The sequence below is a fragment of the Nocardia sp. NPDC059236 genome, assembly GCF_042754085.1.
GTDB lineage: Bacteria > Actinomycetota > Actinomycetes > Mycobacteriales > Mycobacteriaceae > Nocardia.
On sequence record NZ_JBHZAF010000017.1, the window covers coordinates 168723 to 211398 of the forward strand.

General features: G+C 68.8%; 41 protein-coding genes and 1 rRNA gene (1 of these 42 running past the window's edge). 25 read left to right on the plus strand and 17 right to left on the minus strand.

The features are described from left to right. Positions 1–264, minus strand: partial view of a threonine ammonia-lyase gene (gene ilvA, locus ACFXIV_RS35285; protein WP_379402759.1) — the start only. It extends 951 nt beyond the left edge of the window; 264 of the gene's 1215 nt are visible here — the first part of the coding sequence; the start codon lies at positions 262–264; its stop codon lies beyond the left edge, outside the window. Between the two features lie 150 nt (positions 265–414). Here ilvA and ACFXIV_RS35290 point away from each other — a divergent pair, with 150 nt between their 5' ends. The 3 genes from ACFXIV_RS35290 (at position 415) to ACFXIV_RS35300 (ending at position 3788) form a co-directional block, all read left to right on the plus strand. Then, a complete protein-coding gene (locus tag ACFXIV_RS35290) occupies positions 415–1905 on the plus strand; it encodes an NCS1 family nucleobase:cation symporter-1 (RefSeq protein ID WP_379402720.1) in 1491 nt (496 codons plus the stop codon). A 168-nt stretch (positions 1906–2073) separates the two neighbouring features. Further along, on the plus strand, positions 2074–2532 hold the full coding sequence (locus ACFXIV_RS35295) for an RrF2 family transcriptional regulator (protein WP_379402719.1): 459 nt from the start codon (positions 2074–2076) through the stop codon (positions 2530–2532). 8 nt (positions 2533–2540) lie between these two features. Beyond that, on the plus strand, positions 2541–3788 hold the full coding sequence (locus tag ACFXIV_RS35300; protein WP_379402718.1) for a globin domain-containing protein: 1248 nt from the start codon (positions 2541–2543) through the stop codon (positions 3786–3788). Between the two features lie 39 nt (positions 3789–3827). Here ACFXIV_RS35300 and idi read toward each other — a convergent pair whose 3' ends face one another. From idi to ACFXIV_RS35325, 5 genes are all read right to left on the minus strand, one after another. Then, positions 3828–4394 (minus strand): isopentenyl-diphosphate Delta-isomerase, encoded by a 567-nt coding sequence (idi, locus tag ACFXIV_RS35305; protein WP_379402717.1) that lies wholly within the window; start codon positions 4392–4394, stop codon positions 3828–3830. After that, the gene (locus ACFXIV_RS35310; protein WP_379402716.1) at positions 4391–5263 is read right to left on the minus strand and encodes a geranyl diphosphate 2-C-methyltransferase; all 873 of its coding nucleotides are present in this window, start codon (positions 5261–5263) and stop codon (positions 4391–4393) included. The genes idi and ACFXIV_RS35310 overlap by 4 nt, the downstream gene beginning before the upstream one ends. 68 nt (positions 5264–5331) lie before the next feature. After that, positions 5332–6495, minus strand: a complete 1164-nt coding sequence (locus ACFXIV_RS35315) for a family 2 encapsulin nanocompartment cargo protein terpene cyclase (protein ID WP_379402715.1) — start codon at positions 6493–6495, stop codon at positions 5332–5334. A 92-nt stretch (positions 6496–6587) separates the two neighbouring features. Next, entirely contained in the window at positions 6588–7172 is a 585-nt protein-coding gene (locus ACFXIV_RS35320) for a hypothetical protein (RefSeq protein WP_379402714.1), read from the minus strand. Positions 7173–7187: 15 nt separating this feature from the next. Next, positions 7188–8594 carry a family 2B encapsulin nanocompartment shell protein gene (locus ACFXIV_RS35325; protein ID WP_379402713.1) on the minus strand — a complete coding sequence of 469 codons (1407 nt, stop codon included), beginning with the start codon at positions 8592–8594 and terminating at the stop codon, positions 7188–7190. Positions 8595–8990: 396 nt separating this feature from the next. Between ACFXIV_RS35325 and ACFXIV_RS35330 the strand changes: the two genes are divergently transcribed. The 3 genes from ACFXIV_RS35330 to ACFXIV_RS35340 all read left to right on the plus strand — a co-directional run bounded on the left by ACFXIV_RS35330 (position 8991) and on the right by ACFXIV_RS35340 (position 13629). Beyond that, positions 8991–11924 carry an AMP-binding protein gene (locus ACFXIV_RS35330; RefSeq protein WP_379402758.1) on the plus strand — a complete coding sequence of 978 codons (2934 nt, stop codon included), beginning with the start codon at positions 8991–8993 and terminating at the stop codon, positions 11922–11924. 147 nt (positions 11925–12071) lie between these two features. Then, a complete protein-coding gene (locus tag ACFXIV_RS35335) occupies positions 12072–12671 on the plus strand; it encodes a TetR/AcrR family transcriptional regulator (RefSeq protein WP_379389415.1) in 600 nt (199 codons plus the stop codon). A gap of 85 nt (positions 12672–12756) precedes the next feature. Further along, positions 12757–13629, plus strand: a complete 873-nt coding sequence (locus ACFXIV_RS35340) for a sterol desaturase family protein (protein WP_379402712.1) — start codon at positions 12757–12759, stop codon at positions 13627–13629. A gap of 70 nt (positions 13630–13699) precedes the next feature. Here the strand turns inward: ACFXIV_RS35340 and ACFXIV_RS35345 are convergent, their stop codons facing one another. Further along, on the minus strand, positions 13700–15175 hold the full coding sequence (locus ACFXIV_RS35345; RefSeq protein WP_379402711.1) for an MFS transporter: 1476 nt from the start codon (positions 15173–15175) through the stop codon (positions 13700–13702). Between the two features lie 141 nt (positions 15176–15316). On the opposite strand from ACFXIV_RS35345, the gene ACFXIV_RS35350 reads away from it, so the two are divergent. After that, positions 15317–15763: a MarR family winged helix-turn-helix transcriptional regulator gene (locus ACFXIV_RS35350; RefSeq protein WP_379402710.1), complete on the plus strand. Its 447-nt coding sequence runs from the start codon at positions 15317–15319 to the stop codon at positions 15761–15763. 47 nt (positions 15764–15810) lie between these two features. Here ACFXIV_RS35350 and rffA read toward each other — a convergent pair whose 3' ends face one another. Together rffA and ACFXIV_RS35360 are read right to left on the minus strand one after the other, a co-directional pair. Beyond that, a complete protein-coding gene (gene rffA / locus ACFXIV_RS35355; protein ID WP_379402709.1) occupies positions 15811–16950 on the minus strand; it encodes a dTDP-4-amino-4,6-dideoxygalactose transaminase in 1140 nt (379 codons plus the stop codon). Further along, positions 16947–18002, minus strand: coding sequence for a glycosyltransferase (locus ACFXIV_RS35360; RefSeq protein WP_379402757.1), 1056 nt, complete (start codon positions 18000–18002; stop codon positions 16947–16949). Before ACFXIV_RS35360 ends, rffA begins: the two co-directional genes overlap by 4 nt. A gap of 348 nt (positions 18003–18350) precedes the next feature. Between ACFXIV_RS35360 and ACFXIV_RS35365 the strand changes: the two genes are divergently transcribed. From ACFXIV_RS35365 to ACFXIV_RS35375, 3 genes are read left to right on the plus strand one after another with little or no spacing between them, the layout of a single operon-like run. Then, a complete protein-coding gene (locus ACFXIV_RS35365; protein WP_379402756.1) occupies positions 18351–20585 on the plus strand; it encodes a hypothetical protein in 2235 nt (744 codons plus the stop codon). Further along, a complete protein-coding gene (locus tag ACFXIV_RS35370) occupies positions 20582–21070 on the plus strand; it encodes a GtrA family protein (protein WP_379402708.1) in 489 nt (162 codons plus the stop codon). The genes ACFXIV_RS35365 and ACFXIV_RS35370 overlap by 4 nt, the downstream gene beginning before the upstream one ends. A gap of 10 nt (positions 21071–21080) precedes the next feature. Then, positions 21081–21302: a Trm112 family protein gene (locus tag ACFXIV_RS35375; RefSeq protein WP_379402707.1), complete on the plus strand. Its 222-nt coding sequence runs from the start codon at positions 21081–21083 to the stop codon at positions 21300–21302. Positions 21303–21344: 42 nt separating this feature from the next. Here ACFXIV_RS35375 and ACFXIV_RS35380 read toward each other — a convergent pair whose 3' ends face one another. From ACFXIV_RS35380 to ACFXIV_RS35390, 3 genes are read right to left on the minus strand one after another with little or no spacing between them, the layout of a single operon-like run. Next, entirely contained in the window at positions 21345–21956 is a 612-nt protein-coding gene (locus ACFXIV_RS35380; RefSeq protein ID WP_379402706.1) for a TetR family transcriptional regulator, read from the minus strand. A 16-nt stretch (positions 21957–21972) separates the two neighbouring features. Next, positions 21973–22761: an ABC transporter permease gene (locus tag ACFXIV_RS35385; RefSeq protein WP_379402705.1), complete on the minus strand. Its 789-nt coding sequence runs from the start codon at positions 22759–22761 to the stop codon at positions 21973–21975. Further along, a complete protein-coding gene (locus ACFXIV_RS35390) occupies positions 22758–23492 on the minus strand; it encodes an ABC transporter ATP-binding protein (RefSeq protein ID WP_379402704.1) in 735 nt (244 codons plus the stop codon). Before ACFXIV_RS35390 ends, ACFXIV_RS35385 begins: the two co-directional genes overlap by 4 nt. Before the next feature lie 206 nt (positions 23493–23698). Here ACFXIV_RS35390 and ACFXIV_RS35395 point away from each other — a divergent pair, with 206 nt between their 5' ends. Beyond that, entirely contained in the window at positions 23699–24757 is a 1059-nt protein-coding gene (locus tag ACFXIV_RS35395) for an NAD-dependent epimerase/dehydratase family protein (RefSeq protein WP_379402703.1), read from the plus strand. 15 nt (positions 24758–24772) lie between these two features. On the opposite strand, the gene ACFXIV_RS35400 is transcribed toward ACFXIV_RS35395, so the two are convergent. Then, positions 24773–26158, minus strand: coding sequence for a hypothetical protein (locus ACFXIV_RS35400; RefSeq protein ID WP_379402702.1), 1386 nt, complete (start codon positions 26156–26158; stop codon positions 24773–24775). Between the two features lie 125 nt (positions 26159–26283). On the opposite strand from ACFXIV_RS35400, the gene ACFXIV_RS35405 reads away from it, so the two are divergent. The 4 genes from ACFXIV_RS35405 to ACFXIV_RS35420 are packed head-to-tail and all read left to right on the plus strand — an operon-like array spanning position 26284 to position 29394. Then, complete coding sequence (locus tag ACFXIV_RS35405; RefSeq protein WP_379402701.1) at positions 26284–26949, plus strand: glycosyltransferase family 2 protein; 666 nt, start codon at positions 26284–26286, stop codon at positions 26947–26949. Further along, positions 26946–27635: a DUF2064 domain-containing protein gene (locus ACFXIV_RS35410; RefSeq protein ID WP_379402700.1), complete on the plus strand. Its 690-nt coding sequence runs from the start codon at positions 26946–26948 to the stop codon at positions 27633–27635. The genes ACFXIV_RS35405 and ACFXIV_RS35410 overlap by 4 nt, the downstream gene beginning before the upstream one ends. Before the next feature lie 59 nt (positions 27636–27694). Further along, positions 27695–28942, plus strand: a complete 1248-nt coding sequence (locus ACFXIV_RS35415; protein ID WP_379402699.1) for a molybdopterin-dependent oxidoreductase — start codon at positions 27695–27697, stop codon at positions 28940–28942. After that, positions 28939–29394, plus strand: coding sequence for a hypothetical protein (locus ACFXIV_RS35420; protein ID WP_379402698.1), 456 nt, complete (start codon positions 28939–28941; stop codon positions 29392–29394). The genes ACFXIV_RS35415 and ACFXIV_RS35420 overlap by 4 nt, the downstream gene beginning before the upstream one ends. Here the strand turns inward: ACFXIV_RS35420 and ACFXIV_RS35425 are convergent. Further along, positions 29321–30352 carry a sensor histidine kinase gene (locus tag ACFXIV_RS35425; RefSeq protein ID WP_379402697.1) on the minus strand — a complete coding sequence of 344 codons (1032 nt, stop codon included), beginning with the start codon at positions 30350–30352 and terminating at the stop codon, positions 29321–29323. The genes ACFXIV_RS35420 and ACFXIV_RS35425 overlap by 74 nt on opposite strands. Next, entirely contained in the window at positions 30342–31055 is a 714-nt protein-coding gene (locus ACFXIV_RS35430) for a response regulator transcription factor (protein WP_379402696.1), read from the minus strand. The genes ACFXIV_RS35425 and ACFXIV_RS35430 overlap by 11 nt, the downstream gene beginning before the upstream one ends. Positions 31056–31340: 285 nt before the next feature. Between ACFXIV_RS35430 and ACFXIV_RS35435 the strand changes: the two genes are divergently transcribed. Further along, the gene (locus tag ACFXIV_RS35435; RefSeq protein WP_379402695.1) at positions 31341–32549 is read left to right on the plus strand and encodes a low temperature requirement protein A; all 1209 of its coding nucleotides are present in this window, start codon (positions 31341–31343) and stop codon (positions 32547–32549) included. A gap of 6 nt (positions 32550–32555) precedes the next feature. Here ACFXIV_RS35435 and ACFXIV_RS35440 read toward each other — a convergent pair whose 3' ends face one another. After that, positions 32556–33275 (minus strand): DsbA family oxidoreductase, encoded by a 720-nt coding sequence (locus tag ACFXIV_RS35440; protein ID WP_379402694.1) that lies wholly within the window; start codon positions 33273–33275, stop codon positions 32556–32558. 179 nt (positions 33276–33454) lie between these two features. Between ACFXIV_RS35440 and ACFXIV_RS35445 the strand changes: the two genes are divergently transcribed. The 5 genes from ACFXIV_RS35445 to ACFXIV_RS35465 all read left to right on the plus strand — a co-directional run bounded on the left by ACFXIV_RS35445 (position 33455) and on the right by ACFXIV_RS35465 (position 37505). Continuing rightward, positions 33455–34642 (plus strand): NAD(P)/FAD-dependent oxidoreductase, encoded by a 1188-nt coding sequence (locus ACFXIV_RS35445; RefSeq protein WP_379402693.1) that lies wholly within the window; start codon positions 33455–33457, stop codon positions 34640–34642. Positions 34643–34762: 120 nt separating this feature from the next. After that, complete coding sequence (locus tag ACFXIV_RS35450; RefSeq protein WP_379402692.1) at positions 34763–35686, plus strand: RNA polymerase sigma-70 factor; 924 nt, start codon at positions 34763–34765, stop codon at positions 35684–35686. Positions 35687–35808: 122 nt separating this feature from the next. Then, the gene (locus ACFXIV_RS35455; protein ID WP_379402691.1) at positions 35809–36102 is read left to right on the plus strand and encodes a DUF3761 domain-containing protein; all 294 of its coding nucleotides are present in this window, start codon (positions 35809–35811) and stop codon (positions 36100–36102) included. Between the two features lie 91 nt (positions 36103–36193). Continuing rightward, positions 36194–36817, plus strand: coding sequence for a DNA-3-methyladenine glycosylase (locus tag ACFXIV_RS35460; RefSeq protein WP_379402690.1), 624 nt, complete (start codon positions 36194–36196; stop codon positions 36815–36817). Positions 36818–36929: 112 nt separating this feature from the next. Beyond that, positions 36930–37505, plus strand: coding sequence for a Clp protease N-terminal domain-containing protein (locus ACFXIV_RS35465; protein ID WP_379402689.1), 576 nt, complete (start codon positions 36930–36932; stop codon positions 37503–37505). Positions 37506–37511: 6 nt separating this feature from the next. Here the strand turns inward: ACFXIV_RS35465 and ACFXIV_RS35470 are convergent, their stop codons facing one another. After that, positions 37512–39119 (minus strand): 2-isopropylmalate synthase, encoded by a 1608-nt coding sequence (locus tag ACFXIV_RS35470; RefSeq protein WP_379402755.1) that lies wholly within the window; start codon positions 39117–39119, stop codon positions 37512–37514. A gap of 214 nt (positions 39120–39333) precedes the next feature. Here ACFXIV_RS35470 and ACFXIV_RS35475 point away from each other — a divergent pair, with 214 nt between their 5' ends. From ACFXIV_RS35475 to ACFXIV_RS35490, 4 genes are all read left to right on the plus strand, one after another. Continuing rightward, positions 39334–40008 (plus strand): FadR/GntR family transcriptional regulator, encoded by a 675-nt coding sequence (locus ACFXIV_RS35475; protein ID WP_379402754.1) that lies wholly within the window; start codon positions 39334–39336, stop codon positions 40006–40008. 104 nt (positions 40009–40112) lie between these two features. Beyond that, on the plus strand, positions 40113–40538 hold the full coding sequence (locus ACFXIV_RS35480; RefSeq protein ID WP_379402688.1) for a DoxX family protein: 426 nt from the start codon (positions 40113–40115) through the stop codon (positions 40536–40538). Between the two features lie 216 nt (positions 40539–40754). Next, positions 40755–42035 carry a tyrosine--tRNA ligase gene (gene tyrS / locus ACFXIV_RS35485; protein ID WP_379402687.1) on the plus strand — a complete coding sequence of 427 codons (1281 nt, stop codon included), beginning with the start codon at positions 40755–40757 and terminating at the stop codon, positions 42033–42035. 556 nt (positions 42036–42591) lie between these two features. Continuing rightward, positions 42592–42676 (plus strand): 16S ribosomal RNA (locus tag ACFXIV_RS35490); the annotation flags it as partial.

Sequence of the window (42676 nt, forward strand, 5' to 3'; positions counted from 1 at the left end):
GGTCGCCGCCCACGCCACTCCCTGCGCGTGATTGCCCGCGCTGGCCGCCACCACCCCGTGTGCCCGCTCGGCCGCGGACAGATTGGCGATCCGGTTGTAGGCGCCGCGCGGCTTGAACGATCCCGTGCGCTGCAGGTTCTCGCACTTCAGCCAGACCTCGTGCCCGATGCGCTCCGACAGCACCCGCGAGGCCACCACGGGAGTCCGCCGGATCACCGGTGTCAGCAGGGTCGCCGCCGCTTCGATCCGCGCCATGAGCTCCATGCGGGCCATGTTGCCAGGTATTCACGCGCCTGTCGTTCGCGAAAGATATATGGATCACGCAATAACCCGGAAACCGAAAAGCAATCCACGGGGAACGGCTCGTTCCTACCTTGAGCCCACCATCATCGGCTTTCGGATCGGATACACCCCATGACCGACATCGTCACCCCCGCGTCGGCGGGCGCGGAGCCCGCCGCGGCGACACCCGCTCCAGACTACGACCCCAGGCTCACCAATGACGATCTCGCCCCCCTGAAGAAACAGACCTGGGGCTCGTACCACATCTTCGCCTTCTGGATGTCGGATGTGCACAGCGTCGGCGGATACGTCACGGCGGGCAGCCTTTTCGCCCTCGGCCTGGCCGGCTGGCAGGTGCTGGCCGCCCTGCTGATCGGCATCACGATCGTATATTTCCTGTGCAATCTGGTGGCTGCGCCCAGCCAGCGGGCGGGTGTGCCGTATCCGGTCATGTGCCGCAGCGCCTTCGGCGTGAAGGGCGCGAACATCCCGGCCATCATCCGCGGCCTGATCGCGGTGGCCTGGTACGGGATTCAGACCTACCTGGCCTCGGCGGCGCTGATCGTGGTGGCGGTCAAGCTCTTCCCGAGCCTGGCGCCGTACGCGAAGTCCGGTGACTACGGTTTCCTCGGCCTGTCGCTGCTGGGCTGGTGCGCCTACCTGGTGCTGTGGGTGGTGCAGGCGGCCGTGTTCTGGCAGGGCATGGAATCCATCCGCAAGTTCATCGACGTCTGCGGTCCCGCCGTGTATGTCGTCATGTTCTTCCTGTGCGGCTACCTGATCTACAAGGCCGGCTGGAGCGCCATCGACCTGCAGCTGGGCGCGGTGAAGTACCACGGCTGGGACGCGCTGCCCGTGGTCCTGGGTGCGATCGCGCTGGTGGTGTCCTACTTCTGCGGGCCGATGCTGAACTTCGGTGACTTCTCCCGCTACAGCAAGTCCATGGCGGCGGTGAAGCGTGGCAACCTGCTCGGCCTGCCGGTCAACTTCCTGGCCTTCTCGCTGCTGGTGGTGATCACCGCGTCGCTGACCATCCCGGTGTACGGCGAGCTCATCACCGATCCGGTCGAGACCGTCTCGCGCATCGACTCCACCTTCGCCATCGTGCTGGGCGCGCTGACCTTCACCATCGCCACCGTCGGCATCAATATCGTCGCCAACTTCATCTCCCCGGCCTTCGACTTCTCGCACGTGAGCCCGCAGAAGATCAGCTGGCGCATGGGCGGGATGATCGCCGCGGTCGGGTCGGTGCTGATCACGCCGTGGAACCTCTACAACAACCCGGACGTCATCCACTACACCCTCGAGGTGCTGGGCGCGTTCATCGGCCCGCTGTTCGGGGTGCTCATCGCCGACTACTACCTGGTGCGCAAGCGGACCATCGTGGTGGACGACCTGTTCACCATGGCCGAGCGCGGAAAGTACTGGTACCGCAACGGGTTCAATCCGGTCGCGGTGATCGCCACCGTGATCGGCGCCATCGCAGCGGTGTTCCCGGTGCTGGCCAAGGACGTCTACGGCATGCACACCGCGGCCCAGTACAGCTGGTTCATCGGATGCGGTCTGGCGCTGGTCATCTACTACGCCCTGGCCACACGCACCACGCTCATGGTCGAAGCCTGAGGGGATATCCCTGGCAGCGATGCCGGTCGCTGCCAGGGATTTGCTGTACCAGTGATAAACCGTCTCCTGAAAATGTGTCCGGCGTAACATATTCCGCACGGATCCACGTATTAAAGCGCACAGCAGGAAAACCTGCTTTTCCCAATCGGAATAAGTACCGTTGGGCCCATGCAGCTCTCCCGGTTCACCGATCTCGGCTTGCGGTCGCTCATGCGCCTGGCGGTCAGCAGTGATGCCGAGGAAAGAGTCACCGTCAAACTCATTGCGCGACAGGTGAATGCTTCCGAAAACTACGTTGCCAAGGCCGTCTCCCGGCTCGTCGAACTGGGCTATGTCGAGTCCCAGCGCGGACGCACCGGCGGGATCTTCCTGACCGAGGCGGGCAAAAAAACCACCATCGGCACTATTGTTCGGCAACTCGAATGTGATAACGAAGTCATCGAGTGTGGCGGCGACAATCCGTGCCCATTGGCGAATGCGTGCCGTTTGCGGGGCGTCCTCGCCACCGCGCAGAACGCCTTCTACGCCGAACTCGATCGGTACGTCCTGTCCGATCTGGTGGATCAGCGCACCGTGGAGCTGCTGTATATGCCGGTATTCCCGGCGGCTTCACTCATCGACACCTAGGAGACCTCATGAGGCTCGCGCCGGATTCCACGCTGAATACCTTCCCCGAGCTGGAACCCGAGCACGCCGAGGTGATCCGCGCGACCCTGCCGTTGGTGGCCGCGCACATCGACCAGATCACCCCGCTGTTCTACACCAAGATGTTCACCGCCCACCCCGAGCTGCTGCGCGACCGCTTCAACCGCGGCAACCAGCATCAGGGCGCACAGCAGAAGGCGCTCGCCGCCTCCATCGCCGTGTTCGCCACCCACCTCGTCGACCCCGGCCTGCCGCACCCGCGTGAACTGCTGGCCCGCATCGGCCACAAGCACGCCTCGCTGGGGGTCACCGAGCCCGAATACCGCATCGTCCACGAGCATCTGTTCGCCGCCATCGTCGAGGTGCTGGGCGCGGACGTGGTGACCCCGGAGATCGCCGCGGCCTGGGATCGCGTGTACTGGCTGATGGCCACTACGCTCATCGATTTCGAGCGGGAGCTCTACGACGCCGCGGGCGTCGCGCCCGGCGACGTGTTCCGCGAGACCCGGGTGGCGCAGCGCATCGACGACCCGTCGGGTGTGGCCACCTTCGTGGTGGAGTCCGCCGATCCGTCCGAACCGTTGCCGGGATTCGTTCCGGGACAGTACATCTCGGTCGGCGCGCGGCTGCCCGACGGCGCCCGCCAGCTGCGTCAGTACAGCCTGATCAATCGCGGCGGTGACGGCCGGCTCGCCTTCACCGTGCGGAAGGTGCTCGCCGACGCGGACACGCCGGCCGGTGAGGTCTCGAACTGGCTGCACGACACCGTCGGCGCGGGCGACACCCTCGAAATCACGCTGCCCTTCGGCGATCTCACCATCGACACCGAGGCCACCACACCGGTCGTGCTCATCTCCGCGGGCATCGGCGTCACCCCGATGGCGGGAATTCTGGAATACCTGGCGGCCGAAACCCCCACGCGCCGGACTGTCATCCTGCACGCCGACCGCTCCACCACCGCGCACCCCCTGCGCGAGACGGTCGACGAGCTCGCCCGCCGGTTGGCGGACGTGTACTTCCGCGCCTGGTACGAGGCCGACGGCCACGGGCTGCTGGACGTGACCCAGGTCGATCTGCCCGAGGACGCGGACTACTACCTGTGTGGTGGCTCCGGCTTCCTGCAGTACGTCCGCGCCCAGCTCATGTCCGCCGGAATCCCCTCGGACCGAGTGCATTTCGAGCTCTTCGCGCCGAACGACTGGTTGCTCGACGCCGATCAGCAGCCCGCCCTCGCCTGACCGCGGGCGGCCATCGACCCCCTGGCCGCGATCGACCGGCTAGCCGGTCGCCGCGATGATCCGCAGCACTCCGCTCAGCCACGGGGTGTAGCGCGCGGGTTCCGCCGCCACGTTCTCGGCGAGGGTGTCCGGCCGGATCCACGCGGTATCGGCGACCTCGTCCGGATTCGGGTGCGGCGCGGTGTCTTCCAGTCGTCCGATCAGGACGTGATCGAATTCGAACTCGACGCGGCCGGTATTCGGATCGGTGGCCTGGTAGGTGAAGGTGCCTACTTCGGACAGCTCGGCGGTGATGCCGAGTTCCTCGTGCAGCCGTTTGGCGGCCGCCTCCTCCACCGCCTGTCCCGGCGCCGGATGCCCGCAGCAGGTGTTGGTCCACAGCAGCGGGAAGCGCGTCTTCACGCCCGCCCGCTGCTGCAGCAGCACCCGCCCGGCGGCATCGAACAGCAGCACCGAGAAGGCCCGATGCAGCCGCCCGGGCGCGGTGTGGGCGGCTGCCACCGACAGCGAACCCTGCGCCCGGCCCTGCTCGTCGACCAGTTCGACGAGCAGGGTCTCACGGTCCACCACCGGGGTGGTGTCGGATGCGTCGAGGGTGCCGGTCACCTAACCACCTTATCGGCGGTGATCATCAGGTATTGGAAGCTGCCCTCCTTGTACGAGGTCAGGAAGGGTTTCTCGACGCCGGTCGCGAGTTCGGACCGGGTGCGCAGCTCCCAGTACGGGATGGTCGCGGGGGTGAAGTCGGTGACCGCGATGGGGACCAGGCCATTGGCGGCCAGCGCCTGGAAGTAGCGGCTGCGCGGATGGATATTGCAGCCGTAGTGGGCGTCGATCCAGCTCACCGAGGCCGAGCGGGCACCGAACACGTCATTGGAGCAGCCGGTGATGCAGACGTAGCGGCCGCCCGGCTCGAGCAGGCGGGAGAACTCCGCGAACAGCTCGAAAAGGTCCACGTACATGGTGGTTTCATTGGTCCAGATGCCGCGCCGGGAGCCGGACTCGAAGCCGGTGTCGAGCATGTTCTCGAAGTGGAAGCGCACCTTGTCGGAGACGCCGCGCTCGCGGGCCTGCTCATTGGCGAAACCCACCTGGTACTCGGAGATGGTGACGCCGTCCACTTCGCAGCCGAAGCGCTGGTTGGCCATGAAACTGGTGCCGCCGCGGCCGGACCCGCCGTCCATGAGCCGGTCGCCGGGGCGGACGTCGCCGAGCTGGTCGAGCAGGACGTCGGCCTGCGCGGTCTCCAGGCGGTGCAGTTCCTTGACGATCCGTTCCTGCCGGGTCACCTCGGGGCCTTCCAGGACCGACAGGTCCGGCTCGCCGATGCCGTAGTGATGGTGATAGAGCCCGTCCACCTCGCCGAGCTTGGTGTTGACGCGATCGTCATTGGGATTGTTGTTCCAGTAGGACGCGACCGATTTCTGGTATTCGGTCTTCAGCACGGCATCCGGCCGGGGGTGGAGCGCGGTCATGGCAGGTCATCCTCTCGAATGGGTGATATGACGCTGGGAGTACTGCGCGCATCGAAGTGTGGTGTGATTCACGGGGTTTCGTTGTAGCGGCGGCTGTCCGCGTGCCAGGCCCGGTTGCCGCCCATCCAGGCCCACAGGCCGGTCAGGAACCGGCGCAGCTCCGGGGAGCCGGCGGCGGCGAGGGCGCCCGCCTCGGCCTCGAAGCGGTGCACCAGTTCGTCGTGGACCTCGGCGGTGCGCTGGACGGCCTGGCGGCGGGAGCACTGCTCCTCGGCGGCGAGCACGGTGGGGAGGTTGAATTCCCTTCCGCCGGAGAGGTCTTCGCGCGCCATGGAGTAGAGGTCGTTGACCATCTGGCTGGCCAGCGCGGCGGTGGTGACCACCCGCCGCACCCGCGGATCGGTGTACTCGGCGGCCGGCACCTCGTAGCCGCCGACCGCGTCGATCGGGGCCATACAGGGCAGGAAGCTGTGCGGTTGCCGGTTCAGCAGGTATTCCCAGACCGGTGGCATGCGGCCCGCCGCGCGCCACCCGGCCTCGGCGCCCAGCGCGATGAACCAGCCCGCGATCTCGGTGCGCAGCCGCGCCACCTGGGTCGGGGTGGCGAATCGCGACAGGTGCTCGAAGGAGGTCCGGAATGCCCGCAGAATCGGATCGCTCTGCATGGCCTCCTCCACCTTGACCTGGTACCGCGGTGGCAGGTGCACGGGATCCATGGCGGCGGCGGCCAATTCGAGCCGTGGCCCGAGCTCGGCCTCCGCACTGGACCGGCTACCGTCCGGCGCTATATCGCTGGCATCCTCCTCGCAGTAGTAGTCGTCCACCGACCACTCCGATACGGCGCACTTGGCCGCCGCCAGCAAGCGATCCGCATCATCGCAATCCGGATGCGCCAGCATGATCAGCCGCCCGAAGTCGGCCTTCCGCAGATCATCCAGCCGGCCCTCGTACAGCCCGATCTCCTCGGCCCAGGCGATGATCCCGAAATTCACCGCCTCCGCCAGCGCCGGATTGTCCCGCACCGGCGGCGGACAGTAGAGCGCCGGAATAGCCGCCCCCTGCGCCCGCCGCACCGATCCGGTTCCGATGCCACTCGGACCATGCGAAACCCGCTCGGCCCCAGTGGAACTCGTGGCCTCCGATACCCCGGCCGACATGGTGGTACCCGGCTCGGCCGCCGTGGAGCCCGGAATCCCACGAGCCAGCTCGGTGAGCGACCCGAGGTCCCACACCGGATCGAGGGTCTGCCTGGGATCCGGTGTGGGAGCACCGGGCCGAGCAGCCGCCGAGGTGGCTACAGCCGGAGCTACCGCATCGGCCCTGACTACGGTGTCCGCCCGTGCCGCAGGCGAAGTCGGCGCGACCGGTGTGGAGCCACCGGTACCCCGCCTCGGCGAAATGCCGAGTTCATCCCGATTCCGGTGGGGCCGTTCGCAACCCGTCGCGCCGTCGGGCCGGGCGAGCTCTGTTCCGCGGCATGGGTTTCGGCCGGTGGGGAGGGGAGGCGGCCGGAGCCCAGGGTGCGGGGGATGGGGCGGAGGGGTTGGGCGGGTGGAGAGGTCGGGAGTGTGAGCGTCGGCATCGCGCCGCCGGCAGGCGACGGCGGACGCGATGCCTGTCCCGCGAGCTCTGCGATCACCTGGGGGGTGGGTAGGTTCACGCGGAGGCTCGGGGCCCCGAGGCCGGAGGGGCCGAGCAGCCGTCGGGGGGAGTGCGCCTCGGCGGCGTCGGAGGCGCCGAGGCGGGGATCATCACCGAGGGCCGCAATGGATTCCAGGGCAGAGAGGGCTTCGGTTGCCGCGAGCAGGGTTTGGGGCGCGGTGGTGTCGAGGTTGGTCAGCAGGGCGGCGACGGCCGCCGCCACCTCATGGGTGGCAGGCGGGGCCGCGGCGCGTGAGAGCACCGACATGACAGGACACCTCGCTCAGTCGGACTGACGGGCGACCAGCACATTGTCGAGAATGCCGAGCGCATCGGGGACCAGGACGGCGGCCGAGTAGTAGCAGCTGACCAGGTAGGAGATGATCGACTGATCGTCGATGCCCTTGAACCGGACGTTCAGGCTGGGCTCGTACTCGTCCGGAATTCCGGTCTGGTGCAAGCCGATCACGCCCTGGTCCTTCTCGCCGGTGCGCATGGCGAGAATCGACGTAGTGTGGGTGTCGCTGACCGGGATCTTGCCGCACGGGAAGATCGGCACCCCGCGCCAGGCGGGCACGCGGTGGCCGTCCACCTCCACCGGGTCGGGATAGATTCCGCGCTTGGAGCATTCACGCCCGAACGCGGCAATTGCCTTGGGGTGCGCCAGGAACAGCTTGGTGCTGCGGCGCATGGAGAGCAGTTCGTCCATATCGTCCGGAGTGGGCGCGCCGGACTCGGTGTAGATGCGCTGTTTCAGGTCACAGTTGTTGAGCAGGCCGAAGTCCGGATTGTTGACCAGGTCGTACTCGCGGCGCTCGTAGAGGGCCTCGATGGTCAGGCGCAGCTGCTGCTCGATCTGATCCATCGGGTCGTTGAACAGGTCGGCGACACGGGTGTGCACACGCAGCACCGACTGGGCCAGGCTGAGTTCGTATTCGCGGGGCTGATCGTCGTAGTCGACGTAGGTGCCCTCGAGCATCGGCTCCCCGGAGTGGCCGGAGGAGATCACGATCTCGGCCTCGCCGTACTTGTTCTGCGGCAGCGCCGGGGCGAGCGCCACGGCGGAAAGGTGTTCGGCCAGTGCCGGAATGTTCTCGGTCAGCTGGTTCACGGTGGAGCGGGCCAGCACCAGCATGGTGGTGGGCGTGACCGTCTTGATGGTGACCGGCCAGATGGCGTCCGGATCGGTGAGGGTCTGATCGCCGAAGTAGTCGCCGCCACCCAGCATGCCCAGCTTGGTGGTCTCGCCGTACTCGCCGGTGCCGATCTTGGAGAGCTTGCCGTGCACGATCAGCAGCACCTGGTCCATGGGGTTGCCGAACTCGGCGACCACGGTGCCGGCGGGCAGATCCCGCTGTTCGAAGCGGCCGGCCACGGTGGCCAGGATCTCCTCGTCCGCGAAGCCGCGCAGCTGCGGCAGCTCCTGCAGTTCGAGCGGGATGACCCGGGCGTGCGGGCCGTTGATGACGTACTCCACCTCGCCGTTGCCGACGGTGTGCGTGAGGCGCCGGTTGACGCGGTAGATACCGCCCTTCACCTGGCTCCACGGCAGCGAGCGGGTCAGCCAGCGGGAGCTGATGCCCTGCATCTGCGGTTCGGATTTGGTGGTGTGTGCCAGCTGGTGGGCGGCAGCGGTACTGAGGGACTTGCGCTGGCCGTTTTCGGTCTGAAGGGGCATTTCGATGGTCATGCTGCGGTCCTCACCTCGAAGGGCCACCGCGACGGAAGGCGGTGGAGTCCACGGCGGAACAGCAGACCCGAGCGGGGCCTGCGTGAATTAGACAAGTGAGTGAATTGACAAGCGCGACAGTGCGATTCCAGCGATTCCGATGGTAGAGCTCCGGATCACCCGACGCGCCGAAATGCCAAAACATGATGCCTGGAATGTTGCTGCATCCCGTAAACCCCGAACGGCCGGTTTGCTTTGGCGCGGGCCCGGATCGCTCCGCGACGCGTAGCCCGCATGGTGCTGGTCACAGCGCCAGCGCAGTAGGGTGGACGTATGGCAAGCTCATCGCGACGCGTCGGGGCGGGTGACGCTGGTCAAGGCCAGGAAATGTCTGGGAGAGAAGCCGTGAAATTCAATATGAGGTCCGTGGTGGGTCCGATCGAGCGACTCGTCGCGACCGCACAGAACGGGCTCGAGGTGATCCGGTTCGGGGGACTGGTTCACGACATGGAATCGTCGCCGTACGAGGTGGTGGAGCGGAAGCGGATGTACCGCCTGCGCCACTACTTCCCGGACGACACCGGGGCGGAGCGTCCGGTCGTGGTGCTGGTGCCGCCCATCATGGTGACCGCCGAGATCTGGGACGTGAATGCCGCCGACGGGGCGGTCGGCATTCTGCACCAGGGTGGAATCGATTGCTGGGTGGTCGATTTCGGCTCACCGGCCACCGAAGAGGGCGGCTGGGACCGGGATCTGGCCGACCACGTGCTGGCGGTCTCGAGCGCCATCGACACCGTCACCGAAATCACCGGCCGCGCCGTGCATCTCATGGGGTACTCGCAGGGCGGCATGTTCGCCTACCAGGCCGCGGCCTACCGCTACGGCAAGGGCCTCGAGTCCATCGTGACCTTCGGCGCCCCGGTCGACGCCGTCGCGGGCATGCCCTTCGGGTTGCCGCACGGGCTGGTCTCCGACGCCGCCGACTTCCTCACCGACCATGTGCTGAACCGGCTGCCCATCACCGATTCCATGGTGCGCCTGGGCTTCCAGGCCCTGGACCCGGTCAAGACCGCCCGCGCCCGCATCGACTTCCTGCGCCAGTTGCACAACCGCGAGGCGCTGCTGCCCAAGGAGCGCCAGCGCCGTTTCCTCGAGGTCGACGGCTGGCTCGGCTACCCCGGTCCCGCGCTCACCGACCTGCTCCAGCAGTTCGTCAAGCACAATCGAATGATGCTGGGCGGCTTCGTGATCCGCGATCAGCTCATCTCGCTGGCGGAGATCAAGTGCCCGATCCTGGCCTTCGTCGGCGAGGTCGACGACATCGGCCAGCCCGCCGCCGTGCGCGGCATCGTGCACGCCGCGCCCAATGCCGATGTGTACGAGACCAGCATTGTGGCAGGGCATTTCGGACTGGTGTCGGGCTCCACCGCCACCAAGCAGACCTGGCCGGTGGTGCGCGACTGGGTCAACTACCTCAGCGGCCGCGGCGAACTGCCCGGGCAGGTCGAGCGCATGAGCACCGAGGTGGTCCGCAACGGCCCGCGCACCGGGCTCACCCGGGTCGTGCACGCCCTCGGCACGCTGGCCGAGGCCGGAACCAGCGTCGGCAAGTCCATCGAGGGCGTGGCCGGGCAGACGCTGCGCGGCACGGTCGAACTCACCGGCGAGGCCGCCCGCGCGCTGCCCCGGCTGACCCGGCTGGGCATGATCCAGCCGCACACCCGAATCTCGCTGGGCCGCTTGGTCGCCGAGCAGGCGCAGCGCGCGCCGCAGCGCGATCTGTTCGTGTTCGACGACCGCGTGCACACCCAGGAGGCGGTCAACGAGCGCATCGACAATGTGGTGCGCGGGCTGATCTCCGTCGGCGTGCGGCCGGCCACCCGGGTCGGCGTGGTCATGGAGACCCGGCCGAGCGCGCTGGCCTCCATCGCCGCGCTGTCGCGGCTGGGCGCGGTCGCGGTGCTGCTGGCGCCGGGGAGCGAACTGTCCAAGATCGCGGACCTGACCGGGACCAGGCTGCTCATCGCCGATCCGGAGAACCTTGCCAGCGCGGCCGCCACCGGTCACCGGGTGCTGGTGCTCGGCGGCGGCAATGCCCGTGTCCTCGACATTCCGCCGGGCGCCGATGTGGTCGACCTGGAACAGATCGACCCGGCGCAGGTGGAGCTGCCCGCCTGGTACCGGCCGGATCCGGGCCTGGCGCGCGAGCTGGCCTTCATCCTGGTCACCGGCACCGGCGACAAGTTCGACGTCAAGCAGGTCACCAATCACCGCTGGGCGCTGTCGGCCTTCGGCACCGCGTCGGCGGCGAACCTGAGCCGCCACGACACCGTGTATTGCCTTGCGCCGCTGCATCATTCGTCCGGATTACTGGTGAGTCTGGGTGGCGCGGTGGCGGGCGGCAGCCGCATCGCGCTGGCCCGCTCGCTGGAACCGGCGCGGTTCGCCGAGGAGGTGCACCGCTACGGCGTCACCGTGGTCACCTACACCTGGACCATGCTGCGCGACATCCTCGACGCCGACACCTTCGCCGACGGGCATGCGCACCCGATCCGCCTGTTCATCGGCTCCGGCATGCCGGCGGGCCTGTGGCGGCGCACCGAGGAGCGCTTCGTGCCCGCCAAGGTGCTGGAGTTCTACGCCTCCATCGAGGGAGATGTGGTGCTGGCCAACGTCGCCGGCGCCAAGATCGGCTCCAAGGGCCGTCCGGTGCCGGGCACCGCCAAGGTCGAGCTCATCGCCTACGACCCGCTGACCGACGAAATCCTGGTCGATGACAGCGGTTTCGCGCGGCGCTGCGCCGACAACGAGGTGGGGCTGCTCATCGGCACCGTCTCCGACCTCGTCGACCTCTCCGCGGGCGGACTCCGCGGCGTCTTCGCCCCCGGCGACGCCTGGATGCCCACCGAGAACCTCTTCCGCCGTGACAGCGATGGCGACTACTGGCTCATGGACCGCCGCGACACCGTCATCCCGGCGCCGCGCGGCCCGGTCTACACCCAGCCGATCGTCGACGTGCTGAACGACATCACCGCCGTCGACATGGAGGTGGCCTTCGGTCTCCCCGCCGGTGACCGCATCCTCGCGGTCGCCGCGGTGAGCGTCCGCGCGGGCTTCGGCCTGGCTCCCAAGGATGTGACCGAGGCGGTCCGGGCCCTGGCCCCCGATCAGCGCCCCGACATCGTCTACGTCGTGGACGACATCCCCCGCAGCTCCACCTACCGTCCCTCGACGCGGGCGGTGCAGGCCGCGGGCCGCGCCGAACCCGACGACCGCACCTGGTGGTACAACCGGACCACCGAGGCCTACGAGGTCCTCACGCCCGACCTCGCCGCGCGCCTGTTCGGCTGATCGCCTCGAACGCGCCCCCGCCACCGTGTCGTACCGAAGAAGACACGGCAGGGCCGGGGCGCGTTCGCATTTCGCCTGCGATTCATCGAATTGACCGAATGGTAATTTTCGAGCATGCGATCGGATGTCGGAGGTGGGAGCGGAGCCGTGAAGCGGGTCGGCACGGCGGGGACCAAGGGGGTGCCGCGAGCCGAGCGGGAGGCGCAGATCCTCGATGTGGCGGCCGCGGAGATCGCGCGGGTCGGGTACGCGGGGCTGTCACCGGCCGTGGTGGCGGCGGGGGCCGGGGTGTCGAAACCGTTGGTGTACGGGTATTTCGGGTCCAAGGACGGGTTGTACGTGGCCTGTGTGGAGCGGGCCGCGGGCGTGCTCGGGGACGCGATCGACGAGGCCATCTCGGGGACGGCCTCGCTGGAGATGGCCGAGCGCACGCTGGCCGCGATCTTCACCGCGCTGGAGCCGCGGCCCTACGACTGGAAGGTCGTGCACGACCAGTCCCATCCGGCCGAGGGGCCCGCGGCGGACGCGGCGCTGGCCGCGCGTGCACGCATCGCGGCCCAGACCGATCAGGGTGTGGGTGCGTTCGTGACGGGACACGGGCTGACCGACCCGCAGGATCTGTCCGCGCTGATCGCGGTGTGGACCGGGCTGGTCGCCGCCCTCGTCGACTGGTGGCTGGGTCATCCCGACGAGACGGCCGAGGCCATGATCGCGCGCAGTGCCCGCCTGTTCGCCGCGCTCACCTGATCCGACCGGGAGCGGTTCGGTTCGGGCTCTTGCCATTGAATTGACCGATTGGTAACTTACGAATCGGTCAATTCATGGAGGTCCGATGTTGTCGCAGGTCTGGCACGAGATCAACACGCCGCTGCTCTACGCGATCCCGGTGTTCCTGCTGTGCATCGCGGTGGAGGCGGTGACACTGCGCGACAGTGACCGCGAGCAGACGACCGGGTACCTGACCCCCGACACCCGTACCAGTCTGAGCATGGGTATGGGCTCGATGGTCTCGTCCTTCGTGTTCAAGACGGCCAGCCTGGTGCTGTTCGTCCTGATATGGACCTATCTCGCGCCGTGGCACCTTCCGACCGGCGCCTGGTGGAGCTGGGTGCTGCTGACGGTGGTGCTCGACCTGCTCTTCTATCTCAACCACCGCTTCTCCCACCGCGTCCGCATCGGCTGGGCCGCCCATCAGGCCCACCACTCGAGCGAGTACTTCAACTTCGGAACCGCCTTGCGGCAGAAGTGGAATCCGTGGTCCGAGGCCATCTTCTGGGCGCCCCTGCCGCTGCTGGGCTTCGCCCCCTGGACGATCTACATCGCTTTCACCCTCAACCTGATCTACCAGTTCTTCACCCACACCGAGACCATCGGAAAGCTCTGGGCCCCCATCGAATTCGTCTTCAACACCCCGTCCCACCACCGCGTCCACCACGGCAGCGACCCCGAATACCTCGACAAGAACTACGCCGGCATCCTCATCATCTGGGACCGCATGTTCGGCACTTTCCAGCCCGAAATGCACCGCCCCACCTACGGTCTCACCAAACCGGTCGGCACCTACAACCTCCTGAAGCTGCAATACCACGAGTACGGCAACATCATCCGGGATGTCCGCACCGCCGAGGGCTACCGCAACAAACTCGGCTACATCTTCGCCCCGCCCGGCTGGCAGCCCCCGGAACTGCGCGACCAGCCCGCCTGAGCTCGCACCGCACGAAAGCCCGGTCGTAGACCGGGCTTTCGAAAATCGGCCGTGCTCCTTGCGTTCCGGTTCAGTTCTCCGCCAGTACCTTCTGTGGCTCGGCTGCTGCGGTGGTGCGGGCCGCGACCGCCTTCCGGGCCGGGATCGCGAGCGCGATCACCGCGGACACCAGGCAGGCTGCGCTGCCGATCAGGAACACCGTGCGGAAGCCGTTCTCGGTCGGAATGGCATGGCCGCCAACCGAGATGGTCAGCTGTGCCAGCACCGCGCCCACGACCGCCGAGGAGACGGAGGTGCCGATCGAGCGCATCAGGGTGTTGAAGCTGTTGGCAGCGGCCGTCTCCGACAGCGGCACCCCACTCATGATCAGCGCCGGCATCGCGCCGTACGCGAGCGCGACACCCGTGCTGCAGATGATGTTCACCAGCTCCAGACCCCAGGTGGAGCCCATCGTCAGCTGTGCCACCCCGTAACCGGCCGCCATGGTCAACGCGCCGGTGAACAGGGTGATCTTCGGGCCGCGCGCGGCGGACAGGCGGGCGCCCACCGGTGAGATGAGCATCATCATGATGCCGCCGGGCGCCATCCACAGACCCATCATGATCATCGACTGGCCCAGGCCGTAACCGAGCGACGTCGGCAGCTGCAACAGCTGCGGCATGCTCAACTGCAGCGCGTACATGCCGACACCGATCGCGATACTCGCGAGGTTGGTGACCAGCACCTGCGGACGCGCGGTGGTGCGCAGGTCCACCAGCGGCTCGGGCGACCGCAGCTCCCACCAGCCCCAGGCCAGCAGGATGACGACCGCCGCAGCGAACAACCCCAGCGTGGTACCGCTGGTCCAGCCCCAGGTCGCGCCCTTCGACACGGGCAGCAGGAACGACACCAGACCGGCGCCGAGCAGCACCGCGCCTGGCAGGTCGAAACGTCCCGACGGTCCTTCCGAGCTGCCCTCGGGCACCAGGGTCACGATCAACGCGGTGGCGATGCCCACCAGACCCGCTGCGACCCAGAACATCACACGCCAGCTGCTGTACTGGGTGACGGCCGAGGCGATCGGCAGGCCCAGTGCGCCGCCGATGCCCAGCGACGAGCTGATCAGCGCGATCGACGAGCCGAGCCGTTCGGCGGGCATCACATCGCGCAGCAGGGCGATGGCGAGCGGGATGATGCCGACGCCGAGTCCCTGCAGGCCGCGGCCGACGATCATCGACACCAGCGAACCGGACACCGCGCACACGATCGACCCGACGATGAGCGGAATGGTGGAGGCGATCATCATGCGCCGTTTGCCGTACATGTCGCCGAGCCGGCCCGCGACGGGGGTGGCGACGGCCGCGACGAGCAGCGTGATGGTGACCACCCAGCTGGTGTTCGAGGCCGACGTATTCAAGATGCGGGGTAGCTCACCCAGCAGCGGCACCACCAGCGTCTGCATGAGCGACGCGATGACACCGGCGTAGGCGAGCACCGCGAGGGTGCGGCCCGCGCCCGTGCGCGCCGGCGTCGAGCCGGACGCCGTAGCGGAATCGGGTTGGGTCATGGGATCTCCTCACGATGCGTAACCATGTGTACTGTACACATAAAGTGCAATATGCACATGCAGTGGTGGATGCACAACGCTAGGGTGTGGGTGAACAGGGGTTGAACCCGCAGGTCAATGCGGATCGCGGAAGGACGGGACGTGCCCAAGCCCACCGAATTGCTGGAGTTCCAGACCATGCTGATGGGCCGTTTCAGCCTCATCGCGCGCAAGGCGGCCGACACCAGCCTCGATCGCAGCGCCTACCTGCTGCTGAGCCTGCTCGAGGCCGACGGCCCGATGTCCATCGGCCGGCTCAGCGAAATCCTCGGCCTCGACGTCTCCACCCTGAACCGGCAGACCGCGGCGCTGCTGCGCGCCGGTCTCGCCGACCGCATCCCCGACCCCGACGGCGGCATCGCCCGCAAGTTCCGCCTCACCCTGGAAGGCGCGTCCCGCCTGAACGGTGAACGCGCACAGAGCATCCGCCATCTCGACGAGATCGTCGCCGACTGGACCGACGAGGAGGTCACCGCCCTCGCCGACTCCCTCGCGCGCCTGAACGCCGACATCGACCGCTACCGAAACCGTATTGCCGCGCGCCCCTGACGCGGACCCCTTGTGCGGCATCCGCGATGCCGCCGGGCCCGCGGCTACTAGACGGTGAAGCTGGTGACGCCGTCGACGACGCGGGTCAGCTGCTCCTCGGTCAGGCCCGGCCACAGGGGGAGCCGCACCAGGGTGGCCGAGAACTCGGCGCTGCGCGCGCACGGGAACGGGGTGCGGCCGAGCTTGAGGCCGGCGGGGGAGGAGTCCAGGGGGACGTAGTGGAAGGGGGCCACGATGCCGCGCTGGGACAGGTGCGCGATGAGGTCGTCGCGGCGGTGCTCGGTGGGGACGCGCAGGTAGTACAGGTGCGCGGTGTGCTCGCGGTCCGACGGCACCGTCATGAGGCGAATGTCGTTGCGGGCGGCCCAGTCCGGGAGCGCGGCGGCGTAGGTGTCCCACACGCGGTGGCGGTTGCGCTGGATGGTGTCGAACTCGGCGAGCTGGGCGTCGAGGACGGCGGCGTTCAATTCACTGGGCAGGTAGGAGGATCCGATGTCCTGCCAGGAGTACTTGTCCACCGCGCCGCGCAGGAAGCGGGCCCGGTCGGTGCCCTTCTCGCGAATGATTTCCGCACGCGCCATGAGGATTTCGTCGGTGAGCAGCACCGCGCCGCCCTCACCGCAGTGCACGTTCTTGGTGTCGTGGAAGGACAGCGCGCCCACGGTGCCGATGGTGCCCAGCGGGCGGCCCCGGTAGTAGCCGCCCAGGCCGTGCGCGTTGTCCTCGATGATGGCGAAGCCGTGCGCGGCGGCCAGTCGCTGCAGGCCCTCCATGTCCGCGGCCACACCGCCGTAGTGGATGACCATGACGGCCTTGGTGCGCGGGGTGACCGCCGCGGCCACCGACTCCGGATCCAGATTGCCGGTGGCGGCGTCGATATCGGCGAACACCACGGTCGCGCCGCGCAGCGCCATGGCCGTCGCGCTGGAGGTGAACGCGAAACTCGGCACGATCACCTCGTCCTCGGGCCCGAGTTCCAGCAGCAGCCCGGCCATTTCGAGCGCGTGCGTGCACGAGGTGGTGAGCAGCGCGTGCGGCGCGCCGGTGATGTCACGCAGCTTCGTGGTGGCCGTCGCGGTGAAGGGACCGTCGCCGTGGCTGTGGTCCGAGGACAGCACGGCCTCCACATTCGGCAGCTCGCGCGCGGCGCGGAACGGGCGGCTGAAGATGATGCGGTCACTGCTCACGCGCGGAGCTCCCCCTCGATGTCTTCGTCGAACCGATTCGTCGTGCCGTTGTGGTGACTTCCACCGTCGTAGCGGATTCCGCCGCGCAACTGCTGCGGCCGCGGCGTCGGCGAATCCACCGTCAGATACAGCGGCTTGCCGACCAGCACATGCAGTGCCACACCGAGGTATTCGGCGATCAGACCCAGCGAGAACAGCACCGCGCCCGAGCACAGCAGCAGCACCGTCATGAGCGAGGCCCAGCCCTCGGGGTCGGTGCCACTGTCGGTCAGCCGGTGGTACACCACCCACCCGGCCATGGCCAGCCCGCCCAGCGCCAGCGTCACACCCAGCATGCTCACCAGCCGCAGGCCGCGAGTTCCGCTGCACAGCACCATCTTCCAGAACAGCGAGAACAGCCGCCGGTAGTTGTAACCGGACTCCTCGCGGCCCTCCGCGCGCAACTGCACCGGCACCTGCGCCGCCTCGCCCACCACCCAGGTGAGCGCCACATCCAGGTACACGCCATTGGAGGCGACCTGCGCCAGCTGCCGCGCGATATCGCCGCGGATCAGCCGGTAGCTCTCGAAGCGGGTGGAGTCCGGGAACGCGAACAACGTCGCCAGCACGATCTTCGCGCCGCGCGAGGTGACATTCCGCAGGAAGCCGTGCGGGCGGGTGTTGACCGGCTTGGAATAGACCAGATCGGCGCGCTGCTCGAGCGCCGCGTCCAGGAAGTCGGCGATGAAGGCCGGATCGTGCTGGCCGTCCTCGTCCATGGTGACGGTCCAGTCGCCCTGCGCGGCGGCCATACCGGCGATGGTGGCGGCATCCTGGCCGTAGTTGCGGCTCAACCACACCACCCGCACCTGCGGGTAGGTTTCGGCGAGCTCCTGCAGCACCACGTCGGAGCGGTCGGGCCCGTGATCGTGCACCAGCACGATCTCCTCGACCCGGAAGGTGGCGCCCTGCGGCGTGGTGACCGGCTCCCCGAGCTTGTCCAGCTCGCTGACCAGTGCGGCGATCGTCTCCTCGCCGCGGTACACGGGCACCACGACGGAGACCGCGTGCACCCGCGCCGGGCGTTCGCTGCCGGAGGTCACGCTGGGGTCGCTCGCGTAGGTGCGGGCGGACGGAATCGGCATCAGCTGAATGTACTTTCGATGACGGTGTGCGCCGGAACTCCAGCCCGGAAACCGGAGCCCGAGCCGCGCTGAACTCTAACACGCTGCTCGGCGCGGCATTCGGGGCGAAGTGTTGACACCCGGCCATCATTCCCTATGTCCATCCCGCAACGGACCGGCGTAAGTGCCATCGACATCGCCGCCCTGTAGGGTCTGGAACTCGTGGTGGAAAGCTCAGTTTCCAAGGTGGTCGGGGCCGCCGAATCCGGGCAGGACGACAAGGCGGCTCGGCGTCAGGTGTACCGCTGGGGCATCGTCACTTCGATCGGGGTGACCCTGGGGTATCTGGCTGTCATCCTGGCCAACTCCCGCCACTTCTTCACCGACGACTCCGAATCCCAGTACACGGGCCTGTGGGTGTTCTTCGGCCGCGCCTTCCGTGACGGCCATTTCCCGCTGCTGATTCCGGACCAGTGGATGACGGGCAACTACACCAATGAGGAAGCGGGACTGTTCAACCCGCCGCAGCTGCTGATCGATCTGATCGCGCCCTCGGTGCCCAACCTGGCCGTGTACGCGACCATCGTGAAACTGGTCTTCGCGATCATCACCGGGCTCGGCGTGTACCGGGTGTGCCTGGTGTACGGCGCCCGCCCGCAGTGGGCCGCGGTGGCCGGGGTGGCCATGCCGTTCACCGGTTTCTTCCTGTTCTTCGACTCGGCCAGCTGGTTCACCGCCATGGCCGGCACCGCCTGGATGATCCATGCCTGGGCGTCCGCGGAGCGCTACCTGCGCGGCCAGGGCGGTCCGATCCCGGTCTTCGTGTACCTGTACCTGGCGATCTCGGTGCAGTACGTGTTCCCCGCGGTCGAGGCCGTGCTCGTGCTGATCGCGGTGGCCGTCGGCTACCTGGTGTGCCGGGGGCCGCGGACCTGGCCGCAGTGGCGCGACGCGTTCGGCCCGCTGCTGCGCCTGGCCGCCGCGGCGGCCTGCGCGGGCGCGGCGGGTCTGCTGACCTTCCTGCCCTCGATGCTGTCGGCGCAGGTGAGCTGGCGCGGCAATTCGCAGATCAATAACGACCAGTTCCTGACCGTGCCGTGGTCCGAATCGCTGAACGCCAGCCTGCCGACCACCATGCCGGCGTTCACCTCGTGGTGGGGCTACGTCCAGCCGCTGCCCATGACCTACATCGCCTGGTTCCTGATCCCGGCGCTGGCGTTCGTGGATTGGAAAGCGGCGCAGAAACACTGGAAGCAGTTCGTCGCGATTGCCCTGTTCGCGCTGATGGCGCTCATGTGGACCGCCGGGCCCGGCACCGTCGGCCCGCTGCGCTGGCCCGCCCGCGTGCTGCCCATGCTGGCGCTGGGTCTGCTCGTGCTGGTGTGCGTGCTGCTGGGCCGCTTCGCCACGCTGCGGGACCGCAACACGCGGATCATCTCGGCGCTGGTGCTGGTCCTGGCGCTGTGGGTGCGCACCTTCTCCGCCGACCCGCACCAGGTGCTGTGGCACCTGGGCTCGGCCGCCGTGGTGATCGCCCTCGGGTTCGGCGCGGTGTGGCTGGGCCGCACCCGCGGCGCCACCGGAGCCACCGCGCTGGTCATCGCCGCCATGGTGCCGATCGCCTGGTTCCAGGTGTGGTGGGTGCAGCCCACGCCCATGTCGTGGAACCTGCCCGCCGACCGCAACGAGGCCATGGCCGCCTTCCCGAAGTTCCAGGCCGGCACCACCCTTCAGCTCTCCGACCGCGGCCTGCTGCAGCCCGCCGACAAGACCCTGCAGGGCGCGTACGGGTCGCTGGTGTGGGGCAACTACGCCAAGGACCTGCAGCAGGACTACGTCAACGGCTATACGCCCAACGGGCACTTCTACTTCGGCGAAATGCTCTGCATGCGCTGGGACTCCAGCGTCTGCCCCGACGCGTACCGCCGGCTGTTCAGCGCCGAGCCGACCACCGGCCGCACCCTCGCCGACCTCATGCTGATCGACCGGGTGGTGTTGCAGAAGGCCATGTTCCCCGACGCCGGTGACCAACCCGCCCCGGAGGGCTGGCACTTCGTCGACGTGCCCGGGCACGAGAAGTACATCTGGGTGCTCGAGCGCGACAACGGCCCGATCTCCACGGTCAACGGCCGCGTCGGCGACGCCCACGACGTCACCGCCACCTCGCTCGACGAGACCGACACCACCAGCCGTGTGCAGGTCTCCTCGGAGGCCGGCGGCCGCGTCACCTTCGCGCGCCTGGGCTGGCCCGGCTACCGCGTCACCCTCAACGGCAAGACCGTCCCGTTCCACACCGTCGCGAAAGTCTTCGTGGCCGTGGATATTCCGGCCGGCACCGACAAGGCCGTGCTGGAGGTGAGCTGGCGGCCGCCGGGCTGGAAGATCGGAATCGGCAGTGCCGCGGGCGGACTCGTCGGCCTCGGGTTGCTCCAGTGGTTGTACGTTCGCTCGCGTCGGCGCGGACCGGACGTGCCCGCCGCCGAACAGCTCGACGACGATCCGGACCGCGAACTGGTGGGCACCGCCAAGTGACCGAGACGCGCCCCTCGCTCACCGGCGCCGAGCCCGCTCCGGCTGGGCCGCTGCTCCGCCTGGTGCGGCGGCAGGAGGTCGCCTTCGCCCTGGTCGGCGGCTTCAACACGCTGATGGGCATGGTGCTCACCATCGTGTGGCTGACCGTCCTCGGCGGCGTGGTGTCCAAGGACGTGGCCGCCGCCCTGTCGGTGGCGCTGGCCTACGCGGTCAGCATGGTGGTGGCCTTCGTCCTGCACCGCACCCTGGTGTTCCGGGTGCGTGGCCACCTGCTGCGCGACTTCGTGGCCTTCGTCGGCGTGAACGCGGTCGGCATGGTGCTGAACATGGTGCTGCTGCAACTGGCTGTCTCCCTGCTGCACGCCCCCGCCAAACCGGCCGCCGTGGTGGTCATGGGCCTGGTCGCGGTGGCCAGCTACTTCGGCCACCGCCACATCAGCTTCCGCCGCCCCGCCGATTCCCCTCCCGCCCCCGCCGACCGGTAGGTTGTCGGACATGTCGGAGGAAACCCTGGACCCCACCCTGCTGAGTCTGCTCGCCTGCCCCCAGGACAAGGGCCCCCTGCAGCTGGTCCACACCGCCACCGGTGACACCGTGCTCTACAACCCCCGCCTGCGCCGCGCCTACCCGGTCGACAACGGCATCCCGGTCCTCCTCGTCGACGAGGCCCGCGACGTCTCCGACGACGAACACACGTTCTTCCTGACCCAATCCTGATCCCCCCACCGCCCCTTCCATCGGTGGATGTCTCGGGCGGGGTCAGCCCTGCTGGGGGAGATCGCCGGTGAAATAGCGTTGCAGGGTGGGGCCGATGGTGGTGGCGAGGTCTTCGACGGGCATGGAGGCGATGGGCTCCAGGCGGAGGATTTTGCGGGTTACCAGGAGGCCGGCCAGTTGGGAGGCGGCGAGGGCGGCGCGCTGGGCGCCGGTGCCGGGGGGTGAATCGACCAGGGGGCGAATCTCTTTCAGGACTATTTCCAGGAGGAAGGTGCGGGCCAGGGTGGGGTCGTCGCTGGCGAGGAGGCTGCGGAAGGCGGCTACGGCGGGCATGCCGACGGGGGAGTCCCAGATGCCGACGACGGTGCGGATGATGTGGGCGCCCAGGTTTTCGACGGGGACGGCGGCGAAGCCGGCGAGGATGGTCTGGGGGTCGACGGGGAGTTGCAGGGCGGCGGCGAACAATTGGTGTTTGGTACCGAAGTAGTGGTGTACCAGTGCGGGATCCACTCCGGCCGCGGTGGCGATGGAGCGGATGGAGGCGCGGTCGAAGCCGACTTCGGCGAAGCGCACCCGGGCGGCGTCCAGAATCGCCTCCCGGGTGCCGGAATTGCCCGGACGCCGTCCGCTGCGGGTCCCGTTGCCTCCGCTCACGCCGCGTGTCTCCCGATCATGCGGTGCGCCGGCGTAGGGTGGCCGCGCCCAATCCCAGTGCGACGGCGGCGAAGACGGCCACGATCAGCACATCCCGCCACATCTGCGCGGTGGCCCCGGTGTGCGTGGACACCTGCTCCAGCGCGTCGACGGCGTAGCTGAGCGGCAGCACATTGCTGATCGCCTCCAGCCAGCTCGGCAGCTGCCCGCGCGGCACCAGCAGGCCGCACAGGAAGAATTGCGGCAGCACGATCACGGGCATGAACTGTACGGCCTGAAACTCGGTGCGCGCGAACGCGCTTGCCAGCAGGCCCAGCGCGACCCCGAGCACCGCGTCGACCACCGCGATCAGCACCACCAGCCCCGGGCTGCCCGCCGCGTTCAGCCCCAGCAGCCAGAACGCCACCAGGCAGGCCACCGCCGCCTGCACCGCGGCCGCGATGGAGAACGCGGTCCCGTACCCGGCCAGCAGGTCCATCTTGGACAGCGGTGTGGTCATCAACCGTTCCAGCGTGCCCGAAACCCGTTCGCGCTGCATGGCGATGGCGGTGATGAGGAACATGACCACGAAGGGCAGGATGCCGAGCATGGTGATGCCGACCCGGTCGAACAGCCGCGGCGCGCCCGGCATGGTCGGATAGTTCTTGTACACGAAATACAGCAGCGTCATGAGCAGCGCGGGCACCAGCACGATCATGGCGACGGTGCGGTGATCGGCGCGCAGCTGCCGCAGGATGCGCACGGTAGTGGCGGTGTAACAACCCAGTGGCCGTGGGCCCGCCGGGCGTGAAAGGGTCGCGGTCACAGCTCTTCTCCCATCCGGATCAGCTTGAGGAAGGCGTTCTCCAAACTGGATTCGCCGGTGTCGGACCGCAATTCGGCGGGCGTGAGCTGCGCCAGCAGCCGACCCTCGCGCATGAGCAGCAACCGGTCGCAGTGCTCGGCCTCGTCCATGACGTGGCTCGAAACCAGCAGTGTCCGGCCCTGTTTCGCGAGCGCCTGGAACTGCTCCCACAGGTCGGCGCGCAGTACCGGGTCCAGGCCGACCGTCGGCTCGTCGAGCACCAGCAGCTCCGGATCGGCCACCAGCGCGCAGGCCAGGGACACGCGGGTGCGCTGCCCGCCGGACAGCTCGTTGCCGTGATGCCCCGCATGACTGCTCAAACCCACGGCGGCCAGCGCCGTTTCGACATCTGCGGACGAAGCCCCGTACAGCGCACCGAAATACGCGACATTGTTGGCCACGGTGAGGTCGTCGTAGATGCTCGGCTCCTGGGTCACGTACCCGACCCGCCGCCGCAGCCCGCGCGATCCGGCCTCCTCGCCGAGCACGGACACCGAGCCGGATTCGATGATCTGCGTCCCGACGATGCTGCGCATGAGCGTCGTCTTCCCGCACCCCGACGGCCCCAGCAGTCCGGTGATGCTGCCCCGGGGAACGGTCAGGGAGATGTTCTGCAGAACCTGCTGCCCGCCGCGTCGCACTTCCAGGTGCTCGATGGCGATGGCGTCGGTTGTCGTCGCTGGTGCCGTCACGGTCACCCTCAATTCATCGAGTGTTGAATTCACTACGTGATGAATTGTGCGCTCATCCCGGGCCCAGGGCAAGACCCCGCTGCGTGTCGTTTTCCGGCGTGGCGATCTGGTCATATCTGACCGATTCCGCTGACCAAATCGTGACGAATCACGCGAGGTCGGCCAGTCCGTGCGCATTCCGGCGGCGGTCCATCCAGAATCGCCGCATGCGTGTACTTCTGACCGGCGCAGCCGGATTCATCGGCTCGCACATCCACCGCGCGGCACTGGCCGCCGGACACGAGGTCGTCGCGGCCGACTTCATGCTCGCCGCCGCCCACGGATCCGCCGCCGTGCCCCCGCCCGGCATCGCCCGGGTGGACGTGCGCGACCCGGACGCCCTCGGCGATCTCCTGCACGGCATCGATGTCGTCTGTCATCAGGCCGCCGTGGTCGGCGCGGGCGTCAGCGCCCAGGACGCTCCGGCCTACGCCAGCCACAACGACCTCGGTACCGCCGTGCTGCTCGCGGCCATGCACCGCGCCCACTGCCGCCACCTGGTGCTGGCCTCCTCGATGGTGGTCTACGGCGAGGGCCGCTACGTCGATTCGGCGGGCGTGCCCGCCGAGCCGGCCCCGCGTACCCGCACCGATCTCGACAACGGCCGATTCGACTACCGCGGCCCCGACGGCCGTCCCCTCACCTGGACGCCCATCGACGAGGACGCGCCCCTGCGTCCGCGCAGCCTCTACGCCGCCTCCAAGGTGGCCCAGGAGCACTACGCCATCGCCTGGGCCGCGGCCACCGGCGGGACCGTCACCGCACTGCGGTACCACAATGTGTACGGACCTGATATGCCCAGGGACACACCGTATTCCGGGGTCGCTGCCATCTTCCGCTCCGCACTCGAGGCGGGTGAGTCCCCGCGCGTGTTCGAAGACGGCACGCAGGCCCGCGATTTCATTCACGTCCGCGATATCGCGGAGGCCAATGTCGCCGCCCTCGAACACCCGCTGGGCGCGTTCACCCCGCTCAATATCGCCTCGGGTACCCCGATCACCATCGGCGAGGTGGCGGCCACCCTGGCCCGCGCCTGCGGCGGCAAGCAGCCCGTGGTGACCGGCGAATACCGCGCCGGCGACGTCCGCCACATCGTGGCGAGTCCCGAGCGCGCCCGCCGCTCACTGGGTTTCGTCGCCGCCGTCACCCCGAGTCTGGGGCTCGCCGAATTCGCGACCGCGCCGTTGCGCTCCGCCGCCGGGAACGGGGCCCCCACCTGGCGGTGAATTCGGCTGCGGCGATTACCAATTCGTCAGGATCAGGTGGTTGACGAGCAGCGCCCCCGCGGCCTGCGCGGCGAGCCAGAAGCGCGTGCTGTGGCGGGGGAGCAGCGCGGTCGCCGACAGTGCCCACACATCGAACGGCAGCCAGATGCGTTCGGTCTCGGCCTTGCTCAGCCCGCTGATGTCCGCGATGAGGATGGCGGTGATCCCGGCGGCAGCCAGTAGCGCCGCCGGATCGACGTGGGAGCGCCAGCGCGAGAGCCAGTTCCGCCACGGCTGCACCGGCAGGATGTCCAACTCGACCAGCACCCGGCTGCCCGCGGCGGCGGTGGCCAGCCCCACCGCGCACACCGTCGCCGCGAGATTGCCCCAGACCCAGTACGAGTAGGGCCGCTCGCTGGCAATGCCCTGGTAGTAGCGCTGCACCACGAGGTGATAGCCGGTGAGCCACCAGAACCCCGCCGCCGCGAAGACTGCCACCACCGCCAGCGCACCCGCGAGCGCCGGCAGCGCGGGCCGCAGCGACCGGGCCAGCAGCACCGCCGCGGCCGGAATCACCATGAGCGCCAGGCCGTAATTCAGGAAGAGGGTGAACCCGAACAGCACTCCGGACGCCAGCGCGAGCAGGACCCAGCCGCGCTCCAGCCGGGTCGCCAACGCCAGCAATGCCACCGACCAGGCGCCCACCCCGGCGAAGAGCCCGTCCGCGGAGACCGCGATCCAGATGACCGCGGGCATGAGCGCGAGGAAAGGTGTTGCGGCCCGGGCCCGATGCTCGGATCCCAGCGCCCGGATGGCGAACGGCACCGCCGCCGCGGCACTGGTCCCGACCAGTACGCACAGCAGTCCCGCCCAGGCTCCGCCGCCCAATCCGATCCGGTCCAGCAGCACGAACACCAGCAGCGCGCCCGGCGGATGCCCGGACACGTGGGTGGTCCACGAATCGGGCTGGAAATCCAGGATGCGCCCGGAGAATCCGCGCAGCATGGCCCCGATGTCGTGCACTCCGCCGACCTCGTGCAGGTACTCGTCGCGGGTGGTGAGCCGCCCGGCGAAGCCGCGCTGCCAACCGTCCACCATGGCCAGCGCGAACGCCCACGCCGCCGCCGTCGCCCACGCCGCCACCAGCAGTCGTCCCCACGACAGCCGCCGTGCCAGATCGGGGCCGAAGCGCACCACGGCCGCGGCGAGGGCGACGGCCGGCACCGTGCCCCACCCCAGATGCGGCAGCCAGCCACCGAAGATCGGCGCGGCCTCGGCGTAGAGCCGGTCCCGCCAGGGTTTGCCCTCGATTCGCGGAAACATAAAGGCGGCAAAGACCAAGAGGAGAGCCGCGAGCGCGCAATAGCCGTCGACACGGGTGGAGACGTAGCGCGCGACCCGGGTCGCGGAAGCGTTCGCCATGCCGGAAACCCTAGGCTCCGAAACCCGCCGGAACTGTCCGGATCGCCATTTCTCCTGCTCTTGTCATACTTTCGTCATGCGTGTCCCGGGGTCGGAAAACCCCGATTGGCCGTACGGTCGAGGCCATGACCGAGTTGGACTCCGTACCCGGGGTCACGGTGGTGATCCCCTGCCGGGACGAAGCGGAAGCGCTTCCCGGCGTACTGTCAGCAATTCCGGTGGGCTATCGGGTGATCGTGGTGGACAACGGCTCCACCGACGGCACCGCCGAGGTCGCGCGTGCCGCCGGAGCGACCGTGGTGACCGAATCGACCCCCGGCTACGGCAGCGCCGTGCACGCCGGCGTCGACGCCGCCCGCACTGAACTGGTCGCCGTCCTGGACGGCGACGGCTCCCTCGATCCGGGCGAACTTCCGCGGCTGGTGGCCGAATTCGGTCCCGGCGTCGACATGGTGGTCGGCCGCCGCCGCGCGGCGGTACCCGGTGCGCAACCCCTGCATGCGCGAATCGGCAACTGGGCCTTCGCCTTCCGGTTGCGGCGCCGCTACGGCCTGCCGGTGCACGATATCGCCGCCATGCGGGTGGCCCGCCGCGAACGCCTGCAGGCGCTCGGCCACCTGCACGCCCGCTCCGGCTATCCACTCGCCCTGCTCACCGGTGCGGCCCGCGCGGGCTGGCTGGTGCTGGAGCGCGACATCACCTATCGGCCGCGGACTCACGGCGAGTCCAAGGTCTCCGGTTCCTGGCTCGGCACCGCGCGTGCCGCCCGAGACTTCTGGAGCGTGCGATGAACCCGACCGATGTCCCCGCCACCATGCTCGTGGTGGCCAAATCGCCCATCCCCGGGTTCGCCAAAACCCGTCTCACACCGCCGTTCTCGCCGGTGGACGCCGCCTACCTGGCGGCCTGCGCCCTGCTCGACACGCTGGACGCGGTGCGCGGGAGCGGCATCCGGCACAGCGTCGTCGCCTGGACCGGCGACCTCGACCGCGCCGAGCGTTCGGTCGAACTGGCCGCCGCCCTGCGCGAGGTGACCGTGGTGCCGCAGCGCGGCGACAGCTTCGGCGAACGCCTTGCCAACGCCCACGTCGATGCCGCCGAGTTCGGTGTCCCGGTGCTGCAGATCGGCATGGACACCCCGCAGGTCGACGCCGACCTGCTGAACCGCTCGGCGGCGCGCCTGGTGGCCACCGGCGATACGGTCCTCGGCCCCGCGGCGGACGGCGGCTGGTGGGCCCTCGGTCTCCCCGAGCCGCGCCCGGCGCAGCTGCTCACCGACATCCCCATGTCGACCGCCCGCACCGGCGAGCTCACCGCAACAGCCCTGCGCCACAGTGGATTCCGAGTCCACTCCCTCCCCACCCTCACCGATGTGGACAGCTATGCCGACGCCGTCTCCGTGGCGGCCGTGTCCCGCGGCCGCTTCAAATGCGCCGTCGCCGACCTGGTGACCGCGAAAACCCCCGCCCCACTCTGAGATTCGAGCTTGGAAAGGAGCCCGCGGCGGCCGCCCGACCCGGCCCCGCCGCGGACGCCATGTCAGAACCCACCGCACCACCCGATAAACCCGCACTGCCCGGCGGGCCGGTCCAACCCGGCGGAGAAGGGGCCGGGCCGCTCCAACTGTTGCTACCGGTCGCGCTTTCCGATCGGCTGAGTCCCGCCCGCTCCACGGCCGTGGCCGCGCGGACGGGCATTGCCCTCGGCGTCGGCCTCACCATCCTGTTCGTGACCGGCCTGATCAGCCACCTGATCCAGCATCCGCCGGACTGGTTCTGGTGGCCCGCGCATCCGGTGTGGCTGTACCGGCTCACGCAGGGCACGCACGTGACGGCCGGGGTCATGATGATCCCGCTGCTGCTGGTGAAGTTCTGGTCGGTGTATCCGCGGTTCTTCATCAAACCGTCTTTGCGGCGGGGACTTCCGGGCGCGCTGGAGCGGCTGTCGGTGGCAGTGCTGATCGGCGCGGTGCTGTTCGAGATCGTGACCGGGCTGTTCAATACCGCGCAGTTCTACCCGTGGAAGTTCTTCTTCACCACCACGCATCACGCCATGGCGTACGTGGCCTTCGGTGCGGTCCTGGTGCATCTGGCGGTCAAGCTTCCCGTTGTGCGGCAAGCGCTTTCGCGGCCGATCGAGAATCCTGTCCCGGCTGCCGACCAGACCGGAGAATCGGAACGCGCGCAGCCGGGTGTTTCGCGGCGCGCGGTGCTCGTCGCGGCCGGGCTGGGCACGGTCGTGGCGGGCCTGGCGGTGGCAGGGCAGTCGATCCCGTTCCTGCGCTGGGTCTCCCTGCTAGCGCCACGCAGTGGCGAAGGCCCGCAAGGTGTTCCGATCAACCGGACCGCCACAGCGGCCGGAGTCATCGAGACCGCCCGCTCACCGCAGTACGCGCTGACGGTGAAAGTCGGTGGCCGCGAACACAGTTTCTCCCGCGCCGACCTGGAGGCCCTGCCGCAGACCGACAGCGGACTGCCCATCGCCTGCGTCGAGGGCTGGAGCGCGCAGGGCCACTGGTCCGGTGTCCGCCTGCGCGACCTACTGGCCCGGGTGGGCGAATACGGGGGTGGCGACGTGCGTTTCGTGTCCCTGGAGACGACCGGCATCTACGGTTCGTCCGTCCTGCCCCGCACCCACGTGGTGGATGCCGCCACGCTGATCGCCCTGCGCCTCGATGGCGAAGACCTGGCCCTCGACCACGGTTACCCCTGCCGCCTCATCGCACCCAGCCGCCCGGGCGTCCTGCAGACCAAATGGCTGAAATCGATCGAGGAACTGCCGTGACGATCACCCGAATCCTGCTGGGCGCGCTGGGCATCGGCCTGGCCGCGTACGGCGTCGAACTGCTGTTGAAGATGAGCACCCCGGACCTGCACTCGGTCGCGATCTGGTTCATCGGCGTCGTCCTCGCCGAGAACCTGGTCTTCGGCCCGGCCGCGGCCCTCGCCGGCGCGCTCGGCCGCCTCGTGCTCCCCGCCCGCTGGTGGCCCGCCTACGCCGTGGGCGCGTTCATCAGCCTGGCCCTGATCCTCATTGCCGTCCCGGTGTTCGGCCGTGAGGGCGCGGTCCCCGGCAACGCCACCATCCTCAACCGTGACTACACGGTCGGCCTGCTGGTCGCGCTCGCCGTGGTCTGGGCGGGGGTGGCCGCCTACCTGCTGTTCACCGCCCGGCGGTGGTCAGCAGTGGCAGCCGGACCTCGAATCGCGCACCGTCGGAACGATTCTGCGCGGTGATGTCCCCGTGGTGTGCCGCCACCAGCCCGGCGGCAATAGCCAATCCCATGCCGCTGCTGCTGCCGAGTTCGGCCGCGCCGGGGGAGCGGGCGGAGCTGCCGCGGTACGCGACCTCGAAGATGCGCGGCAGATCGGCCTCGGAGATGCCGGGCCCGGTGTCGTCGACCCGGGTCCAGGCGTGCCCGTCGTCGGCGCCCGCCGAGATATCGATGCGCCCGCCGGGCGGGGTGTGCGCGATGGCATTGGCGACCAGGTTGGTCAGTACCCGGCCCAGCGCCCGATCGCTGCCCGCCACCACGATCTTGTCCTCGGGTTGCGTTGCGGCCAGGGTGATCCGGGCGCGGTCCGCCGTCGGCCGGTTGGCCGCCAGCACCTCGTCGATGAGCTCGCGCAGATCGACCGGCTCCATCTGCAGCCGCAGCGCCCCCGAATTGATCTTCGACATCTCGAACAGGTCGTCCACCATCGCGGAGAGCCGATTCGTCTCGCGCACAATCTGGTCCGCGTACCGCTGCACATCCTCGGGACGCGACACCACCCCGTCCTGCAGCGCCTCGCCCATGGCGCGAATCCCCGCCAGCGGGGTGCGCAGGTCGTGGCTGACCCAGGCCACCAGCTCGCGCCGCGACCGTTCCGCCGCGCGCTCCTGCTCGAGCATCTCGCGCTCCCACACCGTGGCGCGGGCCTGCTCGCAGCCGAGCAGAATCGCCGCGGGTACCGTGACGGCGGTGACGACGGCCAATACCACTGCCGTGCGCTCGAATTCGGCCCCGAACATGAGCCCGCTCACCGCCACCACCCCGCACAGCGTGGCCAGCGTCGGAATCAGCACCAGTACGGCCATGCTCGTGGTCATCGCGCGATTGCGGGTGTAGCGCAGCAACAGTGCGCCGATCACCACCACCGGCAGCGTGCCGGCCAGCGCGTACCCGATCAGCCCGGGCGTATCAGTCGGCACCGGACACCTCCTCGGTTCCCGGATCGGTACCGAGATCGGCGCGGCCCCAGGCATATCCGCGACCCCACACCGTCTCGATCCGATGGGCGGCGCCCAGTTTGGCGCGCAACCGCTTCACGTGCACGGTGACCGTGGACAGATCGCCGAAGTTCCAGCCCCACACCTCGGCGAGCAATTCCTGCCGGCTGAAGACGCGCCGCTGGTGCGCCAGCAGGAAGGCCAGCAGATCGAATTCGCGCGCGGTCAATTCGACCGGCGTTCCACCCGCCACCACGGTCCGCGCCGCCCGGTTCAACTCCACCCCGTCCCCGCGCAGCACCTCGTCGGCCACCGGCTGCGGATGCGCGCGCCGCAGCACCGATGCCACCCGCAGCGCCAGCTCGCGCGGACTGAACGGCTTGGTCACGTAGTCGTCCGCCCCCGCCTGCAACCCGACCACCCGATCGTCCTCCTCGCCGAGCGCGGTCAGCAGAATGATCGGCGTCTCCGGATGCGCCCCCGCCCGCACAGCCCGCGTCAGATCGATCCCATCCGGCGCCGGCATCATCACATCCAGCACCGCCAGGTCGATCTCGTTCCGGGCCAGCACGGCTGCGGTCGCAGGCCCGTCCGCGGTCTCGACCACCTCGAGCCCGTCCCGCTCCAGATACCGCCGCACCACCTCGCGCACCACGGGATCGTCATCCGCCACCAGAATCCGCATCTCCCCACCCTAGGCGGCGTCGAACCGCGAATCACCTGGTCCGAGCCATTCCCGCAGTCGCCGTCACAGTTTCGTCACCACCGCTGACCGGCTCCAACGCCCCTGCGGACCTACCGTCGAACCATGAACCCCGCACCCGCCGAGCTCCGCGGGTTCGCCGCGGTCACGGTATCGGGGCGGCCGATCGCCTGGCCGGCGCGGCGCTGAGCGCACCGAGCGCGGGATCGTCGGGAGGGCGGCCGGGCGCAGGCGGCGGCCGGAGCCGGGCGGCTCTACGCTCTGGACGTGACCAGCGATATGTCCGGCCCAGCCGGCGAGGTCGAAGCGGAAGGCGGACAGGTCCGGGCCTCGACCCTGGAACTGTTCTTCGACCTCGTCTTCGTCTTCACCATCACCCAGCTCGCCCACGCCTTCACCCACCATCCCGGGTGGTCCGAGCTGGGGCATGTGGCGCTCATGTTCGCCATCATCTGGTGGATGTACGGCGGGTATGTCTTCCTCACCAATGAGGTCGCCCCGAGCAATTCGTCGCGCCGCACCTTCCTGCTCATCGGCATGTTCGGTTTCTTCGTCATCGCCCTCGCGATTCCGAGTGCGTTCCAGGGTTCCGGGCTGGCCTTCGGGCTCGGGTACTTCGTGATCAACACGGTGCACAGCGTCATGTTCGCGAGGTCGGGCAGCCGGGGGGCGAGCTCCGCGATCCTGCGTCTCGCGCCGCTCAATGCCGTGTCCGCGGCGCTGGTGCTGGCGGGCGGCATCGCCGAGGGCTGGGTGCGCGCCGTGCTGTGGATGATCGCGGTCGCGGTGCAGGTGGTCTCGCCGTACCTGGCCCGCACCGAGGGATTCATCATCCGCCCCAGCCATTTCTGCGAACGCCACGGTCTGGTCGTGATCATCGCGCTGGGCGAATCGGTGGTGGCCATCGGCGCGAACCTGACCGGTATGGACCTCACCGTCGGCCTGGTCGCGACCGCGGGCCTCGGCCTCACCCTCGGATATGTGCTGTGGTGGGCCTATTTCGGCTTCGACGACGAGCGCGGCGAGCACCGGCTGCGGGCACTGCGGGGCGACGCGCGCGTCCGCGCCGCCGTACTCGCCTACGGCTATTCACTGTTCGTGCTGGTGCTCGGCATCATCCTGACCGCGGCCGGCATCTCCATGACCATCGCGCACGGCAACCAGCCCGCCAGTACGGCCGCAGCACTGGCGCTTTCGGGTGGCGTGGCCCTGTTCCTCCTGGGCCAGTGCCTGTTCCGGCTGGCCCTCGGTCTTCCCCACCCGGGCCTGCGATTCATCGCCGCGATCGCCGTCCTGGCCACCGCTCCGATCGGGATCGCCTGGGTGGCATGGGGACAGCTCGTGGTCCTGATGCTGGTCGCCTACGGCTTCGTGATCGCCGACGACCTGCTCCGACTCCGATCCGGGGAGCGCAGCGCGTACCTGCAGGACATCTCGGGGTTCGGGCACCGGATCATTCGCGACGGCGATCGCTAGCCGCGCTCAATCCCGTTGCGGCAGCGCGCAACCGTCGGGACCGCAGGCCTCGCCGTCCGCGACGATCTCGAGCTCCGGCGCGTGATCGCTCCAGGCCCGTTCCAGCGCCTGCGCGAACACCTCCGACGGCTGCGCGCCCGACACCCCGTACTTGCGGTCGAGCACGAAGAACGGCACGCCACGCGCGCCCAGCTGGGCGGCCTCGGCCTCGTCGGCACGCACCGCATCGGCGTAGGCCTCGGGGGCCGCGAGCACCTCGCGTACGGCGGCCTCGTCGAATCCGGCCGACACCGCGACCCGAACCAGCCGTTCGGTATCTCCGAAAAGCGGCTCCTCCTCGGCGAAGTTGGCCGCGTACAAGGCATCCAGCAGCTGCTCCTGCTTGCCCTTCTCGAGCGCGAAGTGCAGCAGCCGATGCATGTCGAAGCTGTTGCCGAAGTCCCGTCCCGAGGTCAGATAGGGCAGCCCGACCGCCTCGGCCTGCGCCCCGATGCCGCGCTCATTGGCGGCGGCCTGCGCCTCGCTGATGCCGTACTTCTCCGCGATGTGCGGCACCACCGCGTCGCTGTGATCCCGGGGCAACGTCGGGTCCAGCTCGAAGGACCGGTGCACCACCGACACGGCATCCCGATGCGGGAACGCCTCCAGCGCCTCCTCGAAACGCCGCTTGCCCAGATAGCAGAACGGGCAGTTGATATCGGTCCAGATCTCGACCTGTACGGCCATCACACCTCACACTCCGACGCTGTTTCCGCAGGCCGGATGGTCCGGCCACCCCTCTGCCAACCGGCGACCGGGCCCGAATGTTCCGCTGTGACCCAGTTCACAATGGTGGGTTGTCACGTTCCGCGGGGCTGTCCTGTCTCATGCCCGACCCAGCAGGAACGAGCCCCACGGAGCCGACCATGAACGCCACCACCAACACTCACCGAATCGTCGTCCTCGGCGCCGGCTACACCGGCATGCTGGCCGCCATCCGCCTGGCCCGCCGCACCCGCAAGCTGGACGCCCACATCACACTGGTGAACCCCTCGGAGCGCTTCACCGAGCGGCTGCGCATGCACCAGATCGCCGCCGGGCAGGAACTGGCCGAGCACCGCATCCCCGCGCTGCTGGCCGGTTCGGGCGTGGTCTTCCACCGCGCGGCCGCCGTCGCCATCGACGCCGAGGCCCGCGTCGTCACCCTCGACGACGCCACCGATCTGCCCTACGACACCCTGATCTACGCCCTCGGCAGCACCACCGACACCTCGATCGTGCCCGGCGCCGACCACCACGCCTGGACCCTCAACGATCCGCGCCAGGCCCGCCGCTGCTCGCACCGGCTCACCGAAATCGCCGCTGCCGCAGGCACTGTCACCGTGGTCGGCGGCGGTCTGACCGGTATCGAGGCGGCCACCGAGATCGCCGAATCGCACCCGGGCCTGACCGTCACCCTGATCAGCGCCCAGGAACCCGGCCACATGATGGGCGACAAGGCCCGCGGGCACCTGAACCGCGCCCTGGACCGGCTCGGCATCGTCCGCAAGGTCGGTGTGCAGGTCACCAAGGTGCTGCCCGATGCCGTGCGCCTGACCACCGGCGACCTGATCGCCTCGGACCTGACCCTGTGGACCGCGGGCGTGAAGGTGTCGCCGCTGGCCGCCCAGGCCGGAATCGCCGTGGACGAGCGCGGATTGATCGTCACCGACACCACCCTGCGCTCGGTCTCGCACCCGGAGATCCTGCCCATCGGCGACGCCGCCGCGGTGCGCATGCCCTTCGGCGTGCTGCACGGCACCTGCCAGAGCGGGATGCCCACCGCCGCCTACGCCGCCGACAGCCTGGCCCGCCGGCTGCGCGGAAAGACCGTGAAGCCCTTCCGTTTCGGCTACATCCACCAGCCGGTGAGCCTGGGCCGCAAGGACGCGGTCATCCAGTTCACCAAGGCCGACGACACCCCGCGCCGCTGGTACCTGAAGGGCCGCGCCGCCGTCGCCTACAAGGAGCAGGTCAGCGGTAGCCCGGTGCCGGTGTACAAGATGAGCAAGCACATGAACATGCAGGTGCAGTTCGCCAACGGCGGCCGCGCCACCCGCGCGATCGCATGCTGAGATCATCGAAACGACCCGAACGTCTCTCCGGTTCGCGTCCGCCCAGGTAGCCGGGATATCGATGCGATATCCCGGCCCGCCGATGGATTCATTTCACAAGACCCGGTAGGTATGAGTCCCATGCAGGACCACACGCCCGACCAGCCCGTACCCGCTGCCCGGCAGGACGATTCGATCGATCCCTTCGTCGCCCACCGCCGGCTGCTGTTCGGCACCGCGTACCAGATGCTCGGCACCGTCACCGACGCCGAGGACATCCTGCAGGACGCCTGGATCAAATGGCACGAGGTGGACCGGGACACGGTCACCCACCCCAAGTCCTATCTGGTCCGCACCGTCACCAATCTGGCGCTCAACCGCCTCACCTCGGCGCGCGCCACCCGCGAGACCTATGTCGGGCCGTGGCTGCCCGAACCCCTGCTCACCAGCACGGCCGACGCCGCAGAGGAGACCGAGATGGCCGACACCGTGTCGACCGCCATGCTGGTCGTCCTCGAAACCCTGAGCCCGGTCGAGCGCGCGGTCTTCGTGCTGCGCGAGGTCTTCGGCTATTCGCATGCCGAGATCGCCGGTTTCCTGGACCGCCCCGAGGCCACCGTCCGCCAGATCTCGCATCGCGCCCGCTCCCACGTGCACTCGCGCCGCCCGCGCTTCGACACCGACGTCTCGATCCGCTCGGAGGTCACCGAGAAGTTCATGGCCGCGGCCCAGGGCGGAGATGTCAACGCGCTCATGGAACTGCTGGCCCCCGACGTGACGCTGTGGAACGACGGTGGCGGCAAGGTCACCGCCGCCCGCCGCCCGCTCTACGGTCCCGACCATGTGGCTCGCTGGATGCTCGGCGCCATGGCCAAACCGATCAGCGCGGGCATCCGCCTCGAATCCGCCTACATCAATGGCGAACTCGGCGTGCTGGCCATGATCGGCGACTACCGTGTGGGTGCTCTGACCTACGACATTCGCGATGGTCACATCGAAAACATTCGCTTCCAGGTGAATCCGGACAAACTGGCCGGTATTCAGCAACAGGGTGGCGCCGAATAGGTCGCCGAATCGGTCGGTCGACAGGAATCCGGCGTCGCGGCGATAGCGGTCCCGTACTGTTCGGCGCTCGTCGGGGGCATCCGCTCCCGTTTCGACACCGCTACTCTGCAAGGGAATTCGTAATGATCGGCTATACCAAGCGCCGTGTGGCGCGACACATTCTGCCCTGGGCCGCCGCGGCCTTCATCGGTGCGAGCAGCGCGCTCGCCGGTCCCGCGGTCGCCGCGCCGGTGCTCCACACCGCCTGCGCTGCCAGCGAATACGAGAACGTGAGCGGCGCCTGCGTGCCGCGCCCGGAGGAGTCTCCCACGGTCCCGGACGGGGCTACCGCCCGCTGCAAGGACGGCACCTACAGCTTCAGCCAGCACCGCAGCGGCACCTGCTCGCACCACGGCGGCGTCGCAGCCTGGCTCTGAGCACCGCTCCGGCTCCGGCCACGCGGTAACCGGCCCCGCACGGCCGTCCCGGCACTCCGGGCGGGACGGCCGTGCGGAACAATAGGTCGGCGTGAGTGCCGAAGAGCTTGCCGTCGAACCACTGTGCGCCGCGCGGCGCCTGCTCGGCAGCACGCTCTGGTCCGGGCCGGTGGGCCTGCGCATCGTCGAGGCCGAGGCCTACGGGAGCGACCCCGCCGGCCCGTGGCCCGACCCGGCCGCCCACTCCGGCCGCGGCCGCACCCCACGCAACGCGGTCATGTTCGGCCCGCCCGGCGTGCTGTACGTCTACTTCAGCTACGGCATGCACACCTGCGTGAACGTCACCAGCGGTTCCGACGGCGTCGCCAGTGCCGTCCTCGTCCGGGCCGGGGAGATCATCGCGGGCCACGATCTCGCCCGCACCCGCCGCCCCGCCGCCAAAACCGACGCCGATCTGGCGCGTGGCCCCGGCAATGTCGGCAGCGCCCTCGGAATTCGCCTGGACGACTACGGAACTCACCTCTTCGACCCGGACGCGCCGATTCGCTTGGAACTCGGCCCCGAGATCACCGATCCCGCTGCCGTATCCGCCGGTCCCCGGGTCGGGGTGAGCCTGGCCGCCGACCGTCCGTGGCGCCTGTGGCTGCCGGATTCCCCGGCGGTGTCGACCTACCGTCGCAGCCCGCGCGCTCCCAAGCTGGATCGTTCCGCCTAGTCCGGATCGGTCCGCGCGCCGGGCGGGATGCGGCGCACCGGAGTTCGTATCGGCGGGCGGACCGGAGGACTACGGTGGACGAATCGACCGCTCACCCTAGGTGGAATAGCCCATGTTCGAACGGTTCACCGACACTGCCCGCCGCGCCATCGTGCTGGCCCAGGAGGAGGCCCGCCTGCTCGGGCACGACTGGATAGGGACCGAACACCTGCTGCTCGGCATCCTGCACGGCGGTGATCCGATCGCGGGGCAGGCCCTCGCGGACGTGGGCCTGGACCTGTCCGGCCTCCGCGAACGGGTGAACCAGGCGGTCGGCGTCCAGGAGAACGGTGCCCACGCCGGGCACATTCCCTTCACACCCCGCTCGAAGAAGGTGCTGGAGATGTCGCTGCGCGAGGCAATGCGCCTGCAGCACAACCACATCGGCCCCGAACACCTGCTGCTGGCCCTGGTCGCCGAGGGCTCCGGCGTGGCCTCCCAGGTCCTCATCAGCGAGGGCGCCACGGCCGACGACCTCCGCGACCGGATCGACGCCCGCATGGCCGCGAGCCCCGGCCCGACCGGCGTGCCCTCGGCCGAAGCCGAACTCCGCCAGCGCATTACCGAACTCGAACACCGGGTGGCCGAACTCGAACGCCGCCTGGACGGCCCCGGCACCGGGACCGTCCTCGGCGACATCATCGGGTAGCTCCGGCTACACGCCCAGCGGTACCGCCCGGGCGGCTCGCTCCCCGGCCGCCAGCACTGCGGAAACCGTGGCGCGGGCGGAGGTTTCACCGGTACCGAAGGCCCAGGCCACGCCACCGTCCGTCCGGTACTCCAGGTAGGCGACGGCCGGATCGACTCCGGCGCGGTCCACGCTCTGATGCGTTACCGACAACACCTCGACCGAGAACCCACGCCGGCCCAGCAGACCGATGGCGTCCTCGACCGTCGCATCGGCGGGGATGCCCGAATCGGCCGGGCCCCCCGCGTAGGTCGCGGTGAACAGCTCCCACAGCGTCCGCGCCGACACCTCGGTCCCGGTCCGGTCGGTGTGGTGCTGCACGTGGCGGGCGAAGTCGATCTGCAGGCGGCGCGGCAACTCCAGGCCGTACTCGGTCTCCAGCAGGTACGCGATCCCGCCCTTGCCGGACTGCGAATTGACCCGGATCACCGCGTCGTAGGAGCGGCCGACATCGGCGGGATCGATGGGCAGATACGGTACCTCCCAGGCGATTTCACGTTCGGGCCGCCGCAGCCGGGCCGCCCGCTCGCGATGCTCGGCGAACCCCTTCTTGATCGCGTCCTGATGCGTCCCCGAATACGCCGTGTACACCAGATCACCGGCGTAGGGATGGCGTTCGTGCACCGGCAGCCGCGTGCAGTACTCCACGGTCCGCCGCACCTGGTCGATATCGGAGAAGTCGATCATCGGATCCACGCCCTGCGCATGCAGATTCAATGCCAGCGTCGCCAGATCGACATTGCCCGTGCGCTCCCCGTTGCCGAACACGCACCCCTCGACCCGCTGCGCCCCGGCCAGCACCGCCAACTCCGCGCACGCGATCCCGGTGCCGCGGTCATTGTGCGGATGCACCGACAGGATCACGCTGTCGCGCCGCGCCAGATTCCGGTGCATGTACTCGATCTGATCGGCGTATACATTCGGCGTCGCCACCTCGACCGTCGCGGGCAGGTTCAGCGTCACCGGCCGCTGGGGCGTGGCGTCCCACAGGGTCGTCATGCGGTCGCAGACCTCCAGCACGAAATCCGGTTCGGTCAGCATGAACACCTCGGGCGAGAACTGGAACCGGACATTCGGCACGTCCCCGGCCAGTTCCAGCACATCGCGCCCGCCGGCCGTGATCAGCTCGGCCAGCTCGTCACGGGTCTTGCCCAGCACCACATTCCGCCAGGTAGGCGCGGTGGCGGTGTACATGTGGATGACTACATCGTTGGGAATGCCGCGCACCGATTCCACGGTCCGCTCGATCAGATCCCGGCGCGCGGGGGTGAAGACGACGATGGTGACGTCCTCGGGAGCCAGCCGCTCGGCCCCGATCAACCGCACGAAATCGAAGTCGGTCTGCGAGGCGCTCGGATAGCCGACCTCGATCTCCTTGTAGCCCATGGCCACCAGCAGTTCGAAGAACCGCCGCTTGCGGTCGGGATCCATCGGCTCGGCCAGGGCCTGATTGCCGTCGCGCAGATCCACCGGCACCCACAGCGGTGCGGTCGTGATCCGGTTGGCGGGCCAGGAACGTTCGGTCAGCGGCACCGAAACCCGTTGGTACACATCGCGATACCGATGCGAGGGCATGACGGACGGCTGCTGACGATTCCAGCTCGGGGGAGTGCTCACGGGAGATTCGCTTTCGCGTCGGAGGAGGTGACCGGCGCAGCACAGCGAGCCCGCTAGCGGGGTGCCGGTCGGTCAGACCCCGCCGCGGCGGTGAAGGAGAAGCAGGGCACCCAGAACCATGTGGACTAGACTAGAGGGGATTCACTCCTCAGACAAGTAGAGAGGCCGAGCAATAGTGGCGCAGGTACAGAGGCATCCGCTCGCCGCCCAGGCCGCCGAGGTCCTGCTCTCGCGAATTCGCGCGGGGGAGTGGCAGCTGGGCCACCGCCTCCCCGGCGAGACCACGCTCGCCGCCCAGCTCGGCGTCGGCCGCTCGACGCTCCGCGAGGCCATTCGTGAACTCGCGGGTAAGGGCGTGCTCGAAAGCCGCCAGGGCGCTGGAGTTTTCGTCACCGCCCTCGATGTCGCCGAGGACTGGGACACGGTGCTGCGCCGCTCGGACATCGTCACCGTCATCGAGGCCCGCATCGCCATCGAGGCCGAGGGCGCCGCCCTGGCCGCCCGCCGCCGCACCCCCGCCGACCTGCGCGCCATGCTCCGCGCCCTGGCCGCCCGCGCCGAAAGCGGCGATTCCGTCGAGGGATTGGTCGACGCCGACACCGCCTTCCACCGCACGGTCGTGGCCGCCGCCCACAACGACATCCTGCTCGAGCTGTTCAATGCCTTTGTCCCGCGCTCGCGCCACGCCATGATCGACATGCTCCGCATCCGCCCCATGCGCGATCCGGCCACCGACCACGACGCGCACGAGCACCTCTACGACGCCATCCGCGCGCGCGATCCCGAGGCCGCCGCGACCGCCAGCCGTGTCCACCTGACCGCGCTCAGGGCCGCCTTCGAGCCATAGCCAAAAAAATTCTCCCGAGCGGCGATGAGTTTCCGCGACGGCCCCCGTCCTAGTGAGCAAGCGAGTTCGACACCGAACCGACAAGCCCCGGAAGGACATTCGACATGACCGCCATCGCCGCCACCCCGACCGTCGCCATCACCGCCACCCCGAGCAAGCTCCGCAACCGCGTGCTGTGGACCCTGCAGATCGTGCTCGGCCTGTTCTTCATCGTCGCCTCCGGCCTGCCGAAGTTCGCGGGCCAGGCCGACGCCGTCCGCGTCTTCCACCAGATCGGCTGGGGCGACTGGTTCCGCTACTTCACCGGACTGGTCGAGGTATCCGGCGGCATCGGCCTGCTGGTCGCCCGCCTGAACGGTCCCGCCGCCGCGGGCCTGTCCATCACCATGGTGTGCGCCGCCGCCACCCAGGCCTTCGTCCTCGGCTCCCCGGCCCTGGCGGTCTTCCCGCTCGTCCTGGTCGGCGTCTTCGCCTGGATCGCCTACGAGCGCCGCGCCTCCTTCTCCACCTTCACCAACCTGGTGAAGTGACCCGAACAATCGCTCGACCCCTGCCCGTCGCCGACGAGACTCGGCGACGGGTTTCCTCGTATGTCACGCGACAACTGATTTCGTTGCGACCGGGGTAACTCGTCGGGGACGGCCAAAATTGTCTTGGCTCTCCACCGGTGGCCGCATGCAGTACTGGCGACGGCACCAAGGCCGGGCGAAAAAGTCGCGGAGAGGCGGAATGGAAAGATAGGGACCGTGAGCGGCGACATCATCGATGAACTGACCTGGCGCGGGTTGATCGCGCAGTCCACCGACCTGGACGCCCTGCGTGCGGCCGCGGCCAAGGCCCCGATCACCCTCTATGCCGGGTTCGACCCGACCGCGGCCAGCCTGCACGCCGGACACCTGGTTCCCCTGCTTGCGCTCAAGCGCTTCCAGCGCGCCGGCCACCGCCCGATCGTGCTGGCCGGTGGCGCGACCGGCCTCATCGGTGACCCCCGCGACGTCGGCGAGCGCACCATGAACTCCACCGACACCGTCGCCGAATGGGCCGGCCGCATCCGCTCCCAGCTCCAGCGCTTCGTGGATCTGGACGGCCCGAACGCGGCGATCATCGCCAACAACATGGACTGGACCGGGTCGCTGAGCACGGTCTCGTTCCTGCGGGACATCGGCAAGCACTTCTCGGTGAACGTCATGCTGGCCCGCGACACCGTCAAGCGCCGGCTGGAGTCGGACGGCATGTCCTACACCGAGTTCAGCTACATGCTGTTGCAGGCCAACGACTTCCTGCAGCTGCGCCGCGAATACGGCTGCACGCTGCAGGTCGGCGGTTCCGACCAGTGGGGCAACATCATCGCGGGCGTGGAGCTCAACCGCCGGGTCGACGGCGAGCACGTGCACGCCCTCACCGTCCCGCTGGTGACCTCGGCCGACGGCAAGAAGTTCGGCAAGTCCACCGGCGGCGGCAGCCTCTGGCTGGACCCGGAGATGACCAGCCCCTACGCCTGGTACCAGTACTTCGTGAACACCGCCGACGCCGACGTGGTCCGCTACCTGCGCTGGTTCACCTTCCTCTCCCGCGAGGAACTCGACGAGCTCGAGAAGGCGACCGCCGAGCGCCCCTTCGCCCGTGAGGCCCAGAAGCGACTGGCCGCCGAGATGACCACGCTCGTGCACGGCGAGGCGAACACCCATGCGGTGCAGCTGGCCAGCCAGGCCCTCTTCGGCCGCGGCGATCTGCGCGAGCTCGACGAGTCGACGCTGTCGGCGGCCCTGGCCGAATCCGCGGTCGACGGCAAGGTCGCCGAGGCGACGGGAACCTCCACCATCGTGGATCTGCTGGTCGACTCGGGTCTGTGCGAAGGCCGCAGTGCGGCCCGCCGCGCGGTCAACGAGGGCGGCGCCGCGGTGAACAACGAGAAGGTGTCCGATCCGGAGTGGACCCCGTCCGACGCCGACTACCTGCACGGACGCTGGCTGGTGCTGCGTCGCGGCAAGAAGAACTTCGCCGGCGTACGCCGCGCTGCCGACTGACCGGATCGCCGATACCGAAACAAGATCGAAATGACCTGGGTCACAAACCAGTGGCCAAGGTCGCCGATCGCCCCGGTCAGCAGCCCGTTTACCAGCGCAAACGACTCCGCGACCAGCGGATTTGACCTCGCGTTATCCGCCGCGTAACTTAGTCCAGGTCAGAGCGACACGGACACCGACCGGGACCGAAACGCCCAGCTCAGAGGCTGGAAATCATCGGAAGCGGATACGAGGTTGGACGAGGAGCGCCGGACACGAACACGCCAGCCAGAAAATTGGCCCTTGACTCTGCGGAGGCTCGCGGCTAGGCTGGAAAAGTTGCCTCGCAGGACATCCAATCAACTTTGGATCGATTGCTTGTGCGTGTGTTCTTTGAGAACTCAATAGTGTGTCGATGAATGTCAGTGCCAAATTTTGAAATTTGGTTCCGATTCTCACCCCCCGTGTGAGGGTCGGACATTTAAGTCGGCTAATTTCCAGCCGGCTATTTTTGCTAGGTTTTCGGACTCTGGTTCGAGATACTTCTGATTCGCCCTTCGGGGTGATTCTAGAGTCTTCAACGGAGAGTTTGATCCTGGCTCAGGACGAACGCTAGCGGCGTGCTTAACACATGCAAGTCGAGCGGTAAGGCCCTTCGGGGT

Excerpts from the sequence above, each read along its gene's own strand:
- ACFXIV_RS35395 (WP_379402703.1), top strand. The coding sequence starts at position 23,699 with ATGCGTGTACTTCTGACCGGCGCAGCCGGATTCATCGGCTCGCACATC.
- ACFXIV_RS35325 (WP_379402713.1), bottom strand. The coding sequence starts at position 8,594 with ATGACCATCGAAATGCCCCTTCAGACCGAAAACGGCCAGCGCAAGTCC.
- ACFXIV_RS35455 (WP_379402691.1), top strand. The coding sequence starts at position 35,809 with ATGATCGGCTATACCAAGCGCCGTGTGGCGCGACACATTCTGCCCTGG.
- ACFXIV_RS35295 (WP_379402719.1), top strand. The coding sequence starts at position 2,074 with ATGCAGCTCTCCCGGTTCACCGATCTCGGCTTGCGGTCGCTCATGCGC.
- ACFXIV_RS35470 (WP_379402755.1), bottom strand. The coding sequence starts at position 39,119 with ATGCCCTCGCATCGGTATCGCGATGTGTACCAACGGGTTTCGGTGCCG.
- ACFXIV_RS35405 (WP_379402701.1), top strand. The coding sequence starts at position 26,284 with ATGACCGAGTTGGACTCCGTACCCGGGGTCACGGTGGTGATCCCCTGC.
- ACFXIV_RS35400 (WP_379402702.1), bottom strand. The coding sequence starts at position 26,158 with ATGGCGAACGCTTCCGCGACCCGGGTCGCGCGCTACGTCTCCACCCGT.
- ACFXIV_RS35300 (WP_379402718.1), top strand. The coding sequence starts at position 2,541 with ATGAGGCTCGCGCCGGATTCCACGCTGAATACCTTCCCCGAGCTGGAA.
- ACFXIV_RS35480 (WP_379402688.1), top strand. The coding sequence starts at position 40,113 with ATGACCGCCATCGCCGCCACCCCGACCGTCGCCATCACCGCCACCCCG.
- ACFXIV_RS35415 (WP_379402699.1), top strand. The coding sequence starts at position 27,695 with ATGTCAGAACCCACCGCACCACCCGATAAACCCGCACTGCCCGGCGGG.
- ACFXIV_RS35345 (WP_379402711.1), bottom strand. The coding sequence starts at position 15,175 with ATGACCCAACCCGATTCCGCTACGGCGTCCGGCTCGACGCCGGCGCGC.
- ACFXIV_RS35430 (WP_379402696.1), bottom strand. The coding sequence starts at position 31,055 with ATGCGGATTCTGGTGGCGGATGACGATCCCGTGGTGCGCGAGGTGGTG.
- ACFXIV_RS35445 (WP_379402693.1), top strand. The coding sequence starts at position 33,455 with ATGAACGCCACCACCAACACTCACCGAATCGTCGTCCTCGGCGCCGGC.
- ACFXIV_RS35310 (WP_379402716.1), bottom strand. The coding sequence starts at position 5,263 with ATGACCGCGCTCCACCCCCGGCCGGATGCCGTGCTGAAGACCGAATAC.
- ACFXIV_RS35330 (WP_379402758.1), top strand. The coding sequence starts at position 8,991 with ATGAGGTCCGTGGTGGGTCCGATCGAGCGACTCGTCGCGACCGCACAG.
- ACFXIV_RS35320 (WP_379402714.1), bottom strand. The coding sequence starts at position 7,172 with ATGTCGGTGCTCTCACGCGCCGCGGCCCCGCCTGCCACCCATGAGGTG.
- ACFXIV_RS35410 (WP_379402700.1), top strand. The coding sequence starts at position 26,946 with ATGAACCCGACCGATGTCCCCGCCACCATGCTCGTGGTGGCCAAATCG.
- ACFXIV_RS35440 (WP_379402694.1), bottom strand. The coding sequence starts at position 33,275 with ATGGCCGTACAGGTCGAGATCTGGACCGATATCAACTGCCCGTTCTGC.
- ACFXIV_RS35340 (WP_379402712.1), top strand. The coding sequence starts at position 12,757 with ATGTTGTCGCAGGTCTGGCACGAGATCAACACGCCGCTGCTCTACGCG.
- ACFXIV_RS35290 (WP_379402720.1), top strand. The coding sequence starts at position 415 with ATGACCGACATCGTCACCCCCGCGTCGGCGGGCGCGGAGCCCGCCGCG.
- ACFXIV_RS35465 (WP_379402689.1), top strand. The coding sequence starts at position 36,930 with ATGTTCGAACGGTTCACCGACACTGCCCGCCGCGCCATCGTGCTGGCC.
- ACFXIV_RS35450 (WP_379402692.1), top strand. The coding sequence starts at position 34,763 with ATGCAGGACCACACGCCCGACCAGCCCGTACCCGCTGCCCGGCAGGAC.
- ACFXIV_RS35375 (WP_379402707.1), top strand. The coding sequence starts at position 21,081 with ATGTCGGAGGAAACCCTGGACCCCACCCTGCTGAGTCTGCTCGCCTGC.